The sequence below is a fragment of the Bacillus cereus group sp. BfR-BA-01355 genome, assembly GCF_022663675.1.
Classification (GTDB): Bacteria; Bacillota; Bacilli; order Bacillales; family Bacillaceae_G; genus Bacillus_A; species Bacillus_A thuringiensis_S.
Window position 1 is genome coordinate 1 of the sequence record NZ_JAKUFY010000043.1, and the last position, 44637, is coordinate 44637.

The following is a 44637-nucleotide window of genomic DNA, read 5'->3' on the forward strand; positions in this document are numbered from 1 at the left end:
TTATATCGTTATTTTCCCTTATATACATGCTCCATAAAATATTACCGTTGCTTATTATTTTAATTTTTTCACTTGTTTTTTCGTTTATATTTGCAATGCTTTCGTTTATATTTGCAATGCTTTCGTATATATATGTAGAAAAATTTGCATTGAGAGTCGGAAAGTATGTAACAAAACAAGTGGATAGAAAGGAGAAAGGGTTATCTGTAAAGAGTGACTTGCAGGATGTTATTCAGAAAAGGGCGGTGAAATAATTGAAGCAAGAAATGAGTATAAAAGATTTTCAACAATTATTGAAAAGAAGATTCGTAACGATTATTTTAACGATGTGTTGTTTAACCGCTTCTTTAGTTCTTATCTCTATGTATGTTTTAAAGCCGTCATATCAATATTCAACGCAAATTCTTGTTGGGAATTTAGATGAGTTTAATAAGGAAAATTCAACAAATAAAACACAAGAAAATAAGCAACTAGTAACATCGTATGTCGATATTTTAAAAAGCCCATTAATTATTTCAACAGTTAAAAAAACTTTGAAATTAGAGCAATCAAGTTATGAATTAGCACAAAAAATCTCGGTGGTAAATACGGACAACTCACAAATTGTAACTGTTACAGTAAAAGATTCCAATCCGAAAGTCGTGAAAGACATAGTAAAGACATTGGCAGAGCGATCACAACAAAGTTTTCAACAGTACACAAATGTACAAGGTGTGAAAGTGTTGACGGATCCTGAGTTACAGGAACAGGCTGAAAAATTGTTTCCAAAATTTCAACTAATCATTCCTATTTCTTTAATTGTTAGTTTTTTTGTTGGGATAGGTTTAGCTGTATTTCGAGATTATTTTGATGAACGTATATACACGGAACAAGATTTAGAGAAAATAACAACAGTCTCTGTTATTGGTCACATAAATATGAAACCGAATAGAAAAAAGAAACCTACAGAGGTTGATAAACAATCATCTATATATCGAGGTGAACATGTTGATGTTTAGGACAAAGAAACAGCTGCCATTCGATCTGCATGATGATCTGATGAAAGAACAGTTTTATACGGTGTATCACGAGCTAAAAAAATCTGGAAAACAACTGTTCACAGTTAGTTCAACGAAGGACAGAGGGGTTGTTGCCTCGCTTATAGTAAATATGGGCTAGTGTTTGCGGAAATGAAGAAAAAGGTGTTACTTATTGATGTGAATTTTTCTGATCCTAAATTACATGTATTATTACAAAGTGATCACATGATAACAGTAAACGATATAATAAGCTCTTCCCCCTGCAATTATGAATCTTTTTCTAGTAATTTGTCTAAATACTTATATTGTATTCCTGCAAAAAAAACAGTACACACAGGGACCCCCTTAGTTGCTATGGATGAATTTGATAATGCGATTGCTAAGTGGAAAGAAGATTTTGATTACATTTTCTTTTATTCTTCTGAAGTATTTGATCTTCCTGCTACGCACATTATTGCAGGGAAATGCGATGGAGTGGTTTTAGCAGTTAAAAAGCGAAAAGATTCACTACGTACAGTGCAAAAAGTAATAGCGGATATAAAGAGAAAAGAATGTGAATTAATAGGTATAATTTTATATTCTTGAATGTGGGGGTAACGATCCATGATTCGTGAAACAAATCAAGCCAAGTTGTATACGATTCCGGCTCAAGAAAAGCCTAGCATATTGAATCGAAGTGTAAAACGCTTGTTTGATATTATATTTTCAATCATATTGTTACTATTAACGATACCAATTATGTTGTTCTTTTGTATTATGATTACTTTAGAAACATCAGGGGCTCCAATTTACTTTCAAGAACGTTTAGGTATAAACGGGAAGAAGTTTAATGTATTTAAATTAAGGTCGATGGTAAAGGATGCTGAAATGAACGGACCACAATGGGCAAAAGAACATGATCAAAGAATTACAAAAGTTGGATTGTTTATAAGAAAAACGAGAATTGATGAATTACCACAGCTCTTAAATATTTTAAGAGGAGATATGTCTTTTGTAGGTCCTAGACCAGAGAGAGAGTTTTTTTATAATGAATTTGATGCGTATATTCCAGAATTTAAGGATCGTTTAATGGTAAAACCAGGCTTAACAGGATGGGCACAAATAAATGGAGGGTATAATCTTGATCCAAAGGAAAAGTTGAGGTTAGACATGGAGTATATTGAAATGAAAACGATTCGGATGGACATCCGTATTTTATGTAAGACCGTTTTAATTGTATTGAACGGTAATGGTGCAAGATAAATATATATGTAAACAAACAACATATGTAAGTAGGTTACTTGCAAAGGAGAACTGGTATGGGTAGATCTATTCTAAATAATATTATCCATCTATTTTATAGCACGATTTTAGCTAACCTTCTTCAGGCTGTCAGTTTAATTGCTTTAGCAAACTTTTTTAACGCACAACATTATGGGATGTTTAGTGTTGCCATAGCAGTGACGTTTGTTATGTTATTTTTTACAGACTTAGGACTTAGTAATACATTTCTTCGAGAAGGGGCAAAGGATGGAGCAGATTTAGAGAAGATTTTATCATCGTATATAAAAATAAGAATGATTCTACTTATTTTTATTTCTATCATCGATTATATTTCTATTCATTATATGTATGTAGATAAAAATTTAATTTATATGATGATAAACGTAATGTTTTTCATGTTAATAGGATTAACTTGGCAAAACATAGGGATTGCCTATTTTCAACTGACGGAACGTATGAAGTATATAGCGCTCATTAAAGTTGTATCATCATCGGTTGTTATTATAATTACATGTTTTTGTGTTTTCGGAGAATTACCGGTGTATGTAACGGCTCGCTTATATGCTTTTGGGTATATGATCGGCGGTTTATTCAGTATATATATCATGAGAAGAAAGACGAAAATGAATATGAAAGTCGTAATTCATAAAGCGTTATTTTGGCAATTAACTCCTTTTATTATTAGCGGTTTTTTAATAATGGGTACGCCACAATTAGCGCCTATCTTGCTTAACTATACATTGCCATTAAATATGGTAGGTGTTTTTGCAGTGGCGTACCGGATGCCAGCAGCTTTATATCAAGTACCGGGGGTAATTGCAGGTGCATTTTTTCCAGTGCTCTTTAAGCATTATAACCAGAATAATTTAGAAGAGCATACGAAATTAAATTTGCTTCAAATTAAATCAATGGCGATTGTAGGAATATGTATGACGATCGGTTTATATCATTTAGCACCATACTTTATTTCTATATTTTTTCATGAAGAATGGAGCAATGCAGTAGAACCACTCCAAATATTATCATTTCTTATTGTGCTACAAAGTTTAAATATTGCCATTGCTGACGGTTTAACGACGAGTGGATGTCAAAATAAAAGAACTGTTGTGCAGTGTGTAGCATTGGTGATAGGTGGGTTTATGCTTTATAGCTTTAGTAGTATTGGTGGAGTGATAGGAGCGGCATACGCTATGGTTTTATTTGAAATTGTCGCTTTAGTGGGTTATATAGCGGTAAGTGTAGTGAAGAAAAAAATTGTATTCCAAATTGTAATACCGTATACAATTTATTTTGGTGTAACCTTTATTGGAGTGCAATATATAGTGCATACATATCATTTGATTGCGCTTGTTCTTAATATACTAATTGTAGTAGCTGCCATATTCCTATATGATTATGAGCTAAAAAAACTTCTTCTTTCTTTTATAAGAAAAATACGCAAAAAGGATTATATTACGAAACAGGGGATATAGCCTATGGGAAATAATATGAAAGTATCGATGGGATGGATTATTCTTCTAATATTATTTGTTATGTTAAGTAAATACAATTTATATATTGGATTTTCATTGAAGGTATATATAATTTTTTTAGTCATATATTTTTGTTTAACAATTAAAGACTTTCATATTCAAAAGTTATATTTTCATGAAGTTGTATTTTTACTGTTTTATTTCATTTATTGTTTAAGTGGAATTCTTTCTATGTATTTAAATGCTAGTATTCGCATGATTTTTGGCGTGCTACTCGTTTTAGGATGCTATTTTATAATGAGGAATTTATTGGGGAATACTGAAATAGTGGTACTTGAATCATCTATTGCTTATGTAGGAGTAGTATTTAATGTTGTAAGTCTAATACTCTATATAATCGGTTTACAATACTTTGGTTTATACGGTGGAGAAGAGAGAGAAATTTTTGCTGGGTTATTAGTTGATAGAGGATATCCACGGTTAATTGGATTGTTAGATGATCCTAATATTTTCATTTTCTATAATACAATGTTTTTTATGTACTATATGACGAATTTACAAAATATCACCAATATATTAGGGTTGATTTTATGTGTTACGACGAGTCTATTAACCTTTTCAAGGGGCGGTATATTAGCTCTTGTACTTGTCGTTTTTGTATATATATGTATGTCTAGTTTCGTTAAAAAAGTAAAAATAATTATGAGCTTAGTATTGTTTAGTTTAGTTATTTTTAGTTTATCGAATAGTGTAATGGGGGGCCAATTAGATGACATATTAAATAAACGAATTTCTGATTTTTCCCATGATAATGGAAGTGGTAGATTTACATTATGGGAAGCTGCTTTTAAATATTATTTATCCAATCCATATATCGGAATTGGTGCTTTTAACTTCTCAAATTATTATGAGTATCAATTTAATGAAAAATTATATGTACACAATACATTTTTAGAAATTTTGTCTGAATCGGGTACAATTGGTTTTCTTCTATATAGCGCGTTTTTATTCATATTAATGTTCAAGCTAGCGCAGCATACTTTATTTCGTGAAAAACCATACCTTCTATTGACTATGATTGCATTTTTATTTCAGATGATGTCATTGTCACTCATTATTAACGAAGCGTTCTTTTTATTTTTAGCAGTTGTTGTGAAGTATATTTCAATATATGAAGGAAGGAGAAAGATAGATGGTAAAATGTCTATCAGCATATAACGAGCCGCCTTATGTTTCTGTAATAACACCTTCTTATAATAGTATACGATTTATAGGTGAGACAATTTTATCTGTACAGAATCAATCGTATGAAAACTGGGAAATGATTATCGTTGATGACTGTTCAACCGACCAATCTGCCGCAAAAATTAAAGAGATAATAGAAGGAGACTCACGAATTAGGTTATTATCATTAAAAGAAAATGTCGGTGCTGCTAAAGCTCGGAATTTAGCGATTCAAGAGGCGAGAGGAAGGTACATTGCCTTTTTAGATAGTGATGATATATGGTTGCCGCATAAATTGAAGACACAATTGTTATTTATGGAAGAAATGAATATTGCTTTTTCATATGCGTCGTATAGTTTAATTGATGAAAATGGTAATGAACTAAATCGCGAAGTGAGTGTACCAAAATCTGTTGACTATCATTATTTAGCAGGGAATACAATTATCGGGTGTTTAACAGTGATGATTGATCGTGAAAAAATTCCGTATGTCGAAATGCCTAGTATACAGCCGGAAGATACAGCGTTATGGCTGAACTTATTACATGAAGGGTATGAAGCAAAAGGGATACAGCAAGTATTAGCAAAATATAGAATTGTTACAAATTCTGTTTCTAGAAATAAAATTAGAGCAGCTTTCCGGTATTGGAAATTGTTAAGGGAACAAGAACGACTGAATTCGGTGCAAATTTTTTACTATTTTAGTAAGTATGCTTATCATGCTTATAAAAAAAATAAAATCAATGTAGTTGGGAAGACGCAATTATGAATATACTGTTGATGACAGATAAATTGATAACTGGCGGAGCCGAGAGCTATTTCTGTAAATTGGAAAGTAATTTGCATTATGAGGATTTTGAGATTTATACAGCTGCAGGTAATGGAGAACTATATGAATCTCTTACTAGAAAAGAAAATTTTATATTACTTAGTCGATGGAATCATTTGAGAAATATTTATTATTTACGAAACGAAATTTGTAAACGAAAGATAGAACTTATTCATGCAAATAGTTTGCGAATGGTATTATATGCTTTGCTACTTCAAAAGTTTATTAAAAAAAAGATGAAAATTGTTTATACGAAACATAATGTAACGATATTAGAAAAGAAAATGCCAACGCTTTTTCGTTATTTCATGAATAAATATGTGAACAATATTATTACAGTAAGTGAGTTTGAAAAGAATAATTTAATCTCAATTCATGTAGCAGAAGAAAAAATAAATACAATTTATAACGGTGTCGATATTGAAAAGTTTTTATTCCAGCAGAAAAAGAAAGAATCTACATATAAAATAGGGATATTAGCTAGATTATCCAAAGAGAAAAACCATCAACTATTTGTCAAAATTGCAAATGTGTTGAAAAAGAGACATGATTTTCTGTTTTATATTGCTGGTGATGGACCAGAGAAAGAATCGATTATGAAAGAAATAGAAAAATATGGATTGCGACAAAGTGTAAAGATGCTAGGAAATATTTCAGAACCGCATGAGTTTATAGGGAAAATGGATGCCTTACTTTTATTATCTTTTCGTGAAGTATTTCCAATGGTAGTAATTGAAGCGATGGCTACAGGGACACCAATTGTTTCAATAGATGTTGGCGGAATACATGAAGCGGTAATAGATGGAGAATCAGGTGTTTTGGTATCTGAATATTGCGAATTGGAATTCGCAAGTGCACTGGAGGAACTACAAGGGAATGAAGAAAAGGTAAATGCTATTAGACTCGAAGCACGAGAGAAAGCAGTGAGGTATTTCTCGTTAACTAAAATGATAGAAGAAACGAAAAATATATATGAATTAAACAAATGACCGGGTAGGTCGTTTGTTTTTTTTATTATAGAAACTTTTAAGAGAGAACTCACATATTATATGAAAAAGGTAATATGAGGAGTGAATTTATTTTGTCAGAATATATTTCTTCCCAAGAAGGTTGTGTGCCAGAAAGTAGCGTTCATATTAATTGTTTTGGCGCAGTTCCGAACTTAGGAAATGATAGTTCATTAGCAATTCAACAAGCTATTGATTATTGTGTAGCTAACCGAATTTCGACGGTAAGAATTACAGGAGTAAATACGTACAAAATTGTAAAGCCAATTGTTATTAAATCAAATGTAAGATTAGAGTTAGATCCTACCGTAACGCTGCAAATTGATGGGGATTTTAATGCATTTGAGCTACAAAGTAACGCTTCGGTAATTGGTGGTACTATTCAAGTTATAAATCCATTGTTTCAATCTGCTGTTATTTATGTTTCTGGTTCACAACAAATCGAAGTACCTAATCAATCGGTTATATCAAATATAAATATAGTAAATGCAACCCCATCGTATAAAGGAAAAGCTATACATTTTTATTGTCAAAAGGCATGGGATTTTATTAGTTTCTTTCAAGTTAAATTTATTCAAATTAAAAACTTTCAAACTGCAATACATTTGAAGACAGAATATATAAATGATATCAATACACCTTGCTGGATTAACGCCAATGTATTTCAATCTATATTTATTGATGGATGCGGGTATGGGATTGAAGTAGATGGAAATAGTGATTTGCCAAATGAAAGTTCAGGAAATACGTTTCATGATATTCAAGTGCAATGTAGACAACAAACGAAAAAAGCAATTCGTTGCTCAGGTGCGTATAATACATTTGATTGTATGATTTGGGATACGTACCGGATGAGTAGTGAACAAATTGTCATTGAATTTTCTTCTAATTCTCATCGTAACTACCTTTTTTCAAATCTGCTTTCGACAACTATTGTAGATAAAGGGCAATACAATGTTTGTAAGTCTACTTATGAAGAATCCCTACGAATTCAATTACCGTTAACGTTAAATAAACCTCATTTAATAGGTAATCAAGATGATATTTTAGTAAATGCTCAGCAGAAGTATATTGTTAAGCAAGTAAGTGGGAAAGTACCGTACGGGGGAAATCTCGCAAATTGCTTTAATTTAATAGATGAACAAAGTGTAAACTATATTGACGTTCCAGATAGTAATCCAGTTGTCATTGAACTGGATTTTACGAAAAAACCAATACAAATGTTAAATTGTTTTGGAATGTATTTTGGATGGGGAGAAAGCGCGAAAAAAATTAAAATTGAATATGCATTAAGCGCAACTGGAAATTGGGTTATCGCATCGGATGTTCCATTAAATGTAGGCGATACAATTATATCGAATATGAAGGCGAATCAACTATATAAAGTAAGAATTACATTAAGTGGTTATTCTCAAGATCATAAGCGTTTTCGAATTAATCGCATTTTTGCAAGGTCTTCTATGGAAAATGGGAATGCTTGGTTAGCTACAACTGGTGGAAGAATGTTTGGAGATATTGAAATAGAGGCAAGTAAAGGCATAATCATGAAGACAGCTAGTGGAGTGAAATGGAAAGTTACTATTAATGAAGCTGGCCAACTTATTACGACTAAAATAACTTGAGGTGATGCTTAATTGTATATCCTTGGACGAGTTATAACGTAGTGTGATAAAGGCAATGAAAAAGAGATTGTAATTTGGTTTCAACCAAACTACAATCTCTTTTTTAATTTAATTCCACCAAATCCAAGTCCAAAGGTAATTTCTTGCATTTTGGGGAGTAATCCGTATGAAGCGTTCACCGTCAAAGAAGCAATTTAAATTTGGAAGTGTTTCGTCTGGATTTTCTGGAACAAAGGTGACGATGTTTTCGTTGCTTGTAACGGTTACTGTAATTGGTGGATCGGTAGGCGAGACTTGAAGTTGTAACGAAATATTGGCCGTATTTTTAAATTGATTATTAATAGGTGGACTTATTACTTGTACTGTGAATAACACGATAATTGTTTCATTTGGCTCTAAATTAGTGGCAACTAGGAAACCGATATTTGGGTTCGCTAGTGGAGAGCGTTCACCGTTAATAAAGACAGTGCCGTTTATAAATTGTAAACCTGCTGGAATGGTATCTTGTAAAGAAATATTTGAGAGTGAAATTTCGGAAGTATTTGTAATACGCACCGTGTAATCAAAGTATTGGTTTAAATAAGCGGAGCTGACGGAAGCGTTTTTCGTGACTGTTGCAGTTACAAATTGAACTGGTATACGAACAATATTTGAATTAACAATGAAAGTAATAATTGGATCCTGTGGTGTCAATTGAAAAGCAGCGGTAACTGTTGCAGAATTTATAATTGTACTGTTTGAAGGAATAGAAGTTACGAGAACTTGAAATGTTATAGTTGCTACTGTATCTGCAGATAAAGAACCAATATTAATACCAGTGTCTGGACGAACATTTTGAACCGAAGTACCGTTAATTGTTACGCTATTTTCTATAAATGTTGTACCAGCTGGAATGCTGTCTATAACAGAAGTACTGATTGTCGGAATGGGGGAGTGATTAAATACCGCTAATGTGAATGTAATGATATCTCCTATAACGACAATAGATTTGTCAGTTGTTTTTTCAATGCGAACCATCGGATCAATGACTGTCGTTGTAACGGTATTTGTTTGTTTTGTAATTGTAATAGGTGGTTTTGTTGGATCAATGATAACGGTATAGGAAACAGAAGCATCATTATTAATTGTAGATTGAAGAGTAGAAGAAGATATTGTCACTTGGAACGTAATAATAACAGATTCATTAGGAGCAAGATTTCCTAACGTAATACCATTTTCAGGATTTTCATTAGGCTGATTGATTCCGTTAATCGTAACACTATCAGCAACAAAAGTCGTATCTATTGGTACGGTGTCTATGGCAAGAAGGTCTTCAATCGTTACATTACCGCTATTCGTAATCGTAATTGTATACGTTAAAGTTTGACCAGGTAAGGCATTCGTTACATCAACAGATTTTATGGCAATGACATTATCATTTTGGACAGTAGTTGTGACGGTATTTGTTGTAGTCGTATTTGTAACGGGTACGTTATTTGGGTTGACTATATAGTTAAAAGTAGTAATTGCGTTGTTGTTTAGTTCATTTGGTGTTGGAATAGAAGTCACAGTTACTTGGAATGAAACGATAGCATCTCCACCAACAATTATAGTGCCAATTGGTATGCTGCTTACTGGATTCACTCCCGGAAGAGCTTCTCCGTTTACAATGACGCTATTTTCTATAAACGTAGTACCTTGAGGAATAATATCTTGAATGATTACATCATTTGTTGCAACATTACCGGTTTGATTTAGTGTAATCGTATACGTTAACGTATCACCAACCGTTGCAAATGCAAGGTCAACAGCCTTATTACTATTCAAATTCGCGTGATTAATTTCTGTTGCGGCAGCTGATGAAATAATAGTTTCGGTAATAGGTGGTCGATCTGGTACCGTGTATTCATATTCAATTGTACTCGTGTTAGAGATTGGATTTGTTTGTGGAATCGAAGTAACCCGTACTTGGAATAGAATAGTTGCTGTCGTATTAGGCGGAATGTTATCAATTTGTATACCGTTAAGAGGGTTGTCATTTGGCCGAGCATTGCCGTTCACGATAACACTATTCTCTATAAAGCTCGTATTTGCTGGGATGATATCTGTAACAATAATGTTTTCGACTTGTATATTTCCGTTATTTATGATGGAAATTGTATAAGGGATGATAGTTTGTAAGTCAGCATATTGGATAGGCGTTGTTTTTGTCGCAATTACATTAGCAGAAATAACTTCAGTGAAGGTAATATTGCTAGTCGATATTTGTTCTTCCACGTTTATTGTATAACGAGAAGTTGATTGATTTTGAACATGGCCGCTAGCAGGAAGAGCTACGACGGTAACAGAAAATGTGACTGGGATAGAAGTGTTAGGAGTAATCGTTCCTACAAGTATACCTGCACTTGGATTGGCGTTAAGCTGAGGAATGTTATTTACTAAAACGCTACCGTCAATAAAAGTTGTTCCATCAGGTATATTGTCTGTAAATACAACAGCAGTGGCATCCGTATTCCCTATATTCGTTAAAGTTGTTGTATAAGTTAAAATGTCACCAATTGTTACAGAGGTCAAATCAACAGTTTTAAGTGAAACGATATCAGCATCATTAATTTGAACGAAAGTAGTATTGGAAGTAGTAGATTTTTGAATTGGTGCAAAGTCAGGATTGAAAATAAAGTCGTAGACGATGTTTGCAGTATTAGGTGCTGGATTTACAACAGGTAAATTCGTAACGGAAACTTGGAATGTTATTGTAGCTATTTGACCTGCTGCGACATTAGGAATGGAAAAGCCGATATTCGGATCTGCTGCAGGAAGTACAGTATTGTTAACTATTACACTTCCTGGAATAAATACTGTTCCATCCGCTATAGTATCTGTAAAAAAGATGGAGTTAGTTGTAGTCGATCCGTTATTTTGAATGAATACTGTATATTCAATGGTTTCATCAATGTTAGCTAATACAGTATTAGCGGATTTTGTAGCAATAAGAATAGCATCAATAAATTGTATATTTGTACTATTGGAAGATGTCGTTTCTGAAATTGGTGGTGCGCTTGGGTCTGGTTCATACTCATAGTGAATGACTGCGATATTATTAATGTTATTTTGTGGCGGTATAGAGACTACGCTTACTTGAAAAGTAACAATAATTGTATTATTTGGAAGGATAATATCAAGGTTGATACCGGTAATTGGATTTTCATTAGGTCTCGGTATGCCATCTACAAGAATGCTATTTGGAACGAATGTGGTCCCAGCTGCAATTGCGTCAATTAGGAGAGTATTTGTAATAGGTACTGTACCGGCGTTTGTAACTGCGACTGTATATGTGATGATTTGACCAATGCGTGTAATGGATCTATTGGCGGATTTAATGGCACTAACATTTGCCGTCCGCACTTCAGTATTTACTGCATTTGATAACGATCTACGCTGAATAATTGGAGAACTAGGGTCAATTTGATATTCGTACGAAGTGTCTGAAATATTAATGACTGTATTGCCCTCTGGTATATTTGTAAGTTGTACTTGGAATGAAATAGTGACTGTTTCATTTGGTTGTATCGTGCCGAGAGTTACTCCGTTTTCAGGATTAGCGCCGGGCTGAATTACATTATTTATTGCTAAGCTATCTTCAATGAATATAGTACCTTCTGGAATGTTATCAATGAAAACGGTATTGTTAGCTGGAACGTTTCCTATATTTTGAAGTGTATTCGTGTAGGTAATAATTTGCCCGATTGATACGAAAGTTACATCCGCACTTTTAACAGAAATAATATTTGCATTTTGAAGTGATGTTGTAACGATATTAGAATTTGCAGAGCGATTTACTGGTGGGGCTGCAGGAATACTTACATATTGGTAAGTTGCTGAAGATTGATTTACAATTTCGGTTTCAGTAGGTGGATTATTTGTTTGCACTTGAAATAGTATCGTTTTGGAACTGTTTGCTGGAATTGTTCCAATCGGTATTCCGTTTTCTGGATTTACACCTGGCTGAAGGATACCGTTAATTGTGACACTATCGGGAACGAATGTAGTCCCAGCTGGAATAGAATCTGTGAAATTAATATTTATTGCGTCAACATTGCCGATATTTTTTACTTCAGAAATATAAAGTATAGTTCCGCCAATATCAACAGTTGTTGGATTGGATGTTTTTGTAATTGTCAATTGTGCTTGCACGAAATTTGTAATGACGATATTACTAGTAGATGTTTCAGTAATAGGCGGTTGCCCTGGGTCTGGCTGAATTGTATAAGTTGTGTTGGATTGATTTGTAATTGATTCTTGCGAGAATGAATCGTTAATAAGAATTTGGAACGAAATAAGGTGCGTAGCGTTTGCAGCTAGGTTAGGCAAAGTAACACCTACATTAGGATTGGCATCAAGTATAGCTGTTCCGTTAAGTGTAAAACTATTTTCTACAAAGGTAGTGCCTTGAGGGATAGTGTCTGAAAATGTGAGATTCGTAGTTGGGATATTTCCTGTATTTTCTAATGTTATTGTATAAGTCAAAATATCACCTGTTGTTGCTTGTTGTGCATTGACTGCTTTTAAAGAAAGGATAGTCGCATCCGAAATTTGTGTGAAAGCAGGATTAGACGTAATTGTTCGAGAGATGATGGGAGCAGTTGGATCAGCGATAAAAGTATAGTCAATACGGGCCGTATTGGAAATTGGATTCACGCTTGGAATGGATTGAACGATAACCTGGAATGTGACGGTAACTATTTCTGACGGTGCGATGGAGTTTAATGGTATTCCTACATTAGGATCGGCACCTGGAACGGAAACGTTATTAATAGTTACGCTATTAGGAATAAATGCAGTTCCTTCTGGAACCAAATCTGTTAAAGTAACTGTATTTGCAGTAGTATTTCCGTTATTTTGAACGACTACTGTGTAAGTGATTGTACCGTCAGTAGATTGTACGAGAGAATCTGTATTTTTAATTGCGGATAACGATGCATCAACAACAGCTGTGTTAACCGTATTAGATGAGGATGTTGCTGTAACTGGAGGTTGACTTGGATTGACGATATACGTGTAACTTGTAATGGCTTGATTGATAATTGCTCCTTGCGGTGGAATAGAACTAGCGAGAAATTGGAACGTAATAGTAGCAGAATCACCTGGTGCGATAATACCAACTGGAATACCGAGAGTTGGACTTGCATCTGGAAGTGAAACTCCGTTGAGTGTGACACTATTTGGAACAAATAATGCTCCCTCAGGAATGCCGTTAATGAGTAATACAGAGTTTGCGGGGAAGTTTCCAGTATTCGTTAATGTTGCTGTATACGTAATTATATCCCCGATAGATACAATTGAACGATTTGCTTGTAAAACAGTTGTAACAGTCGCGTTATTAATTTGTGTTGAAGCGCTATTAGAATTTATCGTGCCTGTAACAGGAGGAGAGGCTGGATCAACGATGAATGCGTATTGAATAGATGCTACGTTTGTAATCGGATTTGAAGGTGGGGTTGATGTAACTATGACTTGGAAAGTAATGGTTAAGGAACTACCCGCGTTAACTGTTCCGATATTAACTCCGTTATTTGGATTTGTGCCTGGAAGGCTACTTCCATTTACAGTAAAACTATTTTCAACAAAAGTTGTTCCTGCTGGAACCATGTCTGAGAAATTTAAATTCGTAGCGTTTGTATTGCCGTTATTTTGAATTAAAACTGTATAAGTGATCGTGTCTCCGATGTTTGCAAAGGCAGCATTAGCAGTTTTTACAGCTGAAAGTATTGCTGAATTAATAGAAGTAACGAAGACGTTCGTTTCCACATTGCCAGGCTGAGCTTGTAATGCATTTCCTACGTTATATTGGAAGTTCACAAACCCTAAGTTTTGGAGTTCCGGTGTAAATGTTGTTGGATTGCTTACAATTTGAACTTGAAATATGATTGTTACAGTTTGATTTGGAATGATCGTATTTATGCCAATACCGTCAATGATAGAAGCGGATGCTAATGGAGTGCCATCAACAATAACTGATCCTGCAACAAATTGTGTCCACGATGGTATCGGGTCTGAGAAAATAACGTTATTAGCAGGAATATTTCCTGTATTCGTAATCGTAGTTGTATACGTAATCGTATCACCAATCGTTGCAAAAGCTTTATCTCCGATTTTAGTAGTAGTTAAAATAGCACTTTCAATTGTTGTTGTAACACTATTTGAAGTAATGTTTTTTGAAACAGGAGGATTAGCTGGATTAACGATATGCTTGAAGCTAACGCTAGCTTGATTAGTAATTGGATTTATAGGCGGAATTGCATCGGCACTAATATGAAATGTTACAATGACAGATTCGTTGGGTGCAATATCACCAATTGGAACGCCTGTAATTATGTCTGCATTTGGGATGGTAGTTCCGTTAAGTGTAAAACTATTCGGTTCAAAGGAAGTTCCGTCTGGAATTAGGTCGGTAAAAATAACATTCGTCGCACTAACATTTCCGCTATTTGTAATCGTAACGGAGTAGACAATATCTTGCCCAATATCTACTGTTGGCACATTTGAATTTTTTTGTGCAGTAAGGAGAGCGCTATTAACTTGTGTTGTTGTTGTATTAGATTGATTAGAAGTTGAAATGAACGGCTGATCTGGATCAACAAGATAACGGTAAGTGGTAAGAGCCGAATTAGAAATAGGATTGTTGATTGGGAGGGTTGAAACGATGGCTTGGAATGTGACAATTGATGTGTTTCCACCATTAATTGAACCGATATTTACACCAGTAGATAAATCAGCGTTTGGAATAGTTTGCCCATTAACTGTGAAACTGTTTGGAACGAAACTTAAATTGCTATCAAGTATATCGATAACGGTAACATCAAATGCAGCCACATTCCCGGTATTAGGAAGGTTAAGTGTAAATGTTATTGTATTACCAACATCCGCAAAAGTAAGGTTTGCTGTTTTTGTACTAATAATAGTCGCATTGTTTATTTGAAGAAGTGTCGTGTTAGAATTAGCTGTACTTGAAACGGGAGGACTATTTGGATCAACAGTAAACTCATAATTCGTGGATGCGGTATTCGGTGCTGGATTAATAGGTGGAATGTTGTTCACCACAACTTGAAAGACGATACTATATATTTCATTAGGCGGAAGTGCTGCAAGTAATACACCGGTATTTGGATTCGCGTCAGGTTGTAAAACACCATCAACAGTTAATGTGTTAGGAACAAATGTGAGTCCGCTCGGTAATACATCCGTGAATACAATGTTGGCTGCATCTGTATTTCCTATATTCGAAATAGAAGTAGTGTAAAAAGCAGTTTGCCCAATATCTGCAAAGGAGACACTTTCATTTTTCGTCATGGATAATATAGCTTCGTTAATTTGTGTTGAAACAGGATTACTAATTGAAGTTTCTGCATCAGGTGGTGAGACTAATTGATACGATGTTGATGAGAAATTTACAATTGGGTTTTCGGTTGGTAATGACGTTACAGTAACTTGGAACGAAACTGTTACTGTAGTCCCAGCTGTTATAGGTCCGATATTCACACCATTCGATGGATCCGCACCACTTTGAGGAACCCCATTAATAGAGAATGTGTTTGCAATAAAAGTAGTTCCACTCGGCATTGTATCTGTGAAAATAACATTTTGTGCGGATGAGTTTCCATTGTTTGTTAAAGCGACAGTATAAGTGAGTGTGTCTCCAATACGACTAAAGGATTTATCGACTTGTTTTAATGAAAGAATGGTAGCTGTATTAATCGTAGTGAACACTGTGTTTGAAGTAACATTTCTTGAAACAATAGGGGCATTTGGGTCAGCGATAAATGTGTAAGAAGCACTAGCGGAATTGGCAATAGGATTTTGAACAGGTGTAGAAGTAGCCGTCACTTGAAATGCTATAGATATTGAGCTGTTAGGAGCAATTGCTCCAATCGTTATACCTGTATTAGGATTAAGACCAATTTGCGTGATGCCATCTATTGTAACGCTATCAGTAATAAACGTTGTACCATCTGGTATAAGGTCGGTGAAAGTAATATTCGTTGCATTTGTATTACCATTATTCGTTAAAATTGTCGTATAGGTAATGGTATCACCTAGCGTTACAAGTGTTTGATCAACTGATTTAATCATCATTATCATAGCATCTAATACAGGGTTTGTAACAATGTTTGTTGAAGTAGAAGTAGTAGCAGGAGTTCCGTTTGGATCAACAGTATAAGAATATAAAATTGTATCGTTACCCATAATTGAGCTTGAAGGGGGAACAGAAATCACATTTACTTGGAAAGTAACAGTTACTGTTTCACCAGGAGCGATATTTGGTATATTTACTCCGAGTGCTGGCTGTGCACCAAGCTGCTGGATGCCATTTATAGTGACCGAATCTGGTACAAAAGTAGTACTAGGAGGAATCGCACTTGTAAAAGTTATATTTGTAGCTGGTGTATTTCCTGTATTCGTAATAGTCGTTGTATACGTAAGTGTATCCCCGACGGAAATAATAGATTTATCAACACTTTTTGTTGTAGTTAATACTGCGCTATTAATGGTCGTTGAAACTGTATTAGATACAGCTGTTTGTAATGCAGAAGGTTGGCTAGGATCAATCACATGTTCAAATTGTATGGAACTAAAATTAGAGATAGGATTTATACTTGGAATGTTTGTAACAAGTACGTTGAGAGAAATAACGGCCGTTCCATTTGGGTTTATATTTCCAATCTGTATCCCGCTAGCTGGATTTCCGATTTGCTGTGTACCAGAATCGTTTGTAAGAGTGCCAGATATGAATGTCGTTCCGTCAGGTAAAATATCTGTGAAAATTATATTTTGTGAAGTGACATTTCCAGGGTTACTTAATGTAATTGTATAAGAAATTGTATCGCCAATCGTTGCGAAAGTTTTATCTACAGATTTGATTGCCACAATTTCTCCGGAATTTATTTGTGTCGCAACGGGATTGGATGTCGTACTTCTTGAAACGAGTGGTAAATTAGGTCCTGTAATAAATTGATAGTCAATGGAGGCACTATTTACAACCGGTGAGTTTGGTCCACCAGGTCCAATTGTGAAAATTGGATTTGGAATACTAACTACTTGAACGCGGAAGGTGACGTTTGTAAAATCTCCTGCAATAATATCCCCAATTGGTATTCCATTCGCTGGATTTACCCCAGGCAATAAAACTCCGCCGACTCGAACGCTATCTTCTATAAATATTGTGTTATTTGGAATAGGATCTGTAAAAATGATATTCGTAGCAGTTGTGTTCCCTACATTTTCTAATAAAACTGTATACGTTAAAAATGAATTTCCAGGTGCTACGTCAGAAAATAGTCGATCCACACTTTTCGTTGCTTGAATAATTGCTTCATTAATTTGAACTAAAGTTGGATTACTTGTAGCTGTTTCTGTCACCGGTGGCTGGGTAGGGTCAACAATGATCAAGTATGTCGTACTGGATTGGTTCAAAGTTGGATTTGTAGCTGGTATTGAGCCAACGATAGCTTGAAAGCTAATTGTTGTCGTTCCTCCAACTGGAATTGAGTCTAAAGAGATTCCGCTATCTGGTCTAAATCCAAGTTGTGGGATGGTATTAATTTGTACGCTATCAGGAACGAATGAAAGTTCAGGTGGTAATATATCGATAAAAACAGGTGTGTTTGCGGTAGTATTTCCGCTATTAGTGAGAGTAGTTGTATACGTAATTGTATCGCCAACAGCGGCAAATGCACTGCTCGCAGTTTTCGTTGCGATAACGGAAGCTGAATTTACTTGCGTAAAAGTTGTATTGGATTGAACTGTTCGTGAAACAGGCGGTTCATTTATATCAACAATAAAGCTATATTGAAGCGATGATTTGTTCGGAATTGGATTAGGGTTTGGAAGCGTTGTGATGTTTACTTGGAAACTGAGTGTAACCGATGCATTTGAATTTAAGTTACCAATATTGATACCGTTTTGTGGATTTGCATTCGGGACGGTTACACCATTTATCTTAAAGCTATTTGGGACAAGGGTAGTACCGTTTGGAATTGTATCTGTAAAAACAATGTTGTTCGCAGTAGTATTTCCTGTGTTTGTAACAGATGAAGTGAATGTAATTGTATCACCAATCGTAGCGAAAGTTGTACTAGCACTTTTATTTATTACTAAAGTAGCGTCAATAATCGGTGTAACTGTTGTGTTTGTAACGGTACTACCAATAGCTGGCGTTTCAGCTGGATTCACTGCATATTCGTAGTTTACAAGAGCATTATTCGTTAAAGTTCCACTAGGTGGAATAGTCAGAATTTTCACTTGGAATGTAATGAAAGTAGTGTTTCCTGGTGAAATATCGTCTAAATGAATCCCTAATGAAGGATCTAATCCAGGTTGGGAAACATTATTTATTGTAACGGAATTTGGGATGAAGGATGCACCAGGTCCAAGCCCATCTGTTAAAACTGTAGCACTAGCAGGGATATTTCCTGTGTTCGTAACTGCAATTGTATAAGTAACGATATCTCCAATTGCAGCATTCGGTGTGTTCACTGATTTTGTAGCGATAATCGTGGCATTATTGATTTGAGTTGTTATTACGTTACTCAGCGCATTAGCGGATGCTGGAGGTAAGTTAGGATCTATGACATACTGATACGTTGTATTACTTTGGTTCGGGATTGGATTCGGGTTCGGGATAGAATTTACTTGTACTTGGAACGAGATGATCGTATTTGTATTCGGATCTATTGGATCGATTGCAATTCCGCTTGCTGGATTGACATTAGGCAGTGCATTCCCGTTTACAGTAACACTATTAGGAATGAACGATGTCCCGTTTGGGATTACATCTGTAAATATTACATTTGATGCAAGTGTATTCCCGTTATTCGTTAAAGTAGTCGTGTACGTAATAATATCATTTACGTTAGCAAACTGTTTATCTGCCGATTTAGTAGCGGCAATTGAGGCGTTATTAATAGTTGTCTGTACAGTGTTAGAAGCAACCATCTGCATCACAGCGGGTTTGGATGGATCATACGTATATTGGAATGTTGTGCCTGATTGATTTGTAATCGGATTTACAGCAGGGATAGTTGGTACAAAAACTTGGAATGCAACGGTGCGTGATGAATTTGCTCCTATCGTACCAATCGAAATGCCGTTAGCAGGATTTGCATTAGCTATAGGGACATTATTAATCGTTACAGTATTAGGAATGAAGAGGGTACCCGCTGGAATGATATCTGTAAACGTTACATTAGCAGCAGGGATATTCCCGTTATTTGTTAAAATAGTCGCATATAATATGATATCACCGACATCAGCAAAGTTTGTGCTTGTTAGCTTTGTAGCAATGATATTAGCAGTATTAATTTGTGTAGTTACTATATTGCTAGCAGCGTTTCTAACAAGAGCGGGTAAATTTGGATCAGCGATAAAGCTATATTGAAGTGAAGCGCTGTTTTGAATTGGATTTGGTGAAGGTAGCCCATTTGCACTTATTTGAAAAACAATCGTTGTAAAACCACCCGAAGGAATGGAGCCGACTTGAAGACCGGTACTGGGATCTGCACCTAGTTGTAAAGCACCACCTATAAAAATACTATTTGGTACGATAGTGGTGCCATTAGGGATTATATCAGTAACAATAACATTATTTGCTGTAGTATTGCCAAGATTAGCTAAAGAAATTGTATATGTGATTGGTTGCCCTACATCGGCGATAGTTAAATCTACTTCTTTGACAATAACTACATTAGCTAAATTAATTTGTGTACTTACAGTGTTACTTACAGATATTTCTATAGTTGGTGGATCTCCCGGATTTAGAATAAAACTATACTGTGTACTAGATGAATTTATCGTTGGGTTTTGTGTTGGTAAAGAGGTGACGGTTACTTGATAAGAGACGGTAAGTGAGCCGTTAGCAGGAATGGAAGGTAGTGGAACACCTATATTTGGATCTGCGTTATTTTGGAGTACACCATTAATAAGAAAAGTGTTTGGAATAAAGGTAGTACCGTCTGGATTTGTATCTACGAAAGTAGGACTATCAGCAGAAACACTTCCTGCATTCGTCAAAGTAACAGTATAAGTTAATATATCCCCTACGGTAGCGAACGCTTGATCCACTGTTTTTGCTGAAATGACATTTGCATCGTTTACTTGAGTAAATGTAGTGGTTGAAGTAGTGTTTTTATTTACAGGTGAAGCGTTTGGATCAACGATAAAGTTGTAGGAGACGAAAGCGCTATTTGAAATAGGGTTTGGATTTGGAATGCTAGTTATTACTACTTGGAATGAAGCTGTAATTGTAGTATTAGCATTGATGCTACCAATATTGATGCTAGCTGGTGTTATGCCCGGCTGAGTAACACCGTTAACTATAACACTGTTCGGTACAAAGGAAGTGCCATTCGCGATGGAATCGGATAGTAATACGTTGTTTGCTGCAACATTTCCATCGTTAGTAAGAGCAAAGGTGTAAGTTAATACATCGCCAACTTCCGCAAACGTCTTATCTACAGATTTATTAGCATGGAGATTTGCTAGTCTAATTGTAGATGTAACAGAATTAGAATTTGCTGTTTTTGAAGTTGGTGGCAGACTTGGATTTACAGTGTAAATGTAAGAGGCAAAAGCGTTATTAAGGATAGGATTTTGTGAAGTAATATTAATAACTGTTACTTGGAAAGAGAGGATAAAAGTAGCTCCAGCAGGAATTGTGCCAATAGGTAAAGCAACGAGAGAATCTACATTTTGCAAAACGCCGTTGAGCGTTACCGAACCTAATGTTAATATCGTTCCATTTGGAAGTGGATCTGTTAGTTGTACGTTATTAGCGGCTGTATTTCCACTGTTTGTAATAAGGATTGTATAACCTATCGTTTCACCAATTGTGGCAAATTGTTTGTTAGTTGATTTTGTTAATGTTACATTCGCATTGTTAATTTGAGTGGAAACGAGATTAGAAGAAATGTTTTTTGTAACGGGTGATTGGATAGGATTGACGGTATATTGATAAGAAGCATTTGATCCATTAGATACGACATTTGACGCGGGTATTGTGTTTACTACTACTTGAAATGTAACATTTTTTGTTGTGCCGCTTGGGATGGATCCAATGTTCACGCCGTTAGCGGGATTTGCGCCCACTTGTGTAGTGCCATCTATTGTTAAACTGTTTAAAACAAAAGTTGTTCCAGTAGGAATGACATCTGTAAAAATAATATTGTTCGCATTTGTATTACCTGTACCTGTAAAAGAAACGGTGTACGTTAGTGTATCACCAATATCTGCAAAATTTTTATCTACTGCTTTTACCATTGTTACAGTAGCGTTATTCACTTGAGTAGATACGATATTTGTCGTATCAGTCCCACTTACTGCAGGTTGATTTGGTACAGGAATATATTGATATGTTGTTGTTCCACTATTTAATATTGGATTTGTTTGAGGGATAGAAGGAACGAGCACTTGGAATGAAATAGTAGTAGTGGAATTTGCGGCAATCGAACCAATTGATATACCATTAGCGGGATTTGCTCCAGCTTGAGTAACTCCGTTAACAGTTACACTTCCTGGAATGAAAGTAGTTCCGCTAGGAATCGGATCCGTATATATAACGTTCGTTGCAGCGATATTTCCTATATTAGCTAAGGCAATACTGTAAGTTAATGTTTCACCAATATCGGTAAAAATTTTGTTGACTGATTTTGTTCCATTAATATCTGCCAGGTTAATTTGTGTTCCAGCAGAATTGCTTGTTGCAAGACCGTTAAAGGTTGTTCCTCCGGCGATAGGTGTATATTGAAATGTAATATTAGCGGTATTAGAGATAGGGTTTTGACTTGGAAGAGAAATGACAGTAGCTTGGAAAGTTACTGTACGAGAAGCACCATTATTGATTGTTCCAAGAGATATACCAGCGGCGGGATTTGCGTTTGTTTGCGGGACATTATCTACTGTTACAGTGCCAGGTATAAAGGAAGTCCCGTTAGGGAGAATGTCTGTAAAGGTAACATTATTCGCCGGAAGAAGTCCGGTGTTAGGGATCGTAACTGTATAAGTGAGAATATCTCCAATTGCAGCAACACTTTTATTCACGCTTTTTGTTGCTTGTATAGTAGGTGAATTTATGTTGATTTGTAAACCGACTGTATTTAACATATACGCATCTCCGTTAGTTGTTAAACGGATTGCGGCGGACACTTGTGAGTTTGTTAAATAAGGAGAAATATCAATAGAAGTAATATCCCAGCCCTGTCTCCCAGCGGAGATGTTTGTGCCTGTAGAAGCACTTTGATTTCGCGTTCCAAATGTCCCAGTTGTATCTAAGTTTCCAGCAGCATTATTAACTTGAGAACCGAAGAAATTATTTACAGCATTATTTGGCCCAGATAAAGCATTTAATGAACTGAAATTTGGTCCAAATAATGCTTGATCCCCTATTAAATCTGCATCTCCTTCAATAGAACTTAAAAATAATCTCCCGCTTACAGGTCCTCCTGAAGGTGTTAAAAATCCAGAAACAGCTACATCTGCACTACCGGTATCAGCAGAAACACGGTTACCCGCTACATAAATGGTTAAGTTTCTTGCAGGCAATGTCCCGTTTTGATAAGCGACAATGAGTGTCCATCCAGCCGAGTTAATAGATCCATTTGAAGCATCTAAAGGATCAACAAGTCCAGGGACAGCTCCTGTAGTATAGGAACCAGAACCTCCCGCTTGAATAAGAGTTGTTACGTCTGCTGAACGAGTATAAAAGCCAAATGTAATAGAGTTTGAAACGAATGTTTGATTTGAAGCTGTAACAGCTGAAGGAGTAATTGAGTATGTTGAAACGGGTGTCGTAAATGAAACGGGATTTCCTAGAACACTTGTAATATTTTGATCGCGAGTTAAATAATTTCCTCCCCATATGAGTTCTGCGTAAAGAATAGTACTGCCAGCAGGGATATTTAAAATAGCGGTAGAACTATTTTGTGTATAGTTTAACGTTGTACCAGCAGGAAAAGTAGGAACTTGTAAAGCTGTATTCGTAGTTACGAACGCACCAATGGCCCCGATTGTACCAGCACGGTTTTGATTACTAATTTTACTTAAGCCTAAAGTATTACCTGTAATAGCGAGTGCGCCGTTAGTGGTGGTAGAAAATCGATTCGTAATGGGCATGTTGTCACCTCATTTACAATATAGTCTTGGTCAAAATAACATATGTGTGTGACAAATAAAGGGAAACATGTACAAGTTGATTTAGTAATAATGATTTAAATGTCTAGATAAGGGGATGGAGTATGATTGAATTGGAAATTAGGGTGGAGCGTCTTAGGAAAGAACAAATAGGCGATATTGTAGCGTTATCTTCTTATATTGGCTGGGATTATAACAGAGAAGAAATTGAAGCAGTTTTTAACTCAGGTATTGTATACGGCGTCTGGAATGAGAGAAAGGAACTTATTGCTAGCGCAGCAATTATATTATACGGGGAGGCGTTGGCATCTATTGGAATGGTAATTGTACATCCAGATTATAAGGGGAGAGGGATTGGAAAGATGATAACGAATTCATGCATGAATAGCGTATCAGCTCAAACTCCATGTATGCTTATTGCTACGGATGAAGGGAAGCCCTTATATGAAACATTAGGATTTAGGGTAGTAAGCTATGTTTCTAAATATATTTGTAACTCGTACAATGCGAATCATAAATGTGCAGAAAATGAAGAATATATGATGGTTTATAAAGAGAGTGATTTAGAAGGAATAATAAAAATAGATAAAGGCGCATTTGGGACAAGCCGAAACGAGTTTTTAAAACAAAGAATTATGCAAAGTGAGCAGTGTGTCGTTGTAAAGGATACGAAAGAAAATGTAGTAGGATACGGTATAAGTATACAAACGCCAGAAAATAAAATAATAGGACCAGTCGTTGCTAAAAATAATGCGATGGCGATGAGAATAGTACATGATTTAGCAAGAGGGCATAATGGAAAATTAAGAATGGATGTACCAGAAGGAAAGAACGATTTCATGAAAGAATTAGAGATTGCTGGTTTTAAAAAGGTGAATACACCACCAATTATGATGAAAAATAGTAATCGGTTAATAAAAAGAAATAGTGAACTATATAGTATTGCAGCACAAATTTTTGGATAAAGAAAGAATCCTTTTAAATGAAGGATTCTTTTTTGAGCTAATTTAATCACGATATTGGTCATGAGTTGGCTGAAAGAGGTCTTCCTCGATATCTCTCACCATAGAAAAATGATCAACGTTATAATGACCGTGTAAAGTTTTATTGTGATGAGCAATAATTTGCTCTGCAGATAATACGTTAGAATCAGTTGTGGAATGACCGTTTTTAATTAATGTAACATCAAATCCTTGTACAGTCGCAGTTCTAACTGCGGTGTCGATACAATGCTCTGTTTTACATCCACCGATAACGATATGGCCAATTTTCTCTTCTTTTAAAAGTTCAAGTAAAGAAGTGCCGTAGAATGAATTGGTTGCTGCTTTATTAATAAAGATTGCAGACTGAGGTACTTGAATTTGATTATGTACTTCAAATCCTTCTCCGCTGCCAGAAGCAACATCGATATCTCTTACGAAAACAATAAGAGCATTGGAATCTATTGCTTTCTGCATGGCTGTATTTAGTGTAGATAATAGCTCGATTTTACGAAAAACTTCATTTTCTTGCTCATTTCCATCAATTAATTCTTGTTGAGCGTCGATAATTAATAGTGCTTGTTTCATCGTGTCTCCCCTTTAATATGAAATAAGTTCCACTGTACATATTCCTTCAGATTGTTAGGAAATCCTCCATTGCAAGCGAATTAGAAGAGCGATTTACAAAGTTGTCAAAGAAATTTCATTCTCATAGCGTGTAAAAACATGTATGATAGGAGATGGAGAATTTTTGAGTAGGTGGGAATAACATGCAAACAGTAGAAGATTATCTTTCATTCTTACATACGAAAGGATTTAAATTATCAGAGGAAGCACAAGGGTTTATTATGTTCGGACAAGGATATACTGGTGCGTCTGATGGGATTGTGAACGCAGCAATAGAAGCGACAATTAAACATCAATTGCAGTTTGATGGTAGTTATTTCGTTGCGTTATTAGAACGATTGAAAGAGGAAGAAATTACAGATAAAAAAAGCGCTAAGGCTTTTATGCGGAAGTTACAAGCATAACTTCACGCAGCCTGCGCTTCTTTTTTTGTTTTGGAAGGCCATTCAACAAAAATCATGCCCAGGAAAATACATAGACATCCGATAATAGCAGAAATAGAAAGTTGTTCATTTGCAACGAGAACGCCTGTTAATGCAGCAAAAACGGGTTCCATTGCGAAAATAATTGCTACTCTCGTTGGAGAAGTGTGCTTTTGGGCCGATGTTTGAATGAAAAAAGCAATAGATGTTGCAAACAGGGCAGTTAGAAAGAGTGCGAATAAAAAAGATTGATTCGTCCATAGTGATACTGAAAATAATTTTTCCCAATCTTCAAACAAAAAAGCGCAAATAGAAGAAAATATACCAACAGCTAATACTTGAGATGTGCTTAATAATAAAGGTGATATTTTCTTAGAAAAGAAGCCGTTAATAAGAATATGGGCAGCGAAAGCGATTGCACAACCGAGAACAAGTATATCTCCTATATTTAATTGGAAAGAATCAGCAGCTGTTAATAAGTATAAACCTGCTGTTGCTACAGCAATACCAAGTACGATAAAAATGGTAGCTTTTTGTTTTAAAAAGATAAAAGACAAAATTGGTACCATAACGATACTAAGCCCTGTTAAGAAACCTGCTTTTGAAGAAGTTGTATAAAGTAAGCCAAATGTTTGTAATACATAGCCAACACATAAAAAGAACCCAACGATTAATCCAGCGAGGCTACTCTGTTTTATATCTTGTTTTGAAGTGTTTTTTGAGAAAATCATTTGAACGAATAATAAAATAATTCCAGCGAATAAAAAGCGAATACCATTAAAGGTAAATGGACCAACGAAAGACATAGCATTTTGAACGACAACAAACGTAGCTCCCCAAATAAAAGAGACAAATAATAAAGCAAGAGGAGCAATCCAATCTTTTTTCACACTCATACCCCCGTTAATTTTGTAATATAGCTTTTCTAGCTAATTCATCAGCTACTTTATTTTGACTACTTGGAATCCACTTAATAAAAAAGAGATCGAAGTTTTTTATGTACTGTAGTGCTTCATCTAAAAGAGGTGCAAATATTTTATTTTTTGCGTATTCCTTTTCAACAGCCCGTTCGACAAGCTGGGAATCTGTACGAAAAGAGACAGTGCTATAATTATGCTCGATGCAATATTTTAATGCTAGAAGTAAAGCGCGGTATTCTGCTTCATGATTGGACATTGTTCCAAGTGGTAATGATAATTGTACAGGTGGCTGAACGCCTTTAATAAACACTCCTGCACCAGAAGGACCAGGATTTCCTTTTGATGCACCATCAATATATACTTCAATCAAAATGAGAAACCTCCAAATTATAAGGTTATCCCCTACTTAAATATTTTTTTGAAGTAGGGGATAGAGTAGTTATCCGATTGTGATGCTGTAACGACATGTAAATGTTTCATTCGCTTGTAAAGATTGAATTCCCTTTTTGTCCTTGAAATCTTTTGCTGGATTTACTTCATCAGCGATTCCATACCAAGGTTCAATACATAAGAAAGGTGCGTTATCCCCTGGTGTCCATACGCCGACAAATGGGAAGCCATCAAATTCTACTTTTACAAATTTATTATGTTTATGAGAACGAATCGAAATTTCATTCGTATTCATATTTTCAAAAATAAGCGCATCATTTTTGAATAAATCATATGTAAGTGGCAATTCAGTTGTATTTTCAGCGATTAATTGCTTTTTGTTTGAAAGGTAAGGTCCTTCTAATACGCTTGTTTCTAAGCGTTCCGAACCATTAAACGATAAGTGATAATCTGTAAATGATTCACCATCCAATAAAGGGAAGTTGAATCCAGGATGTGCCCCAATTGAGAAGAACATCTCTTTAGAAGTAGGATTGTTTACTTCATATGTTACATGAACGCTTTGTCCTTCTAGCTCATAAGAAACGAGTAATTCGAATTCGTATGGGTATTTTTTTAACGTTTCTTCATTATTAGTAACGATATAAGTGATCTTTGTTTCACTTTGTTCTTTCACAGAGAAAGTAAGATCACGAGCGAAACCGTGTTGTGTTAATGAATATGGTTTACCGTCTACGTAGTATGTATTATCTACTAATCGGCCGACAATTGGGAACAAAATTGGTGCGCGACGTCCCCAATATGTAGAATCACCTTGCCATAAATATTCTGTGTTGTCTTCTTTTAAGCGAACGCTTTGTAATTCTGCACCTTTGTCAGAAATGGAAACGATCACTTTTTCATTTTGGATTGTTGCTATCATGAAGTGAAACCTCCTAAATCTTTCATATGTTTCATTATACGTTGTCTAAAAGAAAAAAGGTAGTTCATGATAGGAATCTATTGACGAAAGAGGGGCTACCACGTAAAATATAATCTTGTTGCTAAAAAAAAGAATAACGTGGTTCGAAACCATCCCACGTAAAAAAACTAAGGAGATTTTGTCATGAATATTAGAACTTTAGTCGGCAATGGTATTTTAGCGGCATTATATATTGCTGTTTCTATGCTTATTCAGCCATTTGGCTTTACGAATGTACAATTTCGTATTTCAGAGATGTTTAATCATCTCGTTGTATTTAACAAGAAAGCAATTTACGGAATTGTATTAGGTGTATTTTTAACGAATCTCTTTTTCTCACCTATGATCGCTTATGATTTAGTATTTGGAGTAGGGCAATCTATTCTTGCATTAGTTGCAACGATTATTTCTATGCGATTTATTAAAGGTGTTTGGGCTCGTATGATTTTTAATACGGTTATCTTTACGATTACAATGTTTATGATTGCAATTGAACTTCATCTTGCATTGGGTTTACCATTTATGTTGTCTTGGTTAACATGTGCAGTCGGTGAATTTGTTGTAATGGCCATTGGTATGCCTGTAATGTACTGGATTAATAAGCGAGTACAATTTGAAAGATTTATGTAATAGATGAAAGAGCTATTCCTATAGGGATAGCTCTTTTTGTATGTAATCATATTGAATATAATGCTGTGACTCTAGATAAAATATAATAAAATAAAGTGAGGCTTTCATTAGCTGGCTACATATAAGAAGTCTTATATAAGGGGAATCTAGTATGAAATATAAAATTCATTGGTTGTATAAAACGAAGCGAGGATTGCAGACGGAATTAACAACAGATTATATGAACATAGAAGAAATACTTCAATTTGCAGAGGATTTTGAGAAAACAGGAAGAGCTAAGGAACTTTTATTTTACGATGAAATGGATGCAGAATGGTCATTAAAGGAAATGAAAAAACTGAGTAAACAAGTAGAGGAAGAGCCCCAAGAAATACTCGTTTATTTTGATGGGGGGTATGATGTGCAAACGAAAGAAGCTGGCGTTGGTATATGTGTGTACTATAAAAAAGGAAATACAAACTACCGCATTCGCCGCAATGCATATATAGAAGGTATAGATGATAATAATGAAGCGGAATATGCATCACTATTATACGGTATGAATATACTCGAGGAATTAGGGATTAAATATGAAGCAGTTACACTTCGCGGAGATTCTCAAGTTGTATTGCAGCAATTGGCGGGAGAATGGCCTTGTTATGATGAGCATTTAAACCATTATTTAGATCAAATTGAACAAAAGGCGAAGCAAATGAAATTAAAACTTGTATGTGATCCGATATCTAGAAAACAAAATAAAGAAGCACATCAATTAGCAACGCAAGCATTAGAAGGGACAGTCATTGATAGTCATAAAGAAATAACCGAATAGAGAGGTGCAAAGGTGGATAAAAAGCAACTCATTACAGAGGTAAATGACTTATTAGAAACATATTGTGAAGGATGTTTCTTGCGAGAACATAATCGAAAGACAAATAGTAAATATTATGCACATTCATTTTGTATAAGACAATGTACAGTTGGAGAAACATTGAAAAAGTATGGAGAACAGTTGTCATAAAAAAACATCCAGAGAAAATTCTCTGGATGTTTTTTAGTGCTTTGCTTCGTTTAATTGCTGCTCGCATTTGCTTAGTTTCTTTTCCTCGTTCATTAAAAATGGTTCATCTAAATCTACTGCAACAGATTTCATAATTTCAAGCTGTGAGCGAGCTGCTTCTACTGCAGTAGTGGCATGCTCTAATGTGTCTGGATCCATTGAAATTGTTGCAGAACCTACCATCTTTTGTGCTGTTTCTACACGGAATTTTACTTCTTCAAAATCATTTACTTCTGATCCCATTAATAATTCCTCCTTTGTATAGTGCGCATTTTACATAGTTTTTGCTCTGTAAAACGGAAATATACAAAGGAATAACAAAGAAGGTTACCAAGTAAGGTAACCTCCTGTTATATGTTGGATTAAAGTTTTACTACGTTAGCAGCTTGAGGTCCACGGTTACCTTCAGTAATGTCGAAAGATACTTCTTGACCTTCTTCTAAAGCTTTGTAGCCGTCTCCTTGAATAGCAGAGAAATGTACGAATACATCGTCAGCGCCTTCCATTTCGATAAATCCAAAACCTTTTTCGTTGTTAAACCATTTTACTTTTCCTTGCATGTTACAATTCCTCCTAAAAGCGTTTACTATTTTCATTTAGTGAAATTCATTTAAAGAAATAATATAAACTAAAAATGCTATATTCTTGAATATTCTGCTAAATGATTAATTTAAATATACACGAATTGGGAGAATTTAGTCAAGTAAGCGGTTTTATTTTTATATTTTTAAATAATTTTCCAATCAAATTTTTAAATAGGTATAGGACAGGCCGAGTATGTAATATTCTTAATTGAATGCTATACATAACGAGGTGAAAGAATGAATAGGTCGTACTTATTAGATAATGAAGGAATGAGAACGAGAACCGACATACCGGATTGGGTTGCAAAAGAATTTGAGATTTTTTCAAGTGTCGTGTTAGAACCAACTTTTCCATGTTATTTCGGTTTAACAGCTTTGAAAAAGAATGAACTTCGTTATTCATTTCTTTCTCATAATGATTGGAGTCATTTGCCGCATACAATGTTATCTTTTTTAGAGTTAATGAAAGAGAGGCCGATTGTAAGAAGGGGCTTTTTCCTTTTTGTAGAACCGGAATGTGAAGAACGATCACTCGAATATTACCGTGATTCCTTTTGGAAAGTGTTACAGTATTTACATGAAAACGATAATCAAGCATGGCCAAAGCAAATTCCTGAAGATCCAGACCATTATTTATGGGAATTTTCATTTTGTGGTGAGCCAATATTCGCATTTGGAAACGCGCCAGCTTATAAACAGCGAAAAACTAGACATTTAGGGAATTCTCTCGTTATTGGGTTTCAGCCACGCACTATTTTTGATGGATTAGAGGGGGATCGTCCTAAAGGAGCATATTCAAGACAAATGGTCCGTGAGCGAGTTGAAAAGTGGGATCAATTGCCGAAACATCCTAACATTAGTCATTATGGTGACCCAGAGCATCGTGAATGGAAACAATATTTTATAGGAGACGATGTAGAACCAATAAAAGGGAAATGTCCTTTTCTTCATAGGATAGAAAAGTAAGAGCCATCACCTAGATGGCTCTTTTGTATATTTTGGATAAAAAAGGGTATTTTATTATGAAAGCTAGTCTATTTTTTCAAATTACATCATTAACTAGTAGTAAAGAGAGTAGAAAGGATAGAGCGATGATTGGAGCAATTATACAGCAAATCGTATTAGGTATTTCATTAGCTGCGCCAGTAGGGCCGATTAATATTGAAATGTTAAAACGAGGAATTGAACGTAGGTTTTGGCATGCTTGGGTTGTTGGAATTGGTGGAATGACTGCAGATGTTTTATTTATGCTTCTCATTTATTTCGGTTTATCTTCTGTGTTTATGTATACATATGTACAAGCCTTCATGTATTGCACGGGTTTTTTCTTGTTATTTTATTTAGGATTTCAAAGTGTAAAACAAGGAATTTCCCACTCAAACATGGAATATAAAAAAGAAGAGGTAGGTGGTCTTAAGCAATCGTTTATGGCAGGATTTTTAATTGCGATATCCAATCCATTAAATCTTGTTTTTTGGTTTGGTATATACGGAAGTACACTTAGCTCATTACTTACGAAGGTAACGAAACAAGAAGCTTTTTTGTACAGTCTTTGCATTATTGCAGGTATTATTTTATGGAATTTAAATATTGCTTTTTCTGTACATTTTGGAAGAACTTTATTAAAACCAAAAGCGCTTGGCTACATAACAGCCGGAGCAGGTATTATTTTAGTAGGTTACTCTATACATTTTGCATACAAAGCTTTACAGTTGTTCACATAAGATTGAAGGGGAGATTTTTATGTATCGAACCACTATTGACGGAAAAGAAATTATAATTACGTTAGCGCCAAAAATCCGAAAAGAAATTACTGATAGAAATCCACTATATGAAGCAGTATTTCATAATGCTGCAAGATTGCTACAAACAAAGCAACCGACGTTTGCAGTAAATCATCAAATATTTGGTCTCATTATTGGAGAAGTGCAAAGAGGAGAAGTAACAGTGTTTGCAGTGGAACATATTATTCCAAAGCAAAATATATTTGGACCAAACAATTTTTTCTCGACAATAGAACAGCAGGCAAATTTGTAAAGTGAATAGAATAAGAATAGAAAAGAAATAGTCGTAACGATATGTTGCGGCTGTTTTTTTGGAAAAGGGGGAAACAAGATGAAGAAAGTGGGGAAAGAGTTCTTTTTACAATATGATATCGTCATTATGTATAGCATTCTATTTATTTTCATTATTATTTTAAAAATGCAATTTTTAACGTGGTTTGGCATGTTAGCATGTATGTTTGGAATTGTTTTCTATACACTGAATGAATATATGACACATCGTTTTTTATTCCATATAAAGCCACCTAAAAACACATTTCTATTAAAAATGTTAAGAAGATTACATTATGATCACCACGTATATCCAGATGATTTAAAACTTTTGTTTTTACCTGTATGGTTTAGTATACCTAGTTTTACTATATATTTACTTATAGCATATGGTATTACAAAAAGTCTTACTATTACACTTTCATTTGGAATCGGAATGATTATTATGCTGCTCGTTTACGAATGGAAACATTATATTGCCCATAGACCGATTCGTCCCGTCACTAAGTTTGGAAGATGGCTAAAAAAACAACATATATTACACCATTATAAAAACGAAAAGTTTTGGTTCGGTGTTTCAAATCCAGTATTCGATTTTATATTTGGAACACTTAAAGACGGAAAAGAGGTTGAGTTAAGCGAAACAGCTCGTAATTTAGAAAAGGAAAAAAAGACAAAAGTAGTGCGTTAAGCACTGCTTTTGTCTTAATGAGGAAAAAATAAGTAAGGTGTCACTTTATGTTGAAAAAGTATATTAAAAATTTAGGGGAAATTGCCGAAAAATGTCTATCAAAAAATCTTTGCATGAATGCACGGATTGTCTACAATAAGTATAAGTTTCTGAATATTTATAAAATTTAGTCTTTAGGTATGCAAGGGGGAAGTGCATTTCAAGTAAGAGAGGGGATCGGTTAATGAAACGAGATGATACGTCAGCACGTAAGTTGCAAAATGAGGTGAATTATACAGAGGTCGTTCAGTCGGAAGAATTTCAATTGTTATTAAATACGAAAAAGAAGTTTATCATTCCAATGAGTATTTTCTTTTTTAGTTTTTTTATCGCATTACCTATTTTAACATCGTATTCAAAGGTGCTCAATACACCTGCATTTGGTGACGTTACATGGGCGTGGGTATTTGCTTTTTCCCAATTTATCATGACATGGGCACTATGTATGATTTATAGCAAAAAAGCAGAATCATTTGATGAAATCTCCCGAAAAATTCTGCAAGATATGCAAAAAGGGAGGGGCTGAACTTGAATACTACTGCGTTTGCACTATTTTTAATTATTGTTCTTGGTACGCTTGTCATAACCTATTTTGCATCGAAAAAAACGAAAAATGCGAGTGAATTTTATACGGCTGGAGGGGGATTAACTGGTTGGCAAAATGGTCTGGCCATTGCTGGAGATTACATGTCTGCTGCTTCATTTCTTGGTATAGCCGGAGCAATCGCATTAACTGGGTTTGATGGATTCTTTTATAGTATCGGTTTTTTAGTTGCTTATTTAGTTGTACTATATCTTGTTGCAGAACCGCTTAGAAATTTAGGAAAGTACACTTTGGCGGATATGATTGCAGCACGCTTTGATGCGAAAAAAGTTCGCGGAGTCGCAGCTCTTAATACGATGACGATTTCTATCTTTTATATGATTGCACAATTAGTTGGCGCGGGTGCACTTATTAAATTATTATTAGGAATTGAATATACGACATCTGTATTAATCGTTGGAACACTTATGACGGTGTATGTTATTTTTGGTGGTATGACAGCAACGAGCTGGGTACAAATTGTAAAGGCTGTATTACTTATGGCTGGTACGTTTATTATTTCTGTTATCGTTTTCGCAAAATTCAACTTCAGCGTGACTGAAATGTTCGCTCAAATGAAAACAGCTACATCATTAAAAGATTCATTTTTAAATCCAGGTGTAAAGTATAAGGATGGTCTTGATACACTTTCTTTAAATTTAGGACTAGTACTTGGTACAGCTGGATTACCACATATACTTGTCCGCTTTTTTACAGTACGTGATGCAAAAACTGCACGTCAATCTGTCGTATATGCGACGTGGTTAATTGGTGCATTTTATATTATGACGATTTTCTTAGGATTTGGTGCGGCGGCTTTTGTAGGAAATGAAGCGATTATTAAAGCGAACCCAGCTGGTAATATGGCGGCACCTTTATTAGCAAAAGCGTTAGGTGGAGATTTCTTATTTGCTTTCGTATCAGCAATTGCTTTTGCGACGATTTTGGCTGTAGTGGCAGGTCTTGTATTAACAGCAGCATCAGCATTTGCACATGATTTTTATAATGAGATCATTCGCAAAGGGAAATCAACGGAAAAAGAGCAAGTATCCATGGCTCGTTATGCATCTATTGGAGTAGCGATACTATCTATTATACTTGCATTATTTGCCCAAACATTAAACGTAGCATTTTTAGTGTCTTTAGCATTTGCTGTTGCGGCGAGTGCAAACCTACCAGTTATATTATTTACAATATATTGGAAGCGTTTTAACACAACGGGTGCGATCTCTGGTATGATTGTAGGTCTCGTATCATCAATTGTTCTTGTAGCCTTGAGTCCTAATGTTTGGAACCCTGTAGCTGGAAAAGCTATTTTTGTTGGGGAAGCGTTATTCCCATATACGACACCAGGAATTATTTCAATTCCACTCGGATTTCTTGCAGCATATTTAGGAACTGTTTTATCTAGTAAGAAAGAAGATGCAGCGAAATTTGATGAAATTCTCGTGAAATCTAATACTGGTCATGGTATTAGCGATGCATCTTCACATTAAATAAAAGAGGAGCTTTTCGATAGATAAGAAAAGCTCTTTTTTCTTTTGTCATTTTCTTGTAAATATTACTGATTTGTAAGTAGGATTTGTCTTAATTTTGTGGAATGAAAATAACAGGGAGAAATTTAAATCATCATGGTACCAGCGCAGCTTTTGTGAAAAATAAGTTGTTATGGAAGGTGGAAGTAATGATGAAAACGAAGCAAACTGATGAGTTATTAGCAAAAGATGAGCAATATGTTTGGCACGGAATGCGTCCCTTTAGTCCAAATAGTACAATGGTAGGGGCAAAAGCTGAAGGGTGCTGGGTTGAAGATATACAAGGAAAAAGATATTTAGATGCTATGAGTGGCCTTTGGTGTGTGAATAGTGGATATGGAAGAAAGGAGCTCGCAGAAGCGGCTTATAAGCAATTACAAACATTATCATACTTTCCAATGTCACAATCTCATGAACCAGCTATAAAGCTTGCTGAAAAGTTAAATGAGTGGCTTGGGGGAGAGTATGTTATTTTTTTCTCAAATAGTGGTTCAGAAGCGAACGAAACAGCTTTTAAAATAGCGAGGCAATACTATGCTCAAAAAGGTGAACCACATCGTTATAAATTTATGTCACGTTATCGCGGGTATCATGGGAATACAATGGCGACAATGGCAGCGACGGGACAAGCGCAGCGTAGATATCAATATGAGCCGTTTGCTTCAGGATTTTTACATGTAACACCACCGGATTGTTACCGTATGCCTGAGATTGAAGGGCAGCATATTTATGATGTAGAATGTGTGAAAGAAGTCGATCGTGTTATGACGTGGGAATTAAGTGAAACAATTGCCGCCTTTATTATGGAACCAATTATCACAGGCGGTGGCATATTAATGCCACCACAAGACTATATGAAAGCTGTTCATCAGACGTGTCAAAAACACGGTGCGCTACTTATTAGTGACGAAGTGATTTGCGGTTTCGGGCGTACAGGAAAAGCATTTGGATTTATGAATTATGATGTGAAGCCAGATATTATTACAATGGCAAAAGGCATTACGAGCGCATATTTACCATTATCTGCAACGGCTGTGAAAAAAGAAATATATGAGGCTTTTAAAGGTAAAGGAGAATATGAATTTTTCCGCCATATTAATACATTTGGTGGAAATCCAGCAGCTTGTGCATTAGCACTTAAAAATTTAGAGATTATGGAAAATGAAAATTTGATCGAGCGATCTGCACAAATGGGCTCCCTTTTATTAGAGCAACTAAAAGATGAAATTGGAGAACATCCGCTTGTTGGGAATATTAGAGGAAAAGGTCTATTAGTTGGAATCGAACTAGTAAATGATAAAGAGACGAAAGAGCCAATTGATAACGAAAAAATTGCAAGTGTCGTAAATGCTTGTAAAGAAAAGGGCTTAATTATAGGACGCAACGGTATGACAACAGCAGGATATAATAACGTCTTAACATTAGCACCGCCGCTTATTATTTCAAGTGAAGAAATTGCCTTTGTTGTTGGAACGTTGAAGACGGCGATGGAACGTATTTAATAAATAGAGAGAGGAGCGAGCTGTAATATAAGGCTCGCTTTTGTTTAGTAGGAGGGGACTTTTAATGGAGAAATATGATCCGAACAAACATTATCACATCGGATATTATGAAGATGGATATGATTTAGAAGTGACGGCGTACAAAAGAATAAATGAACCAGTTTGGGATGCTTATCTTCCGCACTATGAGGTAGACGGTTTTTATAAGAAAGTGGAGGAAATGAAACTAGGCGAATATATAGATGATTATGGCATTAAGGTGTATTCATTTAGTAATGATATCGATGATGAAGAAGCACGAATTATTTTTGAAAAATGGTTAAAAAAGAACGAGATTGTTTAAGGGTAAAACAAAAAGGAGATTGCTATTTTATAAGATAGCAATCTCCTTTTATTATAGTAAACTTATTTACTTGCTTTCATTCATTGCTTTATCTTTAGCACCAAAAGTGTATTTTAACATTGGTGGTGTAATCATTGTAGTTAAAATAACGACAATAACGATTGCTGTAAAGTAATCTTGTGCTAATAGACCTGAAGAGAGTCCTGTTCCTGCGATGATAAGTGCAACTTCACCACGAGAAACCATACCAGAACCGATAATTGCAGAAGACTTTGCATCAAATCCAGTCATGCGTGCACCAACACCACAACCAATTAGTTTTGTTAATACAGCGATTACTGTTAATGCTAGGATGAACCAAATTTGATTGCCAATACCGTCAAATGTAATATTCATACCGATACTAACGAAGAATACTGGAACGAACATAGCGTAAGCAATTGGTTCTACTTTCTTTTCTACTTCATGTTTGTAGTTTGTTTGAGAAATTGCAATACCAGCAGCGAAAGCACCAATAATACCAGCAATTCCTAATAATTCGCCGAAATATGCGAATGAGAAACAGATGATAAGAGCTGCGCTCACGATAGACTCAGATACGCGCAATGGTGATAACCAACGCATAATCACTGGTACACCTTTCCATCCAATTAAAATAATAGAAGCGAAGAATACTACTTTCTTCAAGATAATCATTGTTAAATTAACATCATCAGTGCCTAAGAAGCTCATTGCGAATGCTAATAAAATAACAACAAGAATATCATCAAATACAGCGGCTCCAAGCATCGTCGTACTCTCACGTGTTTTCATTTTACCTAAATCACGAAGTGTTTGAACGGAAATACTAACACTTGTCGCGCACAGAAGTAACCCTAAGAATACAGCGTTTCCTTGTTCCATTCCCATAACAAGGCCGGAAACGTAACCACCTACGAATGGAAGAATGATACCCCCGAGTGCAACTGCTAAAGAAGAATTGCGATTTGCGTTTAATTCATCTAAGTCTGTTTCAAGTCCTGCCATAAACATTAAAAGAATAACACCGACATTACTTAATTGTGTTAGAAGCTCTGAATTTTCAATCCAACCTAATATAGCTGGGCCGATAACGATACCGACAATTAATTTACCTAGCACAGAAGGTTGACCTAATCTAACACTAAGATCACCAGCAAGCTTTGTACTTAATAAAATAAGTGCAATTTGAAAGAAAAATTCGAATTCCATCTGATCCTCTCCTCATCATTTTTAGTTTTATCATACGATTTCTCGGAATTTGCCTAATGAAAATATGTAAAACCCATTAAACAAAAGGGTCTGATTACAAGTTCTTTTGAACTCGTAATTTGAACCTGTAATTAATATATAATAGATTTTATAAAAAATCAATGAAAAAATGGGAGCTTTTTGAGGAAGAAGCTGTCTTATTGAGATATAGGTGTAAGAGTAGCGTGTGAATTTTATATGTATAAAATAGTATGAAGTCCTTTTTCATTACAAATAATAAAGCCTAAATGCTATTTCACGAATTATAAATGTGAAAAGGAGGTTTTATCATTTGAATTCATTAAAAAATAACTTGTCTATTGTTGCTTTAGGTGGAGTAAATGAAATAGGAAAAAATATGTATGCTATCCAATATGAAAATGATATTGTCGTCATTGATTGTGGGTCTAAATTTCCAGATGAAAGTTTATTAGGGATTGATTTAATAATTCCAGACGTCACATATTTGCAAGAAAATAAAGAAAAAATTCGCGGTTTAGTAGTAACGCACGGGCATGAGGACCATATTGGCGGAATACCATATTTTTTAAAACAACTAAATGTACCAATCTATGCAACAAAGTTAACGTTAGGTTTAATTGAAATTAAATTAAAGGAACACAATCTTCAAAATGATACGGAATTAATCGTTATTCATTCAGAATCAGAAATTGATTGTGGTTCTATTAAGGCAACCTTTTTTAAAACGAACCACAGTATTCCGGATTGTCTCGGTATTGTTTTTCATACACCAGAAGGTACTGTAGTACATACAGGTGATTTTAAATTTGATTTAACACCAGTAAACAATCAACATCCTGATATTCATAAAATGGCTAAAATAGGAATTGAAGGTGTACTAGCTTTATTATCTGAAAGCACAAATGCAGAACGCCCAGGTTTTACTCCATCAGAAAGGTCAGTAGGAGAACGGATAGAGGAAATATTTATGAAAGCAAATAGAAAAGTAATTATTTCTACGTTTGCTTCTAATGTGAATCGTGTTCAGCAAATAGTTGAAGCATGTATAAAAACAAATCGAAAACTAGCTTTGCTAGGGAGAAGTATGGTAAATGTAGTAGAGGTTGCTCTAGAGAAAGGTTATTTACATATTCCAGAAGGTATGTTAATTGAAGCAAATGAGGTAAATCGTTTAGATCCAAAGCAGGTTGCATTACTTTGTACAGGAAGTCAAGGAGAACCAATGGCAGCTTTAGCGCGTTTAGCTAGTGGAAACTATAGACAAGTGGATATTTTACCAGAAGATACGGTTATTATAGCCGCGACCCCTATCCCAGGAAATGAACGTAACGTTTCACGAATTATCGATAATTTATTTGCATTAGGAGCAAAGGTGATTTACGGATCAGGTAGTTCTACTGGAGTGCATGTATCCGGTCATGCATATCAAGAAGAGTTGAAGTTAATGCTTATATTAATGAAGCCAAAATATTTTATTCCAATTCATGGAGAGTTTAGAATGCTACATCACCATAGTTTGTTAGCAGAATCAATTGGTATTGAAAAGGAAAATATCTTTATCGTACGTAATGGAGATGTTGTAGATATAAGTAATGAAGTGGCAATTCAATCTAGAAGAATACAGGCAGGAAATATATATGTAGATGGATTAGGAATTGGAGATGTTGGAAATGCATTATTACGTGATCGTAAACAACTTTCAGAAGATGGAATGCTCGTTATAGTTATTACTTTTAATAAAGTGGATGGAGAAATAATTTCAGGTCCTGATATTATTTCTCGTGGATTTGTCTATGTTCGTGATTCAGAAGAATTTTTAAGAGAATTAAATAAATTAGCTGTTATTACAATTAATAATTTAAAGAAAGAGAATGTGAATAGCTGGGGTATTTTGAAAAGGGAGGTAAGAGAAGCGTTAGGGAGGTATATATATACAAATACAAAACGAAAGCCGATGATTCTTCCTATAATAATAGAGGTTTAATAGTAAAAAAAGAATTCTCGTATGGGAATTCTTTTTTGTTTTGAAGACAAAATGAACATATAATGAAATAAATAGAAATGGAAGGAAATAAAAGATGTTATTAAATAAACGCTTTACAATTGGAGAAATGGCAAAAATGCATAATATAGCGGAATCAACTTTACGCTATTATGATGAGAAGGGAATTTTTCATCCGTCCACTGTGGACCCGCAAACAAATTATCGTTATTACACAATCGATCAATTTTCACTATTAGATACGATTAAATTTTTACGCCAGTTAAATATTCCGTTAAAGGAAATTAAGAAATATATTGATGAAAGAAATCCAGCATACGCACTCAATTTACTGGAAAAACAACAAGAAATGATGTTGAAAAAACAAAGAGAAATTGAGTATGCTTTGGCGAAAATGGAGCATAGAATTCATTTAATTAAGGAAGCAACAAAAGCAAAAGCTGAACAAATGGTAATTAAAGAGATCCCGCAGCGGAAAATTACAGCAATTGCGGTTGCTCCAAATACGACGGATGATATGTTTGAGTACTACATCCATTCGTTGCAAAAAAATATGAGGCAAATGGATGATAGTTTATTTTCTGGAGATATTGGTGTAACTGTTGCGAAAAAAGGATTAATGCAAAATGAGTTTCAAGCATATAGCAGTGTTTTCATTCTTTTGGATTACATGCCCTTTCAAGTGCTTAGCTCAGATGAAATTAAAGAAGGTATGTTTGCCTGTGTATATCATCATGGACCGTATGAAGAAACTGATGAAACATATAAGAGATTAATGAAATATATTGATCAAGAAGGGTACGAAGTAAGTGGAGATGCGATTGAGATTGCATTAATCGATTGGTCTGTAACAGAAAATCCAGAGGAGCAAGTAACAGAAATTCAAATTCCTATAATGAAAAAATAAAGCAATAAGTTGTAAGACTCGTATAATTACAAATGAGGATCAAACACGATAATTAAGTTACTTATTTTTTAATTCTCTATTGACCTTCAAGTTACTTGAAGGTTTAAACTAAGAAAAGAGAGTTGAAAAAAAGGAGCATATTAGAGTATGGAAGCAACAGAAAAGTTAAGAGAAAAACCGATAAAAAGCTTATTTATTTCATATTTAATACCAGCCGTCCTCGGAATGGTATTAATGTCAGTTAATATTGTAATTGATGCGGTAATGATTAGTCGGGGAGTTGGAGCAAATGGATTAGCAGGAGTAAACGTGGCTATTCCAGCGTTTTCGATTTTCTTCTCTATTTCATTATGGATTGGAATGGGCGGGGCAACGTTATATTCAATTGCATTAGGTGAAAATAAGCGAGAAAGAGCAAGGTCTATTTTTACTCAATCCATGACAGTAGCAGTTGTTATCGTAGGTGTTTTAGCAGCTATTTGCTTATGGAGAATAGAAGATTTAGCATACTTATTTGGTGCAAATGAAGTGATTTTACCGTATGCATTAGACTATTTACACGTATTATTAACATTTGGAATGATATACGTTTTAGAAAATATTTTAAGTACATTTATTCGAAATGATGGAAATCCTAATTTAGCGATGGCAGGTCTTGTTGTAACGGCTGTATTAAATATCGTGTTTGACTACATCTTTATTTTTATTTTTGGATGGGGCGTAACAGGTGCTGCTTCAGCGACTATTCTTTCGGCAGCGATTGGTTTCCTTGTATTATTAACTCATTTCTTTAGAAAAAGTAGTATCTTAAAGTGGACGAAATTCCATTTTGAATGGGATACTGTCAAACAAATTATGGTGATTGGTTTCCCAAGTTTTACAGCAGAAAGTACGGTTGCAATCGTAACGATTGGTTTTAATATCGCATTCGTCCAATATGCAGGAGAAGTAGGAGTAGCTTCCTATGCGATGGTGAATAGTATTCATGCAATGACATTACTATTATTCTTCGGTGTAGGTGCTGCATTGCAACCAATTGCTAGTTTCCATTATGGTGCAAACTTATCAGAAAGATTGCGTGAAGGATTGAAGTTTGCTGTGAAAATTGCAGTTGTCCTCGGAGGCGTTGCGATAATTGTCGGATTATTCTTCGGGAAATATATCATTGGTTTATTTGATGTTCAATCTCCAGAATTATTGGAGTTAACCTTAACAGGTATTAGTTTATTCTTTATCCAATACGTATTTTTAGGTTATAACATTGTGTATGGAGAGTACTTCCAATCAGTGCGACAAACGAAGAAATCAGTACTTATTATAATGAGCCGAGGATTACTATTTATTCTTCCATTGTTATGGATTATGCCAAAATTATTTGGGATAAACGGAATTTGGCTCGTTATGCCAGTTGCGGAAGTAATGACAGCGATTATCGTATTTACGATGAATCGTATGAAACATCCTGTTCCATTAAATATGGCAGGAGAGAAAGAAGCGATATGATGAAGAAAATCCCCCTAAGCAATTAAGGGGATTTTTTTATTCCTTTAAACTAATCGCAAAAGATCCATCCGTTTCTTGAACAGAAGCAAAGGCAACGTTTTTAATATGTGTAATTCCTTTTTCTTTTAATTCTTTATATAACCATTTTTCATCTTTATGTATCAACTTTAAGTTATCATATTGAATTTGTGAATCGACAATAAGTGCAATTGGTAATCCAGCATACTTAACATCTATGTTTAAATCTTTTGGAGTTAATGGTACAAGTTCTCTTTTTGGTAAAATACTAATAGCGCCGTTCGCTTCTAAAATAGCGTATTCAATTTCATGAACACTTGGATATCCTGCAACGCGAAGATTAGAAAGCAGTTCTGCAATGGGATATCTACTTTTTTGTAAGTTCTCAAAAATAATATCACCATGTTTAATTAAAATGATAGGGTGTCCGAGAATAAAACGATTTAGTTTGTTGAATAGGCTTAATTTTGTAAGGAGTAAATGTAAACATGTGATAACAACCATACCGAGAAATGCTTGTAAAGCACCAGAGACGGGTATGGCCTGGAAAGCTAAATAAGATAAAAAGATTATAGCCCCAAAATCATGAGGAGTTAGTTGTGCTAACGCGGATTTACCGAGTAACTTAAGCGATAGTAAAAATAAGATGAAAAAGAACGACACGTTACATAAAAAGAGAAGCAATAGAGACACTCCTTCGTGTAAAGTTGTACTTACTATTCCCGAAAGTAATATAAATATTACCTTTCAGAGGATAATTTAGGGTTTATTGGAATTTGTCTATATACAAACAAATAAATGGATATTATCATGAAGGAAGTAAAAGAAAATAGGAGTATATGAGTATGAGAAAGAAGAAAATAATAAAGTGCATTTTAGTTGTTATAATGATTTGCGCCGTATATGCGGGGTTTTTACAATATCACATTTATAAGCATGGACATATGAATGCAAGTGACGATGCTGATTACATAATTGTACTAGGATCGAAAGTAAATGGGACGAAACCATCTTATTCATTGCAATATCGTATTGATAAAGCAGCTGAATATTTAAAATCACATGAGAAAACAATCGCTATCGTATCTGGAGGACAAGGAAAAGGTGAAGACATTTCAGAAGCATTAGCAATGAAACAAGGACTAATAAAACAAAACATCGCAGAAGTCCGTATTATAATGGAGGACAAATCTACGAGTACAGATGAGAATATTACATTCTCAAAACCGTTAATTCCAGCCGATATGAAAAAAGGTATGATCGTAACAAACGATTTTCATATGTTTAGAGCGAAAAAAATAGCTGCCAAACAAGGTTTACAATTAGAAGGTCTTCCGGCAAAAACACCGAAACCAATCATCATTCCATCGAATGTACGAGAATATTTAGCAATTACACAGTATTGGTTTATGAATCGAATATAGTGAAAGTGATCCCGTCTGAAACTTCAGACGGGATTTAATTTGAGGAAAATCTTACAAATATGTCACGTTAGTGAAAGGTAAAGCGATAGTTTCTAGAATGGTTTCCTGACATAATGAAGGTAACAAAAACTATTTAGAGGTGAATCGGATGAAAGGAAATAATATTTTATCTTCGTTATGTTACTTTAGTATATTTTTTGCACCATTTTTACTACCAATTATCGTGTACTTTGTTGCAGAAGATGAAGTGAAGTATCACGCGAAAAAAGCATTTTGGTCACATGTTTTCCCATATGCAATCTTATTTGGAGGACTAGCAGTATCAGGAATGTACGGTTTAGGTTTCGATCAATCTGACGGTGCTGGAATTGGAATGATTATCACATATGCAGTGTTCATTCTTGTAGGAATTTATTACTTTATTTGGAATATCGTCAGAGGTATTAAAGTTTTGAAAACGGCGTAATAAGATAAGTATAATTTCATTTACCGTATTGAAAAACGTTTTAAAAAAGAGCAATTCAAAATGAAGTGACCCCTAAAAGTTAGACACGGTTATTTCATTAGGCAGCTTGATAAAAGTGAGTCCGGTATTGTACCGGGCTCATTTTTAATTTTGCCTTAATCCGTTTCGTAT

34 protein-coding genes, 2 pseudogenes and 1 riboswitch are annotated in these 44637 nt (G+C 34.9%); of the genes and pseudogenes, 27 read left to right on the forward strand and 9 right to left on the reverse strand.

Translation table 11 applies throughout. The features are described from left to right. The 9 genes and pseudogenes from MR167_RS16040 to MR167_RS16080 form a co-directional block, all read left to right on the forward strand. Positions 1-254 (forward strand): annotated as a pseudogene (locus MR167_RS16040) (acyltransferase family protein); the annotation flags it as partial. Next, on the forward strand, positions 255-998 hold the full coding sequence (locus MR167_RS16045) for a YveK family protein (RefSeq protein WP_242314981.1): 744 nt from the start codon (positions 255-257) through the stop codon (positions 996-998). Then, a pseudogene (locus MR167_RS16050) lies at positions 985-1604 on the forward strand (CpsD/CapB family tyrosine-protein kinase). Before MR167_RS16045 ends, MR167_RS16050 begins: the two are co-directional and overlap by 14 nt. Positions 1605-1622: 18 nt before the next feature. Further along, complete coding sequence (locus MR167_RS16055) at positions 1623-2261, forward strand: sugar transferase (protein ID WP_000617647.1); 639 nt, start codon at positions 1623-1625, stop codon at positions 2259-2261. A 56-nt stretch (positions 2262-2317) separates the two neighbouring features. Further along, positions 2318-3754, forward strand: a complete 1437-nt coding sequence (locus MR167_RS16060; protein ID WP_242314982.1) for an oligosaccharide flippase family protein — start codon at positions 2318-2320, stop codon at positions 3752-3754. Positions 3755-3757: 3 nt separating this feature from the next. Beyond that, complete coding sequence (locus MR167_RS16065) at positions 3758-4972, forward strand: O-antigen ligase family protein (RefSeq protein ID WP_242314984.1); 1215 nt, start codon at positions 3758-3760, stop codon at positions 4970-4972. After that, positions 4947-5747: a glycosyltransferase family 2 protein gene (locus MR167_RS16070; RefSeq protein ID WP_242314986.1), complete on the forward strand. Its 801-nt coding sequence runs from the start codon at positions 4947-4949 to the stop codon at positions 5745-5747. The genes MR167_RS16065 and MR167_RS16070 overlap by 26 nt, the downstream gene beginning before the upstream one ends. After that, positions 5744-6796 (forward strand): glycosyltransferase family 4 protein, encoded by a 1053-nt coding sequence (locus tag MR167_RS16075; protein ID WP_242314988.1) that lies wholly within the window; start codon positions 5744-5746, stop codon positions 6794-6796. The genes MR167_RS16070 and MR167_RS16075 overlap by 4 nt, the downstream gene beginning before the upstream one ends. A 92-nt stretch (positions 6797-6888) precedes the next feature. Further along, positions 6889-8436: a glycoside hydrolase family protein gene (locus MR167_RS16080; protein WP_242314990.1), complete on the forward strand. Its 1548-nt coding sequence runs from the start codon at positions 6889-6891 to the stop codon at positions 8434-8436. 108 nt (positions 8437-8544) lie between these two features. On the opposite strand, the gene MR167_RS16085 is transcribed toward MR167_RS16080, so the two are convergent. Next, entirely contained in the window at positions 8545-23577 is a 15033-nt protein-coding gene (locus MR167_RS16085; protein ID WP_242314992.1) for a DUF11 domain-containing protein, read from the reverse strand. 122 nt (positions 23578-23699) lie between these two features. On the opposite strand from MR167_RS16085, the gene MR167_RS16090 reads away from it, so the two are divergent. After that, positions 23700-24560 (forward strand): GNAT family N-acetyltransferase, encoded by an 861-nt coding sequence (locus MR167_RS16090; protein ID WP_000571019.1) that lies wholly within the window; start codon positions 23700-23702, stop codon positions 24558-24560. A 42-nt stretch (positions 24561-24602) separates the two neighbouring features. On the opposite strand, the gene MR167_RS16095 is transcribed toward MR167_RS16090, so the two are convergent. Beyond that, entirely contained in the window at positions 24603-25163 is a 561-nt protein-coding gene (locus tag MR167_RS16095; protein WP_000806312.1) for a cysteine hydrolase family protein, read from the reverse strand. 182 nt (positions 25164-25345) lie between these two features. Between MR167_RS16095 and MR167_RS16100 the strand changes: the two genes are divergently transcribed. Then, positions 25346-25606, forward strand: a complete 261-nt coding sequence (locus MR167_RS16100) for a DUF6123 family protein (protein ID WP_001195212.1) — start codon at positions 25346-25348, stop codon at positions 25604-25606. 2 nt (positions 25607-25608) lie between these two features. On the opposite strand, the gene MR167_RS16105 is transcribed toward MR167_RS16100, so the two are convergent. The 3 genes from MR167_RS16105 to MR167_RS16115 all read right to left on the reverse strand — a co-directional run bounded on the left by MR167_RS16105 (position 25609) and on the right by MR167_RS16115 (position 27856). Further along, a complete protein-coding gene (locus MR167_RS16105; protein ID WP_000711161.1) occupies positions 25609-26514 on the reverse strand; it encodes a DMT family transporter in 906 nt (301 codons plus the stop codon). Positions 26515-26527: 13 nt separating this feature from the next. Next, positions 26528-26914, reverse strand: coding sequence for a reverse transcriptase-like protein (locus tag MR167_RS16110; protein ID WP_000573877.1), 387 nt, complete (start codon positions 26912-26914; stop codon positions 26528-26530). A gap of 69 nt (positions 26915-26983) precedes the next feature. After that, complete coding sequence (locus MR167_RS16115) at positions 26984-27856, reverse strand: aldose 1-epimerase family protein (RefSeq protein WP_000562118.1); 873 nt, start codon at positions 27854-27856, stop codon at positions 26984-26986. Positions 27857-27988: 132 nt separating this feature from the next. After that, positions 27989-28033: riboswitch (PreQ1 riboswitch) on the forward strand. A 6-nt stretch (positions 28034-28039) separates the two neighbouring features. On the opposite strand from MR167_RS16115, the gene MR167_RS16120 reads away from it, so the two are divergent. From MR167_RS16120 to MR167_RS16130, 3 genes are all read left to right on the forward strand, one after another. Next, entirely contained in the window at positions 28040-28525 is a 486-nt protein-coding gene (locus MR167_RS16120; protein ID WP_001026475.1) for a QueT transporter family protein, read from the forward strand. A 151-nt stretch (positions 28526-28676) separates the two neighbouring features. Beyond that, entirely contained in the window at positions 28677-29336 is a 660-nt protein-coding gene (locus MR167_RS16125) for a ribonuclease H family protein (RefSeq protein WP_000875533.1), read from the forward strand. A 12-nt stretch (positions 29337-29348) separates the two neighbouring features. Next, entirely contained in the window at positions 29349-29525 is a 177-nt protein-coding gene (locus MR167_RS16130; protein WP_000358801.1) for a zinc-finger domain-containing protein, read from the forward strand. 33 nt (positions 29526-29558) lie between these two features. Here the strand turns inward: MR167_RS16130 and MR167_RS16135 are convergent, their stop codons facing one another. Both MR167_RS16135 and cspB read right to left on the reverse strand, forming a co-directional pair. Next, a complete protein-coding gene (locus tag MR167_RS16135; protein ID WP_000534400.1) occupies positions 29559-29807 on the reverse strand; it encodes a DUF2564 family protein in 249 nt (82 codons plus the stop codon). A gap of 119 nt (positions 29808-29926) precedes the next feature. After that, positions 29927-30124 (reverse strand): cold shock-like protein CspB, encoded by a 198-nt coding sequence (cspB, locus tag MR167_RS16140; RefSeq protein ID WP_001161731.1) that lies wholly within the window; start codon positions 30122-30124, stop codon positions 29927-29929. A 261-nt stretch (positions 30125-30385) separates the two neighbouring features. Here cspB and MR167_RS16145 point away from each other — a divergent pair, with 261 nt between their 5' ends. The 8 genes from MR167_RS16145 to MR167_RS16180 all read left to right on the forward strand — a co-directional run bounded on the left by MR167_RS16145 (position 30386) and on the right by MR167_RS16180 (position 36895). Then, a complete protein-coding gene (locus MR167_RS16145; RefSeq protein WP_001082150.1) occupies positions 30386-31114 on the forward strand; it encodes a YqcI/YcgG family protein in 729 nt (242 codons plus the stop codon). Between the two features lie 14 nt (positions 31115-31128). Continuing rightward, on the forward strand, positions 31129-31872 hold the full coding sequence (locus MR167_RS16150) for a LysE family transporter (RefSeq protein ID WP_242314994.1): 744 nt from the start codon (positions 31129-31131) through the stop codon (positions 31870-31872). 19 nt (positions 31873-31891) lie between these two features. After that, the gene (locus MR167_RS16155) at positions 31892-32185 is read left to right on the forward strand and encodes a hypothetical protein (protein ID WP_000286367.1); all 294 of its coding nucleotides are present in this window, start codon (positions 31892-31894) and stop codon (positions 32183-32185) included. Between the two features lie 78 nt (positions 32186-32263). Then, positions 32264-32893, forward strand: coding sequence for a sterol desaturase family protein (locus MR167_RS16160; RefSeq protein ID WP_000755405.1), 630 nt, complete (start codon positions 32264-32266; stop codon positions 32891-32893). Between the two features lie 223 nt (positions 32894-33116). After that, positions 33117-33458 carry a DUF485 domain-containing protein gene (locus MR167_RS16165; RefSeq protein WP_000817366.1) on the forward strand — a complete coding sequence of 114 codons (342 nt, stop codon included), beginning with the start codon at positions 33117-33119 and terminating at the stop codon, positions 33456-33458. Between the two features lie 2 nt (positions 33459-33460). Further along, complete coding sequence (locus MR167_RS16170) at positions 33461-35011, forward strand: solute symporter family protein (protein WP_242314995.1); 1551 nt, start codon at positions 33461-33463, stop codon at positions 35009-35011. A gap of 191 nt (positions 35012-35202) precedes the next feature. Continuing rightward, complete coding sequence (locus MR167_RS16175) at positions 35203-36552, forward strand: aspartate aminotransferase family protein (protein ID WP_141481219.1); 1350 nt, start codon at positions 35203-35205, stop codon at positions 36550-36552. A gap of 64 nt (positions 36553-36616) precedes the next feature. Further along, complete coding sequence (locus MR167_RS16180; RefSeq protein ID WP_000417071.1) at positions 36617-36895, forward strand: DUF3986 family protein; 279 nt, start codon at positions 36617-36619, stop codon at positions 36893-36895. Between the two features lie 66 nt (positions 36896-36961). Here MR167_RS16180 and MR167_RS16185 read toward each other — a convergent pair whose 3' ends face one another. Next, on the reverse strand, positions 36962-38125 hold the full coding sequence (locus MR167_RS16185) for a cation:proton antiporter (protein ID WP_000393875.1): 1164 nt from the start codon (positions 38123-38125) through the stop codon (positions 36962-36964). Positions 38126-38456: 331 nt separating this feature from the next. Between MR167_RS16185 and MR167_RS16190 the strand changes: the two genes are divergently transcribed. The 3 genes from MR167_RS16190 (at position 38457) to MR167_RS16200 (ending at position 42558) form a co-directional block, all read left to right on the forward strand. Next, positions 38457-40130: a ribonuclease J gene (locus MR167_RS16190; protein ID WP_242314997.1), complete on the forward strand. Its 1674-nt coding sequence runs from the start codon at positions 38457-38459 to the stop codon at positions 40128-40130. A gap of 94 nt (positions 40131-40224) precedes the next feature. Next, positions 40225-41055, forward strand: coding sequence for a MerR family transcriptional regulator (locus MR167_RS16195; protein ID WP_242314999.1), 831 nt, complete (start codon positions 40225-40227; stop codon positions 41053-41055). 147 nt (positions 41056-41202) lie between these two features. After that, a complete protein-coding gene (locus MR167_RS16200; protein WP_242315000.1) occupies positions 41203-42558 on the forward strand; it encodes an MATE family efflux transporter in 1356 nt (451 codons plus the stop codon). A 36-nt stretch (positions 42559-42594) separates the two neighbouring features. Here the strand turns inward: MR167_RS16200 and MR167_RS16205 are convergent, their stop codons facing one another. Next, the gene (locus MR167_RS16205) at positions 42595-43260 is read right to left on the reverse strand and encodes a DUF421 domain-containing protein (RefSeq protein ID WP_097924911.1); all 666 of its coding nucleotides are present in this window, start codon (positions 43258-43260) and stop codon (positions 42595-42597) included. Positions 43261-43421: 161 nt separating this feature from the next. Between MR167_RS16205 and MR167_RS16210 the strand changes: the two genes are divergently transcribed. Then, positions 43422-44000: a YdcF family protein gene (locus MR167_RS16210; RefSeq protein ID WP_242315002.1), complete on the forward strand. Its 579-nt coding sequence runs from the start codon at positions 43422-43424 to the stop codon at positions 43998-44000. A gap of 148 nt (positions 44001-44148) precedes the next feature. After that, entirely contained in the window at positions 44149-44466 is a 318-nt protein-coding gene (locus MR167_RS16215) for a magnetosome magnetite crystal formation protein family (protein WP_000678054.1), read from the forward strand. Positions 44467-44637: the final 171 nt, after the last annotated feature.

Excerpts from the sequence above, each read along its gene's own strand:
- MR167_RS16055 (WP_000617647.1), top strand. The coding sequence starts at position 1,623 with ATGATTCGTGAAACAAATCAAGCCAAGTTGTATACGATTCCGGCTCAA.
- MR167_RS16060 (WP_242314982.1), top strand. The coding sequence starts at position 2,318 with ATGGGTAGATCTATTCTAAATAATATTATCCATCTATTTTATAGCACG.
- MR167_RS16065 (WP_242314984.1), top strand. The coding sequence starts at position 3,758 with ATGGGAAATAATATGAAAGTATCGATGGGATGGATTATTCTTCTAATA.
- MR167_RS16070 (WP_242314986.1), top strand. The coding sequence starts at position 4,947 with ATGGTAAAATGTCTATCAGCATATAACGAGCCGCCTTATGTTTCTGTA.
- MR167_RS16075 (WP_242314988.1), top strand. The coding sequence starts at position 5,744 with ATGAATATACTGTTGATGACAGATAAATTGATAACTGGCGGAGCCGAG.
- MR167_RS16085 (WP_242314992.1), bottom strand. The coding sequence starts at position 23,577 with ATGCCCATTACGAATCGATTTTCTACCACCACTAACGGCGCACTCGCT.
- MR167_RS16090 (WP_000571019.1), top strand. The coding sequence starts at position 23,700 with ATGATTGAATTGGAAATTAGGGTGGAGCGTCTTAGGAAAGAACAAATA.
- MR167_RS16095 (WP_000806312.1), bottom strand. The coding sequence starts at position 25,163 with ATGAAACAAGCACTATTAATTATCGACGCTCAACAAGAATTAATTGAT.
- MR167_RS16100 (WP_001195212.1), top strand. The coding sequence starts at position 25,346 with ATGCAAACAGTAGAAGATTATCTTTCATTCTTACATACGAAAGGATTT.
- MR167_RS16115 (WP_000562118.1), bottom strand. The coding sequence starts at position 27,856 with ATGATAGCAACAATCCAAAATGAAAAAGTGATCGTTTCCATTTCTGAC.
- MR167_RS16120 (WP_001026475.1), top strand. The coding sequence starts at position 28,040 with ATGAATATTAGAACTTTAGTCGGCAATGGTATTTTAGCGGCATTATAT.
- MR167_RS16125 (WP_000875533.1), top strand. The coding sequence starts at position 28,677 with ATGAAATATAAAATTCATTGGTTGTATAAAACGAAGCGAGGATTGCAG.
- MR167_RS16135 (WP_000534400.1), bottom strand. The coding sequence starts at position 29,807 with ATGGGATCAGAAGTAAATGATTTTGAAGAAGTAAAATTCCGTGTAGAA.
- cspB (WP_001161731.1), bottom strand. The coding sequence starts at position 30,124 with ATGCAAGGAAAAGTAAAATGGTTTAACAACGAAAAAGGTTTTGGATTT.
- MR167_RS16145 (WP_001082150.1), top strand. The coding sequence starts at position 30,386 with ATGAATAGGTCGTACTTATTAGATAATGAAGGAATGAGAACGAGAACC.
- MR167_RS16150 (WP_242314994.1), top strand. The coding sequence starts at position 31,129 with ATGGCTCTTTTGTATATTTTGGATAAAAAAGGGTATTTTATTATGAAA.
- MR167_RS16155 (WP_000286367.1), top strand. The coding sequence starts at position 31,892 with ATGTATCGAACCACTATTGACGGAAAAGAAATTATAATTACGTTAGCG.
- MR167_RS16160 (WP_000755405.1), top strand. The coding sequence starts at position 32,264 with ATGAAGAAAGTGGGGAAAGAGTTCTTTTTACAATATGATATCGTCATT.
- MR167_RS16165 (WP_000817366.1), top strand. The coding sequence starts at position 33,117 with ATGAAACGAGATGATACGTCAGCACGTAAGTTGCAAAATGAGGTGAAT.
- MR167_RS16175 (WP_141481219.1), top strand. The coding sequence starts at position 35,203 with ATGAAAACGAAGCAAACTGATGAGTTATTAGCAAAAGATGAGCAATAT.
- MR167_RS16180 (WP_000417071.1), top strand. The coding sequence starts at position 36,617 with ATGGAGAAATATGATCCGAACAAACATTATCACATCGGATATTATGAA.
- MR167_RS16185 (WP_000393875.1), bottom strand. The coding sequence starts at position 38,125 with ATGGAATTCGAATTTTTCTTTCAAATTGCACTTATTTTATTAAGTACA.
- MR167_RS16195 (WP_242314999.1), top strand. The coding sequence starts at position 40,225 with ATGTTATTAAATAAACGCTTTACAATTGGAGAAATGGCAAAAATGCAT.
- MR167_RS16200 (WP_242315000.1), top strand. The coding sequence starts at position 41,203 with ATGGAAGCAACAGAAAAGTTAAGAGAAAAACCGATAAAAAGCTTATTT.
- MR167_RS16210 (WP_242315002.1), top strand. The coding sequence starts at position 43,422 with ATGAGAAAGAAGAAAATAATAAAGTGCATTTTAGTTGTTATAATGATT.
- MR167_RS16215 (WP_000678054.1), top strand. The coding sequence starts at position 44,149 with ATGAAAGGAAATAATATTTTATCTTCGTTATGTTACTTTAGTATATTT.